Raw genomic sequence first — 57671 nt, forward strand, 5'->3', positions numbered from 1 at the left:
TGTAACAATCATTTTGTGGAGTCAAATTACTATCTTCAAAATAAATTGACATGATTTTAGACACGTTATCTGTAATTTTATTATTAATGGATTGAGTAAAGTCTCATCAAACCAAAGGAATTGCTGATTGCCCTATTTTGAGGTGATTTCAAATGTACAAACATAAAATGTAATGTTATTAATTCAAGCTTTTGCAGTATTGGGTTTATGCGTTATGATTTATCGTGTAAAATCGCATCGGATTCTGTAGCTCTACTAGCATATGGTATGTATATTCTACTATCGTATGTGTATTGGAAATCGAAGTACGCAGCCTTCATTGTATTTTTAGTCTTTTTGTTTTTTATGTTCTTTATGTTATTTCTTGATATCATCATTCCAGGAGGATTGTTAGATACTTCCAATATAATTTTGCAAAATAGTATGATTGTTATTGGTACAGTTGCACTTGTTTCATGTACGATTTGGTTCTTTGTACTTAGAAAGAAAAACAAGTATAGACTTGATAAAACAAGCTTCACAGAAAACTGTGAGGCTTGTTTGTTACTCTTATGTCATGAAAAAATCAACTAAAGAAAGAAGATGAAATAAATGTTAAATAGGTTCTCCGTGTTCATTGATAAGAGAACATCCGTAACTGTTGTGAAAAGAAAATATCGTGATTGACTAAAAAATTACTAGAGTGAATATTTCGATGAAATAGAGCCATCGTTCACGTAATGAGTGAGCCAGTTCTTCGGAAAAATTAAGCCACCCTCGAGTGGCGGCTCCGTGATGATGATTTGGCTAGTTAATTTATAAGTCCTTTACGTTTACTCATCGATTCCATGCCTTCAAGTGTGATCGTGTATGATGAGTATACGGTTCGATCAAGAATAGCGTCTGCCAGTGTACTTTCTCCAATTTTACCGTGCCAACCAGCATGAGTAAATTGTGAACAGAAAATTGTTGATCCAATTTGATGGCGTGCTTCTACGATCTCAAGCAGGTCTCAGGCCTCAATTTCTTTTAACGAAACTAGGAGCCATTCATCTAGAATTAACAGGGGAACTTTTTTGTAGGATTTCATGACTCGTTTATAAATACCCTCGCCTCGAGCTACTGCCAATTCATTTATTAGTTCAGGCAAACGAATTTATTTAAACGGATAGAAATTACGTTATGCAGCAGTACCGAATGCACAGGCCAAATAGGTTTTTCCTGCACCGGATGTGCCCATGATAATGTTATTAAGTTTATCTTGAATATAAGAGCCTGTGGCTAAACGAAGGATCTGCGTCCGGTCAAGTTTTCGGTCAGCACGATACTCAACATCCTCAATACAGGCGTTGCTTTGTTGAAAATCCTTCTTTCGAATTGGTGAGGTAAGACGGTTGTTCTTGCGTCTGGACCATTCAATATCTACTAGCAATTCAAAGTGTTTTTAAAAATTTAGGGTTTAAAAACTTAGAACTAATAATTGATTTTGATAGTTCTCAGCCATTGCTGCGAGTCGCATTTCGTAAAGTTTGCGTAACGTAGGTTCATGTGACATGGTTTAACCCCTCCCGTGATAATCTGCACCACGAACGAATTCATGGTTTTCAGAAGAGAGTGGTTGTGGCTTAACTTCATTTATTGTTTCGAGCCGATCTTGACTGGTAGTTAAGATCGTTTTGATATTTTGAGAGCTAGGCCTAGGGGTGTAGGAAAATGCTTTGGCAAATGCTATTTCGAGGCGAACAACGCTGTTCTTATCTTCAAGTTTAAGGAGTGCCATGCAGCTTCTGTAGCCTTGTTGTTCGACCTTATATGAGGATAGAATTGCTTGAACACAAGAGGCTGTATAAGCACCAACGCTTTCTGCCCACGAGATAAAGCGACTAACATTCCATTGAATAAATTTCTTATGATTTTCTGGCGTGTGATCTCTTACAGTGCTGTCCTGTCCTGGCTTTCCTTTTGATGAGGGATGGGTAACTTGACTATTCTTCCTTAACATTAGGGGATTTTTCTAGGGAGTGCCAGTGAATGAAGAACATTATATTCATAGTAATGAAATTAATTCAACCTATGAATTTCATGTCAGTTTCGGCGCAAGGCTAGTGTGTTTAGTTAGGGTTATAAACAGATGAGTGAAATTACGAATTTTTTCATGAATAGTTTAATGAAGATTGGAGAATTATAATTTATAAAAAAAGGAGTGAGTGTACAGTGAGAAAAAAATTAGTAATATTGGTTGTTTTTTGTTTGGTTTACAATATTCTGAGCCTTAGTGTTTCAGCACATTCAAATTTACCTAAAACAATTACCTCAGGAAAATGGGCTGTTAAAGTTAATACAAGTATGTTGCCATCACCCGAACCCAGTAAATACAAAAGCTATAAATTAACAGCAACTAACCTGAGTAAAGAGAAGCTTGACGCCACATTTGAATTTTATCGTTCTGTGGAAAAAGAAAGTAAAGAAAAGATAATATTAATTGACCCAACTAGTTTTCCGGTTAAATCTAATGAGACAATTGAGTTTACTCGATTTTTCATCGATAAAAATGCAAAAGAATTCGAAGTATTAATTTCTTGGTTAGACCAAAATAAACGTAAGCATCTAGAGTGCATGAATATAGATCTGAAATAAATAACATGGTGCTGCAAATTTAAATTGGCAGCACCACTGTTTTTGCCGGGTAAAGTATTCATCCAAAGCTAAATTTGACTTTTAGCAGATAGTTTTTTACCTACTTGGTAGGTGATTTCTTTCATTAATTCCACTATTTTCTATAAATTCAATGATCACACCAGGGTACAGGCTACATGGCAAAGTAAATAAAACATTCCTTCGAGCGTACGTTTATGGGTGCTTTGCCAATGCAGTCAGGCCAAAAACATGTAACGAGAAAAGGCAATTGTGTTTTGGCTAATAAGCAGATCGTAGGGCGACCTTGGAACTCTTTTTGAAGGCGCAGCAAGGGTTGGCTCATTTGAAAAAGACTATCAAAGAGTACGTAAGTCGTTGAAACACCTGTGGTGATATCTCACGATTCAGAAGCTAGATCTGGGCAGCACGCAGAGCTTCTTTCCGCCGTTTGATACAGAAGATCGCTTGTCAATTTCCTGGGAGCTCCCGTGGAGTTCAGTCTTAATGAAACCTAGCAAGACGAAGTTCAAGGGGAGGAGTGTATGACCGTCCAACCAGCCTAAAGTAAGCATGCGAAATTTCTTAGAAAACGCACTGGTGAAATGATCCTTGATCCAAATCCGAGTGAGAAGTTCTAAGGAGTTACTAGTTTTTTATTAAAACATGTAATCGTCTACAATAAACACTGAAAATCGTGTTACAGAGTGTTTCAATTCGTTGAACGGTGTCACTGTTGAGCGAGATCAAAAAACGGTACCTAGCAAACCTGCTATAATTTAAGAAATCGGTAGGTAACATTTTTGTAAGCGTCAAATAGCCTACACCTTGACATCAAGATACGGGCTATTTTGACGCTTTTGGAACGATGCCTCAAATTTAATGGAGCTGTCCATATCCATATGAGATCCTCAATCTTATTTACACAATTTATATAGTTTCAAAAAGTTTACACAAAATTATTGACAAACCCTAGCAAACCTAAAATATAAACCTCGGATAAAACTTTGACACATAATATCTTGTTTTGCAATTTGAAAAATTCACCACTTTATCAAACTAAAGAAAAATAGTTTTGTGTAATCTGACTTGCTTGTAAAGAATACAACTTTTTAAATTCACCGTTTTTTTCCAACAGTTCACTTAGAGAACCGCTCTCAATAATGTTTCCAGACTTCATAACAATTATTCTATCAGCAAAATCTAAGGATATTAACTTGTGGGATATGAAAATCGTTGTTTTATCATTACATATTTCCCGGAAATTTTTATAAAAATCACTTTCAGACCTAGGATCCATCGCTGATGTTGGTTCATCCAAAATTAATATCTGAGAATTTCGCATAATTGAACGAGATAAAGCTAATTTCTGCCATTCCCCTCCGGATAGATCTTCACCTTCATATAATATTTGAGTTAAATATGTATCATATTTCATCTTGAGATTATCGATAAATAAATCTGCACCGGTTCTTTTAGCGACTTCTTTGATTAACTCGGAATTTTTAATCTGGGAAATTTGACCAAAACCTATGTTTTCAGAAACGGTGTAGGGATATTTAATGAAATCTTGAAATAATATAGAAATATTATTATTGAGTTCGTCTTGTGAAAAGTTGTTGATTGGAACATCATCTATTAAAATTTCTCCTTGTGAGATGGGGTAAATCCCCAATAAACATTTTACGAGTGTGGATTTGCCAGAGCCATTCTCACCAACAATAGCTATTTTTTCACCAACATTAACATTCAAAGTTATATCATTCAGAACTGGTTGTGAGTTTTGATTGTAATTAAAAGTAAGATGATTAACAGTAATTCCTTTTTTGATTGAATTAGGGAATTTCATTAATGAGGTGTCATCAGCTAAAATATGCTTTTCCTCAATAAATGAGAAATATTCTTTTAAATATAGTCCATTTTCAAAAATATTTGAAATATTAGTAGTTATAGAGTTTACTGAATTCTGCATTTGAACAATTGCTTGTGTAATAACGACAAAATCACTTATTTTGTAATTTTTTTTCAGTGTAATATTTATTGCTAAGATTAAATTAATGGCATAACATATTCCTTTTAAAATATCCGCCATAAAAGTAGCGATTTGAAAATTAGAAAATAACTTGAGTGAATCTTTACTATTTTCTTCGTATTTTCGACTCCAACGATCAATTAAGTATTTATGTAAATTCAACATTTTAATTTCTTTTGCGAACTGAGGTTCTAGTATCAGTCTTGATGTATATCCAATATCTCTTTGTGTTATAGAGTGAAATCTGAATAATTCGAATCTTTTATAACCAAATTTAATATTAACGATAAGCGCAGCAGTAGTATTTATTAATATGATTAATAAGAAGATCCAATGGAGAGAGAGCAAATATGCTCCAATTGATATTGTTGTAATTAGGTTTTTAATTAAACTAAATATTTCTGTTAAAGGAGCCAAAAACCTTTCGCCAGATGAACTTTGAATTCTAGAAAGATTATTTTGATAAGTGTGATTCTCTATAAGTGAGAGAGGGGAGTTTGAAACTTTAGAAAAGATATTGCTCTTTATGTTTAGTCCGAGACTATTTTCGGTTTTTTTTGTTAAAAAGTTCTGTGTTTTTGTCAGAAATGATAGAAAAATAATTATGAGAAATTGAAGGGTTATTATTATTAATACTGTTTGATAATGAAATTCCTTGGTATCTATTAAATTAATGATAGTATCTAAAAGTTTTTTTGAGAGTATCAAAGAAATAATGGGTTCAACACCAGAAATAAGAGCAAAAAATACACTGAAAAATAGCCAAGTTTTACTTCCATTCATTAAGATTGTCAGAACTTTATATATATTTGAAGATCGCACTTTTTGTCACCTTCTTTAAATGTTTTTCTGTGTTGCATGCTATTAATGGGTAAAATATGAGTAGAAAAACGAGCCTCTAGAATTACTTCTAAGGCTCGTTTTTCTTCAAGTATACTAATTAGAAAACTAAGAGGACTTTGTAGTGTTGAACATCTGATGTTAAAAAATTACAATTGGTCTTAGTAATAACAACATGTTTGAGTCATTGTTGAATTACAGTAGGATCCGTCGTAAGCATCTACCCATACATAAAAAATGTTTCCTGTTGAAGATGCTGGAGGGCAGTTGTATGGCTGGCAAGATTGTTGAACCTTTTTGTTAGTACAAACAACGCCCATAGGTGAAGCCGAACCGTCAAATCCAAGAAGTTTACCAAATAAATTTTCCATTAAAAAACCACCTTGTCATCAAATTTTTGTTTCTTTTTGTTATTACAAAAGGTGTGCCTCTACTATATACTTTTTTTCAATTAAAGTAAATGATTGACATATCGAACATAAAATTCTATCATATAAAATAATTAAATAGATTTATCGGGGAGGGAGCGAGATCAATAATACTGTGCTTTATGGACCTGTTTCAATTTTTATAATCTTTTTAGTGGTAATAATTATTTCTTTTAAATCGCTAAAAAAAGAATTATTGTACCTTACAACAAATAGTTTAATAAAATCAAATCCCCCTATAGTTGGAAAAAAGATTAATACACTTTACAGTAACTATGATATTTTTTTAGAAGGTTATTTTATGGTTTTTTTTGCTGATGCAAATTGTTCTAGTTGTTTTCCTGAACTTGAAGATTTAATAGATTTGAATAAGAAATTTGGAGCAGTTCCAGTCAAGGTTCTAGTCTTTGGAGAGCAGAAATCTGTGCATAACTTTATTAGAACCTATAGTAAATTTTTTGAAATTGTTGAAGCCTCTCCTAAAGATAATCTACCAGCAGATATAACTTTGTCATTTCCATCGATAGCTCTAGTGAACTCACAATTGTATATAGAGCGTCTATTCATGACTTCAAGGGAAGCTTATAACGTTTATAAAGCATTATCATCTTAAGGATAATTGGAGGGGTCCTAGTGTACTATGAAGGTCTAATGTTTTCACTTAGAATTTTTCTTGGGTTAATTTTCTTAACTTCTGGTTACGGGAAAAATAAAAACTTAAACTTACATAAGTACAAAATTGAAGGATACGGTTTTTTTCCTAAAAACCTGGTTAATTTCATCGCTATATTTGATGTTATTTTAGAGATTTTTATTGGAGTGTCCTTTATTTTTGGGATTCTTATTAATCAATTTCTTCTAGTGGCAATCTCTCTCTTTTTTATTTATGCCATAGCAGCCGTAATAAGCTTATCAAAAGAACAGGAGAAGGTATCTTGCGGCTGTGGTGGAATACTAGGTGATAAAGAAGCATCCTGGTTAGTTATAATTAGAAATTGTTTTTTTATTGGTATCTGTTTTGTTTTGTTAATCCGTGAAAACTTACTTGGGAATATAGACCTATTTTTAACAAATCAACATCCAATAGATCAAATATATAATTTTAACTATATATATTTTTTTTGTTTCTCTTTAATTTCTACATTTATTTATCAGACAACATCTAATTTATTAAATATGTATAAAACTATTCGTCTTTTTAGGGGAGGAATATAAGTGGAAACAGCAATTGTTCTTCTATGGATTACTGTGATTATTGAGGCTGTTCTTATTTTCTATTTATCAAAATTCGTATCTACTTTCCTGAAAAAGCTAAGAATCAACAATCAGAGTGAACTAATACCTGATAAGTTAAAAATAGGTGAAAAGGTGCCTCTTTTTAGAGAAGAGGATCAAGTAGGGCGGCTTATTTCTTTAGCTGAAAACTCAATGAATAATAATACTCTTATTATTTTTTCCTCTAGCCAATGTGTTTATTGTCATGAGGTTTTATCGAATATCTCTCTTATATCTTCCAATTTTAAAACATTGCGAATAATTGTTGTAGGAAAGGATGAGTTAGAAATTAAAATAACAGATGATGTCCATTATATTAAATCTAAAGTTATATTTGATAATTATTTAGTCCATGTAACTCCTACAATATTATTATTAGATAACCGAAATCATCTAATTAATTATTTGGATGTTCAACATTCACATGGATTGAATATTGTACTGAAAAATTACTTAATACCTACATTGTCTGTCTCATGATTTTCATTTTCTATATTGCCATTTACCACAAGCACCATTTGTACTGTTCTATATCAGGATAAGTAATTAATTCGGGATAATACCTTCTTTATATAGTAAATTAGTTCAAAAAATTGAGGTGGTAATTTTATAATGTCACTTACCATAGCTGAATTTTACAAAAAGACTAAAGATAAATTAAATCGTAAGAAAAATGGACAAGACTTTAGAGTGGGAAGTATCTTCCCGATAAAAAATAATAAACAAGAATTAAATAATAATGGGATTCTTGTTTTGTTCTTATCAACTTCATGCTTGTTATGTCTGGATATTCTTTCTATGATAAAGGAAATTAAAGATGATCTAGGAGATAAAGATCTTATTTTATTTATAAAGGGAGGAAAGAATGAACTTAGAAGTCTAGATGAGAATATATTTGCATCGATTAGTAATTATTATCTTATAAAAGATACGAGAAAATATAATGTCAAACTGCTACCATATTTTTTTTATTTATCAAACGCAGGAATAATTCTTTCTAAAGGAACTATAAATCGCCATGAAGAAATTAAAAATATCAATTTCAGTCGGTTATAGTGGAGGTTGCCAAATGAATAAAAATATAGCACAAATCAAACCGAGGAAGGTCTATAAAGATCAAAATAGTAATGTTATAGATTTAAATAATCCAACTTTCAGAAAGACTTCATTATTAATATTTATATCTATTTACTGTGTTAGATGCATTGAATTATTGACTAACTTAAATAAGTTGAAAAGCATATCAGATTTACCATTAATTATTTTTTCCGATGGAGACAAAAAGGAGAATAGAGAAATTGGAGAGGCCTTCTTAGATCAAATTTCGATTATTTCTATTACTGAAGAACAAATGTATAAAGATTTTCAAATTAAAACACATCCTTCATACATTATACTTGGTGAAAATAAAAATTTCATTGAATCAGGAAATATAATCAACATTGATGCTCTAATAGAAAAGTTTATTCTACATAACACAGGTAAAACTTTCTAAGGATATAAAGGTATCTACCGATTGTGACAACCTTTACTTATTAATAAATATGGAGGCGTTTAAAAATTAATAATATATATTTGGACTATTGTTCCTCTAGCCCATTATACCCACAGGTATATGATCTTTTGCTTAAAACATCGCAAGAATATTATTCTAATCCGTCGTCTTCACATTCTATGGGATATGAAGTAAGTAATTTAGTAGAAGAATCTAGAGAGACAATTTCCTCTATATTAAATGTTAAACCCTCTGAAGTTATATTTACTTCAGGAGCTACTGAGAGCAATAACATAGCAATTTTAGGAGCTATAAAATGGCTAATGGATAATAAAAAAAAACCTATTCATATAATCACAACAAGCATTGAACATTCCTCAGTTTTTAATTGTTGCAAAGAATTACAGGATGCAGGAATTGAAGTCACCTTTATTCCTGTTGACAGGAATGGGATTGTAGATACTTCTTTAGTTATAAAGCATATTAATGTAAATACAGCTCTAATCAGTATTATGCATGTTAACAATGAAACAGGTTCAATACAACCTGTAATGGAAATAGGTGCTCTTATTAAATCCTATGATTCAAATATTATCTTTCATGTAGATGGAGTACAAGGCTTCGGAAAAATACCGTTGAGTTTAGATGATATTGATATGTATACACTCTCAGGACATAAAATTGGTGCTCCTAAAGGAATTGGAATTTTAATAAAGAAAGATTTGGTGTGTATTAAACCATTAATCTTTGGAGGGAATCAAGAGTATGGACTAAGGTCGGGTACTACTAATGTTACAGGGGTATTATGTATATCTGAGGCTATAAAAATTTCCTATGAAAATCTAGAATTGAACATAAAACATATTTACATGTTATACAAGTATATGCTGGAGAAGCTTCAAGATTTTCCGGATATAATCATTAATAGTCCCAAAACACCACTTTCATCTCCACATATATTAAATATTTCTTTTTCGGGTGTAACATCAGCGGTATTGATACATTTATTTTCTGTTCGGGGTTTAATTGTTTCTTCCCAGTCAGCATGTTCTTCAAAATCAAAAAAGGTAAGTAGAGTATTAATGGAGATGACAAATAACGAAAAGATTTCTTCTAGCAGTATACGAATCAGTCTTAGTGAAAGAACTAGTTTTGAGGAAGTAGAATACTTTATAACTATACTAAACGATGTAGTAAGCCAAATTAAATCAGGAAAGAAGTACATTATTTAATTCATATTCATGGCAGCTGATGTTATACAAATTTGGACGGTAGAAAAATGAATAGAGACAAAGTGCTTTCCTTGTGTTGAAAAGTAGTCATCATAACCGACTTCTGAACGAAGGATTTTTCAATAATGTTTCATACTGTCATCGTACCTTGGCATCATTAACCTCCAGGAATTGATTCATGTTCTTTTCGAGGGTCGCCTATTAGATTAAGCCGCCACAAAGACGATGGCTTAATCTTGTAGGCGACCCTTCTTTGCCTGAGGGCGAGCAGGCGCATCTGGCAGCGATATAACGTTGACTGATTCCTTGACTATAGAGCCCGTAGGATTTCACGATATTGGGTCATTGTATGGCATCATCAGAATGATTTACACTGATCTTTAGATTGTCTATGAAAATCTTTCTTACAAGAGATTCATACCATGGATCTTACTAACCAGTATGATGACTCTTTTAGCTACGTAATATTCAATAGACTCGAATAATGTAGATACAGCCTGAAGCCTGAGAAATTATAGTACTAAACTGATCACAACATATTACGCTAACGGACGGGTTAAGATTAAAATCACTTGGAAATTGGAGGAGATTTAACGCGTTGATCCAATACGAATTAAAGTAACTTAAATTAAGGAGGTATGAAGAATGTATGATTTAACAATTTCGTTAGACTACGGAGAACCTTTAAAGCTAAAACCTGATTATCGGTATGACTTTGTTACTTTTGACATTAATAATGACCACGGAAGAGGGTTACTGAACAATAGCGTGTTCGTCTTACGAACAATAACAGGAGGGAACGTAAAAGGCAATGTTCTTATTGATTTAATACACACATCAAATGTGAATGCTTTCGATGTAGCTTCTCATGCGAATTGTCATTTTCATCTATTAGAAAGCGACAAGCTACGAGAAGAAGGAATACTTATTAACGATAAAATCAATTTACAAATAACAGAGACCTCGGTCTCGTCTCAATATTTTGCAGAAATAAAGGATCAGGCCGTTACGAATAATAGTCCCTTTGGAGATAATACTAAATTGACTTTTACTACTTGCAGATACATTCTATTTACTCTTCACCATGAGAATACAGTAAATTCCAAAAATATTGAGCTGGCTACAATTTTTGATCTGCAAAAAGAACATATTTGGCATAACAATCGCTATCGTAATTTTAATAACTTACATACATTGGACATTGACCGTTATGTGAATCGTAAACTCGCCCCTTCGACTCCTTGGTCCGAAGTTAAAAAAATAATTGAAAGTGAAAATAAGAAGTGGCGAGATCTCTCGAATCAAAAGTTTAATCAATTGCTAGATAAAAGGGGAGAGCTTCCTTTTCTGGTGATTGAACGGTAGCCGTATTCTCTATCTTTAAATCGTATTTTGGACATTAATAGTGAGTTCTATTTTTCTTTACATATTTATTCATGGACTGATGAATGGGGAATAATCTTGCTATTATTCAGTATGGGGACTATTTAGTGAAGTAGATTTCTGGCACGTAGAGAATTTTGACGATTGAGCTAACGCGAAACGTTAGTTCTATAAAACAAGAAGACAGCCGATCACTCAACGTGATCGGCTGATTATGTTTATTAAATAGGCAGTTTAATAGAATGTATCCCGACTATATTGCCTCTTAATTAGAGGGGGTTCACTTTGTAATGAATGTTGTATCATTTACAGGCGTGTTGATTTACCACATTATGGGGTGGCAAAAATACCGAAAACCCCTTTACTCCTGAGCAGGCTAAACTGAACCTGCCACTCCGTCGGAAGATTAAACATCCGCAAATACTGCATAAATTCCCAAAAGGTCAGTTGAGCAAAGGTAGGCACTTTGGGATGAATTTGATCAAAAACGTATTTCAGGAGCACATAGACGGCAAGGGCCACAAATAACTGACAATATACCGCATTTTCTGTCGTTCCAAATAGACAAGGCACGTTCAAATGCTGTTTAATCCACCGGAAAAAGACTTCAATTTGCCAGCGTACCTTGTAAATCTCAGCGATAACGTGGGGGGACTCTTTTCTCAAATCGGTCACAACCCGCACGACTTCACCCTTATTATTTTTAAATTCAACAACCCGGTGCCGATTGGCCGATTGGCATTTCCCCTGACCGATATAACAAGTGATATCGCGTACAATTTTCGTATCTCCTTCTGCCGGTCGATTGAGTTTTCTCGGCTTCACCAAATGGAGATTGTCTTTGAGCCGAATCACAAACGACTGGCCAACGAGTAAATATTGATCCAATCCGCCTATTTTTCCATATGCCCGATCCTGCACCAAAATGTAGTTAGGATCTGCCAAAAGTTCTCCAAACGGAGCGTCATTGCGCTTTGCGATCGATTCCTCCACGTTTAAAGGTGTACACTGGTCATGAGACAGGGCGACATGCAGCTTAATGCCCCCTCTGAATTTTTTATACGGAGCCCAAGGTATTCGAGAGTTTGCCGCCGTGACCGTAGTGGAGTCAATTAATAGAAGATCTTTGGGAAAGTTCAGATGGCGCCGCGTTTGACGATTACATTTCTTGACGAGCATTTTAAACATACGTTTGAAGATATCATAAGGGGCCTCACCGGCTTTGTCGGAAAGTGTGGATTAATTAACCTTAGGCAAGTCGAAGCTTGGGCCCATGTTGGCACTTTGACGGAAGCTTTTCCATCCGTGACAGCTGGCTTGAACAAAGTAATCGAACAACAAACCGACAGTCATTTTGGTTCCTGTCTCTACGTAGTCTTTGGTTTGACCGATCACAGTTTGAATTTCTTCTTTTGTTAACACTTGTTTGAAAACAGCAAAAAATTGGGTATATTTATTCATGAGGTCGCCTCATTTCGGTTTGGTTTGGTGGTACTTACCATTACCCGAAATGGCGGCCCTTCTTGTCCCTTTTTTTGGTAAATCAACACACTTGTATCATTTATATCTTTTTTTCACCGTAAACTTCACGTAGTCTACCATGTTGATTTGTTGGCACACACAAACGATGAATTCGTCGAACCGTTTTTATTTTGACGTCAAACATATGAAATTTCCAGGGTATTTCGAAAATTTCACTGTTCCTCACGGTGGTTCTTTGACGATTACTCAAGCGCATGGATGACCTCCACAGGAGTATTTTGAAAAGCTATTTTCGTACAATGTCAGTAGGAAATAGTTATATGTGTGGGCGCTTTGTCGCAGCTGAAGAACCGCAACTACTGAGGAGAAAATTCAAAGATTTTTTAGACAGATTATGAGTTCAAGAGACATTAAAGAAGTCTGAATTGTAAGATTTAACGAACCGTATTCTAAGAAGAATAAAACATCAAATGGTGTTGTGTTTTTATATGTAAAAGAAGATGCAAAATTTAATTAGTATTAATCGTGTATTAATTATAGAGTAGGAGATAATATATTATAAATAGTCATACCTTTTTGCCTAAAATATAAATTTTCAACTAAATAATATTTATGAAAACACCATGGGGGTACTGAAACTTATCAGCAGCAGATCATATTATACAAAGCAGAATGTTAATATGCTGAGTTAGGATGTAATAACTGGGATTCATAATTGTTTACTTTGAAATGAAATTATAGAGAAAACTTTGTTTTAGATCCTACAGAATTTGCTGTAATCTATAACAACTAGCTTTAAGGAGGGGAATAATTGCTTAACACTCATATGCTAGATCGACCATATATTCGAGATGTATTAGAACATTTGCAATGTTTAGGCTATGAACTCGATAAAACAAAAGAATTATTAATACGATTTTATCGATCTATTAAACGAACTTGCGGCTTTAATCCTAATGCGAGGGATTTTGCGATGATCGTACATGAGCTAAACGAAGCAGTCCACCGAAAATATGATCCAGCAGATCCTAATCAAATATTCATTGGTCATCTAAGAGGAGTAATTCAGAAGGTTAGAAAACCAGCAGAGTAGGCTTGAATATATAAGGTTGTTGTGAGATAATTATTAAGGGAACATAAGTTCTTCAATTTACTTTTAGGACTGTGATATATGGGAAAAGCAATTGATGCAATTAATGCTGGTTTGACATATCAGAATCTGTATTTTTGGTTGTTTGCTTCTGAGTTGCTCCATAATGATACCAATATTAAGGAAGTATCATACGAGGATGATCGTATTAAATCTCTCGACGATGTTGTAGTTGAATATATTGAACCTATAAGAGGGGATTACAGCATCGATGATGAAATTACTTTGGACTTTTATCAGGTGAAATATCATGTTAAGAATTCGCAACAGATAGAACTATTGGACCTCATTGATCCTTCATTTATTAATGCCTCTACACACTCCTTCTTAAATCGTGTACACGATGCTCTGAAACAAGGTTATACTACAGCACGATTTCATTTAATTACACCATGGAATATAAAAAAAGGCGACCTACTAGAAGTTTTATTGGACAATCATGATAATAAACTACACTTGAATGCGATATTTGACGGAAAACAAAAGAGTAAAATGGCCTTAGCTCGAAAATCTATGATGCAACATTTGAAGTTAGATAATGAGGCGGAACTAAGTACCGTTTTAAGTACTATTCGTATTCAACATAGCAAACCAGGCATTTCCTCGTTAATCAAGGAACAACTCAATACTAAATTAATGCTAGCAGGACTCAAACCTCTTGATTTTAAGGTTCTTGTAAATCCTTATAATGATTTGATAGTAAACTGTGCAAGTAAGGGAAGTAAACGCTTTAATAAAGATTCCCTTCTTAAGCTCTGTCGCACAGAGCGATTGTATACAGGCCAACCGCTATTATACAAAGATGATGTCCCTGTAGGAATTCGCAGTTTTCTTCCGTATACGGAAACTCTGGAGGAAGAAACAAACCATCTATTATGTCTTAGTGAAAATTTTGATGGACGATTACTTAAATCAGATAAAAGTTGGAATGGAGATATTTACGCTAGATTAGTAGAGTTCTCAAAACAAATCTTTTCTCCGGGTAATGCATACCTCATTCAATTCAATACACATCTTTCTATAACATTTGCTGCTGGTTTAATTCTTAATCCAAAATCAGGTGTCAAGGCATTTCCTGTTCAGCGTGGAGATGGTTTGATTGCATGGATCCCGGATATACCTCATGAAATAACATCAGTTTATCCAATGTTCAATGAGGAGTATACAGATAACTCTCCTATTGAAGGTGATACAGTTGTTGCTATCAGTATAACTCGGAATGTTAAATCTCATGTTGAGTGGTACAATGAGGAGAATAAATTAACTCTAAAATCGTCGTATCATTTTTATTTACCTTTAGAGGGGATTAAGGCAATTCAAGATGGTACACATGCCTGGTTATTAGCAGAACAGGTCATTCGGACTTTAGATAGACGTAATCCGAAACAGAGAAAAGGTAAGGTTCATTTTTTCATTGCTGCTCCTGGTGGTTTTGTTTTCTTTCTTGCTCAACAAGCTGCAAATATCCCGGAGATCATTTTATACGAACATAATTTTACTGGGGATGGATCATATTCCCCTTCACTTATACTACCTGTTTAAACACTCGGAGGTGTTATTGTGAATATTCCTACTTACTTTGCTAGATTTCTTAAAGAAATTCGTTTAACTGAAAATCAAGTCAATGATTTAATCAAAGGACATACTACGTTAAGAAAAAGATTAAAAGAAGATGAAGATATGTCTAAAATTATTGTAAGTACATTCCTGCAAGGAAGTTATCGGAGATCTACTGCTGTTCGTCCAAAGGGAGATAGCCGTTCAGATGTAGATGTAATTTTGGTGACTAAATTGAGTATGGAGGAATACAGTAATCCAGAAGATGCTATCAATGTATTAAAACCATTTATGGAAAAACATTACGCAGGAAAATATCAAATTCAAGGTCGTTCTATAGGAATTTCCTTAAGTTATGTAGATTTAGATGTTGTCATAACAGCCGCACCCTCAGAGAGCGAAGAAGGTATTTTGGAGTCAGCTAGCGTTACTGATATGCGTGCACTGGAAGATATTGAAACGTGGTCATTGAAGGGGTCATGGGAAGTTCTGAATGAAACAATAGAAACAAGCTCTATTTTTAAGACTTATTCGAATGCTAATGAACCAGAGTGGAAAACAGTTCCTCTTTGGATTCCAGATAGGGACGCTGAGGAATGGAAACAAACAGATCCCCTGGCACAAATTAAATGGACACAAGAAAAAAATAAATCATGTAACCGGCATTACGTCAACGTAGTTAAGGCTCTAAAGTGGTGGAGAAGAATAAACAATGTGCCAAAACATCCAAAAGGATATCCGCTGGAGCATCTCATTGGTTTATGTTGCCCAGATGGAATACAAAGTGTTGGTCAAGGTGTAACCGAGGTTTTGGAGGCTATAGTGAATAACTATTCAACAAAGCCGGTTATGTCAGATCACGGCGTACCAGAGCATGATGTAATGGGCAGAATTACTGAAGAAGAATACGGAGAGTTTTATGAGCTGGTTAAAAAAGCTGCAGAAATTGCTAGAAAAGCATCAGATGCCACCACTGTTAAAGAAAGTGCCGAAGAATGGAATAAACTCTTTGGTTCGAAATTTCCGACATCTGAAGCTACAACAGCTAATAACCAGAGTAGTTCTCTAGTTTTTTCAAAAAGAGAAAGCCCAATTAGCTCTGATATTGTGGGTGGACGGTTTGGATAATCCTTCAATACCGGAAAGTATATTAATCGGGTGTACCCAATTAGAAACTGTTGAAGGATATCAGCAACTCCAAGACCTTTATTGGTATGGGGATTTTAAGAATTGGATTCTCCAGTTTAGTATAAATGTATCAGGGGTAGATGGACAATCTATTCCCCACACTACGAATTGGTATATGTTAATAGATCCTCTTTATCCGAGAGGATCTATTGGTATATATCCGGACAAAGTCAATAGTATTACTCAAACCTATCAGCATATGAATGAGAATAAAGAAGTAAATGAAATTCCTTGGCGATTAGGTAAGATTTGTACTGATTGGGATAATGGTTTACTTGAATTATTATCAGATACTGAAGAACAGATGGATGCAGATCAGCGTATTTCGTGGCATGTAGAGCGATTAAAAAATTGGTTACTCAATGCCTCAAATCATTCGTTAGCAAGACCAGGAGATTTTTTCGAATTACCACACGTACACTTTAGTACTGAGTTGCAAATCGTTTTTGCTGAAGAGCAAAAGAATATTAGTTATTGGAATGGAATGAGAAACAGATCTGGGTGGGTATCCCTTAAAGAAATATCAGAATATCAAAATATCTTATTCGTGTCTGCGTTTTTGGATAATAAGTCGAATGTAATACATGAATATGAGTGGGGGAAACTTGTTCATGCTGGTGTAGAATCTAAACATCATAATGGGGTATGGCTGCTACTTCCATTTCAGCCTATATTGGAACCTTGGTATTATCCTAAAACAATAAAGGAATTAGAAGCTATTTGCAAGAAACATCATTTTGACTTATGGCGAGAAATATACAGGCACATGTATATCTTTAGAGAACAGGAACAACACAATTACCTATTGCTTGGATTTCAAATTCCTCAATTAGTCGGAGAGCAGAATGTAATTGTTCATTGGATAAGTATAGAAATTGGGAAGTTAGCCAAAAAGGTAAACAAGATTACCGGATTCAGAAGAGCAAATGACTTCTATTTTCAACGAGATCGCATAAATCTGTTACATCCAGATAAGAGCTTAAGGTATGTTCGCACAGAGAACTGGAGTAAAGAATCCGTGCTTAGCCGAGGGAGTATAAATGAGAAAACACATCATGATGGTGTATTTTTAATCGGTGCGGGTGCTCTTGGCTCAGCCATCGGGGAACTACTTTCTCGTATAGGTATTTCTAAAATAATTGTTTGTGACAAAGATATTTTAAAAGTTGGTAATTTATCTCGACATACGCTAGGTATTAATCACTTATCCATGAAAAAGGCTGAGGCATTATCATATAGAATCAATTACAATAATGTACACACTTGGTCTGTAGCCATCAATAGTGCTTTTCCCAATTTAAGCGACGATGAAGTGGAGGTACTGGAGAGTCAAGATATCATTATAGATACTACAGGAAGTGATGCAGTTATTGATCATTTATATTCCTTTGACTGGACGATTCCGAAAAGATTCGTTTCAGTATCACTAGGATTTGGAGCAAAAAGAATGTTTATCTTTTTGTCCAATAAGCATCCCTTTCCTCGCCAGTCTTTCTACAACTTCCTCAAGCCGTGGATTGAATTGGAGCGAGAAGAGAATAAAGACATCATCTTGCCTAGGGATGGTATAGGATGTTATCATCCTCTATTTCCTGCTCGCGCAGATGACATTTGGATGATGGCAGGTCTAGCAATAAAAGAAATCGAGGCATGGTGGCTTAAACCATTTGGTCCCAACATCTTTGCTGTTTATGAACAACAACATATAGATGGATTATCCGCAGGTGTTTTACTAAAGCAACGAGAGGTGTTTTAATGCTTGTTCATAGATACAGAGATATTGAAGGCAATCTTGAGATTGAATTTAGTGACGATGTATTAACATTTATGTTAGCTCAATGTACCTTAAGCGGAGAATTAGAAACAGGTGGTATTCTGGCCGGATACTATGATGATGCGTTGAATAGGGCAGTTATTATAAAGAGCAGCCCTGCCCCTATCGATTCAAAACAAACAAGAACTAGATTTTATAGAGGAGTACAAGGTCTCAAAGATTGGCTTAATACCTTATGGAAGTTAGACAAGGCCTATTATGTGGGGGAATGGCATTTTCATCCTTTTGCATCAAGTAAAATGAGCTTAATTGATTCCAAGCAAATGAACTCAATTTCTAATAATAAGTCAATGAACTGTCCAGAACCCATATTACTTATCATTGGAGGAAACCCTCGAAAAAGGTATTCTGTTTCTATCAGTATTTTTATGAAAAATAAGAAACCGATAGAGCTTAATGAGTACTTACCGGAAATAATCTAGAATAGAAGTTTAAGTTAAGTATCTGAGACGTGACTCGAATAAAGGGCACCCGATGGGTGTCCTTTATTCGAGTTCATTCAAGTATTTATTTAGATAGTTTTCTCTTAGAGCGTTTTAATTAATGTGAGGTGGAGATAATAGAGATAGAGCCCCAGTGAGGTGCTTAGCGATGAATTAAAGATGACGTTTATAAGTTGCATCAATTTACTGAGTTTATATGTAATAACTCGGAAACAACAAAATCAAATAGATTAATACAAAAGGAAATTGTTCACGTTTGCTGAAGATTATATCCAACGAATTTTTGTTTTAAATCAACTGCTAAAAATTCATGAGAAGACTCGTGAAGATCTCGTTAATTATTGTGCAGATAATTATTTTTCATGTACGAAGAGAAACTCTATAAAAATATGATAAATATTGAAATTATTTTCTTGAATTTCTGACAATATATATCCTCATTATTACTTGTTTAAGAATAGGATACTGAGGTTAATGGGGTACATATACTGCAGCCAGAGACGCATAACAAATTAGTTATGCGTCTTTATGTTTTAAGAGGAGGTTAGCTTGATGACAAACACCGTATATAGAACTCATGTAAATCGACTTAAGGATGGAAGAGGGCAAGGCAGAGGGGCAGACTACATTCCTTTTATTCAAGCGAACGATAATAAAGTGGCATCAGAGGGATGGTTAACCCGTACTCCAGGGTGGCATTCAAATCGAATACATCATACACTGTCCAAATATGAGTATCAATACCTGCTTGTACAGGATTGGACAGATCAAGTTATAGATATCAGAGAGCAATATCCCCTTCCAATTGAAGAAACACAACGAATAGCGAAGAAGTTAAATATAATTCATGCGAATCTAAAGGGACAAGATGTAGTTCAGACTTCTGATTTTATGTTAACAGTTCCAAATGGTGAGAATGGAGTAAAGGATGTAGCCAGAACGTTTAAGCCAACTAATAAATTGACCAAAAGGACGCTTGAGTTATTTGAAATTGAAAGGCGTTATTATAAAGAAATCGGCCTTCAGTGGAAAGTTGTATTTGATGTAGGAAGACCTATTAATTTCATAAAAAATATTGACTGGTTGCACGATGCAAAGCGGCCAGATGTACGTCCAGGATTGGATAACGAAATGGTAAATATGATTGCTGAACCTTTATTTGAATTATTGATTAAAAATGATCAACGCTTATCAATAAGCAAGAGTTGTTTAAAGTGCGATCAGAATATTGGTCTAGAACCAGGAACGTCAATGTTTATGGTTAAACATATGCTCGCTAATAAGCGTTGGATAACAGATATGAACGTATTAATACGTGAAAGCGCTCCTTTGGTGATAGAGAAACCTATAAAATAGAGGTGGTGAAAAAATGATTTATCAAAATTCTATTATCTGTTTCCTTGATGTTGGTCTTAATAAAAAACGAACTTTTGAACGTGTATTGTGGATCGCTCCTGATCGATCTCAAGTTGTCCTCATTAACATTGATGATAAAAAGAAAATACCATTTCCTTATTTCCGAGATTATAAAGATTTATTATTTGACCTGGAATGCGGTAATGCCCAAATAGAACCTATCGACCCCGACATGCGTTTGATCGCTCCTGATGAAAAATATCTAAATAAATACTCCAAAAGAAGAGATGAAAAATTCGCGATTATTGAGAATATTGTATGTAAAGAACCCAATATTTACATACCTGAAAAAAGAGGAAAGCTAGTTAGTGAGGTAGCAGATCAATTCAAGAAACAAGTGAATTGGGTCTATAGTTTATTGAAGAAGTACTGGTTCTATGGAAAGAAAGTGAATGGTCTTTTAAATGATTATTTTGACGTTGGGGTTTCAACTAGCCCATTAAAAAGAAATATAAATACAGGCCCGAAACCTGAGAATGGTAAAAGTTTCATTATAACCAAGGAGGACAAAGACAAGTTTAAAAAAGCAATTAAGAAATTCCATACGGACCAAGGAATGAATCTTAGAGCGACGCACAAACATATGTGTGAGGAAGAATACTCTGATGGACATTATAGAAAATATAACGAGTTAATTCCAATAGTTGCTGGCCCTTCATTGAGGCAGTTTATGTATTGGTATAATAAGGAGTTTAATAAAAAGAGAAAAACTGCTGCTAAATTTGGCCCGCGAAAAGCTGAAATGATTGCAAGATCTCATCTTAAATCTGCAAATGGTGACCTCCAAGGACCTGGAGCACTATACGAAACGGATTCAACACCTGCTGATGTTATATTAGTCTCGATCGATCATAGAACTGTTATCGGAAGGCCACATGTTTATTTTGTAAAAGATGCCCTAAACAGATTGATTGCAGGGGTACACGTGTGTAAAACCCCTTCTTGGGAAGAAGAAATGGTAGCACTTGAAAATGCCGCAACTGATAAGGTCGCATATTGCGCACAGTTTGGGATAGCAATAAATGAAGAAGATTGGCCAGCTAAACATTTACCTAGATATATTGTTGGTGACCGAGGAGAAATGAAAAGCAAAAATTCTAACAACCTGGCACTTCTCAATGTACGTATAGGTAATCCTCCTTCCTATCGTGCGGATTTAAAACCCTATATAGAACAGCAATTCAGAAGTTTTTGCATGCGGATGAGAGAGGTCATGCCTGGAGGAGTGGATAAGGAACATAGAGTTAGGGGGGATAAAAATCCCGAAGAGAAGGCTGCGTATACATTTGAAGCATTCACAAAACTAGTTATTTTATTCGTCCTGGAATATAACCGAAAGGCATTAAGTGATGAATTTTTAGTTTCAAAGGAAATGTTCGTTGATAATGTGGAGTTGACTCCTCTATCAATGTGGAATTGGGGGATGGAACATAATCTTCTACAGGAGCAACCACGCAGTTTAATTCGACACGCACTTCTTCCTAAAGAAAAGTGCAAGATTACCCGAAGTGGTGTGATTTTAAAAAAACTGGGATACTTCTGCCAACGTGGTGAAGAAGACGGTTGGTTTGAGGACGAGATGATTGAAGGTAAAAGTGAGATAACCGTTAGTTATGATCCTCGAAATTGCAGCAGTGTATTTATCATGCTCAAAAACGGAAAAGAGGAGCAACTCTTTCTAACTGAAAGGTTTAAGGAGTATGAGGGTCTTCATTTTGAAGATGTAAATTCAATTATGAAATTCAAGAAAAAACAGTTAATGAAGGTGAAGGCAGATAGAAATCAAATTGAAGCAGAGCTAGATACAGTGGCCAAAAACCTGACTCAAGTAGAAGTAGCGAAAATAAAAGAAGCCCAAAAAGGCAAGCCCAGATCAGCTAAATTTAAAAATAAACGGAGTGTTAGGAAGCTTGAGAAGAGAATTGAATCCAGTGCAAATGCTTGGACAGCTACTACCGAATCTCAGAAGTCGCAGGTTATATCTGAAAATGCTAAACATGAGAACCGGGCTCCAATGATTTCTTCTATGGAAGAACCCCAGAAGTTGAATAAGATGCAGATATTTCTTTTAGGAAAAAATCAGGAAAGGAGGTCATCCAATAATGGTGGGTGAACAAGAACGTTATATTTATCTAAAGGGCAGACAAATTAAAGCATCATATCATAAACAGATTGTTGAGGCCTATCAGGGAAATCCATTCATAGAAGCAATACCGCCTAGGCTAAATCAAGATCAATTGTATCAGATGCTGGATTCAGCCCCTCGCTTTTCTGGAGATCTAAATCAGCTGGATCTGGAAGAGCGCTTAGAACTTATTCAACAAATCAAGCCGGGATATTGGAAGCCATTAATAACTCATTTCGAGAGATATCGAAATATATACAACATGATAAAAATTGGATATCAATCTCGAAACCCATTAAGCGCCATTTACCAAAGAGAAATGGCAATAGGTTTAGATGAAATTTTATCCCATGGCACAGATGAAGAGGGTAGAAATTTAGCTGGAAATATTCAAACGGCTCAAATGATGGCGGATATTGGACTTAGTGGCATGGGGAAAACGAAATCTTATGAAAGACTGCTAAGGCTTTTTCCACAAGTTATCCACCATGTGGCGTACGATGGAGAGCCCTTCCCGGTAAAACAAGTTGTTTGGCTTCACATTGAGTGTCCTAGTAATAAATCGGTAGGTGCACTTTGCCGAAATTTTTATTGGGCTGTTGATCAGTTATTAGGAAGCAACTATTATGAAGAATTAGCCGAAAAAGATGGTCGTGCTGAAGTTCTGGCCAAAAGAATGGCAAAGGTTGCCGGAAATATCAGTTTAGGTGGCTTATTCATTGATGAAATACAAAGGATTCACAAAGGGCACTCAGGTGGCGAAGAGAAAATGATCGATTTCATAACTGAACTTACAAATTCACTTGGTATACCAATTGTGCTAATTGGTACGTTTAAAGCTCTTTACTTATTTAAAACCTCTCTTGCTAATACTCGGCGCGGAATTCCAGACGGATACGCGGAGAATATTACGGATCGGATGAAGGATGATCTAGAATGGGATATTTTTTTAGAAGGAATTTGGGAACTACAATACACGAATAAGTTTACACCACTTACTCCGGAGCTAAAGGCGATAATGTATTATCATACACTGGGCATACCCGACTTTGCCGTGAAATTATTCATGCATGTTCAATGCCGGGCAATTTTATATGAAGATAATGAAATTATTACTACTGAATTGATTGAAAAAGTAGCAAACAGAACCTTTCGACTTGTTCAGCCGATCTTCGAACTTATAAGGAGAGGTGTAGACATTGATCCTAGTGAATATGAGGATTTAAAGCCGGATTGGATCACCTTTAAAGAATATCTGAAGGATTCGCAGCATCGCATTACTATAGATGGGCACCTCTCAGAGGAACATAAGCTTATTATGCTGCAGCATAATAGAAAAGTATTAATTGAGCAGCTTGTTACATTTGCGATGAAAATGGGTTGTGCTGAAGAAATTGCATTGTGCTATGCCGAAAAGGTCGAACTCCATAACCGGGAAGCTGGCCATGATATGGAATTATTATATTTAGAGATAGCTAAACTTGTTTTTGAAGGTAAATCTGATAGCCCAAATTATAATACTTCAGAAGTTGTTGGAATTACACGGAAAAGGGGAAGGAATAAGTCCACAAAGCTTGATTTAGACGAATGTGATATTCGTTTTATTGTTTCACAAGGGAGAACAGATAAATTAAGTGTTGATGAGGCACTTCGGAAAGCAGGGTTAGTTGGGGAATATGACGAGTTCTTATAGAGAGTAGATAGGAGGTACTTATGGGAAATATAGTGGCTTTTCCTTCAACGTATCCTGACGAAGATTTTCGGAGCATTGTGCATCGATATTACCTTCGATCTCCATTGACTTTCACGATGAGTAATATTGAATTGTTTGGAGAAAAAGGTGCTAGGAAAAAAGCAAATATAATTCCACTTAACCTTTCTCGAATTACTGATGAATTTGGACTAACTATTGAGTTTGCGCAAAGAATAATCGAAAATCACACCTACCTTCCTTTCTTTAGATCATTTCTAACTGTTGATAAACAAATAAAACTATGGGAGGTTATGTATTCGAAAAATTATGAATTAAGTGATCGATTTATGCTTCAGAGATTGACCCAATCTCTACTCCATAATACCTCTCATTATTGTCCTATTTGCATATACGATGATTTCTCTAAATACGGGATTGTTTACTTGCATCGTACACACCAATTTTCCTTTCTTAAAATGTGCCATATACATGGTAGTGGTTTAATTGACGTGTGTCCTATTTGTAATACATCATTAACTGATGAAAAAGGAAGTCAAATGCTTATTGAGCCAAAATGTCCAAATGGACATGAAATACTAATAGACAATAATAATGGGGTACAAGATAGCTTAGAAAATAAACAGTTACTTTCAGATTTTAATACTTTATTTCAGCTAAAGAGTATCAATCTGGAAATTATATATATAAAATTAATTTCTTATCTTGGAGTCAAAGGCTACATTCACTTTCGGGGAGAACATATATATAAGAAAAAATTACTTACTGATGTGATAAAGTTTTATGATAATTCTTACCTATCTACAATCGGACTTGATTCGATTCATCTTTTAGGTTCAAGAAGTATAATGTGTTTTCTTCAGAAGGATAACCTTAAGGAGAGAATAATTTTATATTTGTTAGTTATAAGGTTCCTTGCAGGTAACTTAGAAGATTTTATATATATAGATCAAAATTATTCTTTACCTGTACCTTTTGGTAATGGACCATGGCTTTGTATCAATGCAATCTGTCCGAAATATAATCAAAGAGCTATCCCTAATGTTAAACGCACAGCTCATGCTTGGATCACTGGTCGATTTATCTGTCCTTATTGTGGAATGATCTATACTAGAGGGGGACTTCCGCACCCGGAAGATGAAAAGCAATATACGATAGAAACAATGGGAGCATTATTTATGAATCGTGCAATCCAACTTTTTGAAGAAGGCTTGATAATGGATAAAATTGCAGCGCAACTTTTAACGAATCGAAGGACTTTAAGGAAATATCTAAAACCGTATAGAAATTTAAAACGTGATAGGTCATATCAAGACAAGCTTGAACAAGCAGCGATTTTGAAAATGGGTTATCACGAAACTGCTGCAAGTACATCGCTTAAAATAGAGGAGTATCGGAATACGGTGAAGGATGCCATAGAGGTTTCAGGTCCTGCTGCTTCGCGTTTGCAAATTCGTAAGTACAGTACTCGCCGTTATGACTGGCTTATGAAGAATGATCGGGAATGGATAGATGGGATTTTGCCCCCAAAACAAGGTAACCAGAAGTTTAATTTAGACACGGTAGATGAGGAAATGTTCCAAATTATCAATAAAGCTATTAAGCAGGTAAAAGCATACCCATCAACAAATCAATTTACTAAAGAGTGTTTTTTACGTGCTATACCTAAAACACTGAAAATTCGATATTACCACTTTCGTAAATATTTGCATCGCACAACAGAGCTAATGGAATCCAATGTAGAAACAATAGATGAATGCGCAATTAGAATATTTCCATATATATTAGAGAAGTTTATGGGTTCGAGTTATAGGAGATTAACAAAAAAACGACTACAGCATCTTAGTCATGTTTATAAAAAATGTTCTCCGAAAGCATTAGAGTGGGCAGAAAATGAGGCACTTAAATACTACAAATAATTATTAGAGAGAATGGGGTTATCGATGATTTATTTTCCACCTCCACTACCTGACGAACTATTGTACAGTGTTTTAGCCCGTTATCATGCTAGGTCTGGTAATGAAAGCACAAAAAAAACGATGATGGATATATTTAATAAGCAAACTGTGTGTGCAGTAACAGATCTTCCGAGCCACCTCATGCAGTTATATTCGCTGATCCCTGGTAAAGCAATTTCAGTAGACAAATTGTTAGATAAGCTTACCTTGCTGCCTTATTTTAAACCATTTATCTCTATAGAGCGCTACAACTGGGTTTATGAAGAAATGCTTTATGGAGATGGGCAGTCAATAAATATGAAAATGGGATTCCCAGCAAGTGGTGTCTGCAAACCAGCATATCTGCGATACTGTCCAGCATGTATAGGATCTGATCGCGAAAAATATGGCATAGCGTATTGGCATCGAGTTCATCAATTGACTGGTGTCTCAGTTTGTCCATTACATAATGCCACCCTTAGCGACTCTTCTATTTTGTTCTCTCAGCGAAAGAATAAGCATGAGTTTGTTATGCTCGAGTCTGTCTTAAGAGATGAACAAAATTTGGTTTCCTTCCGTGGTGAAGATAAAGAATTTTTGATTGCTACACGCTCAGCGCAAATATTGAAGATGAATAGCCAGCCTTTAATTCAAGAAGGAATAAGAAATATATATTTGCGGAGATTAGCTCAACGGGGGATGCTCACAGCAAAGGGAAATATCAGATTTAAGGAATTACTTCCTGACTTCATTACTTTTTATGGTATGGCATATCTAGACAAACTTGGTTGCTCTATAGATGAAGATAGTCAATTTACTTGGTTACATAAAATGCTTCGAAAACCGCGTCATCTTACACATCCTCTAAGACATATTCTGCTGCAAATATTTTTAGAGATAGAAATGAAGGACATTATAGAAGGAGGGAGCACTACTATTCTATCTCCATTTGGAGATGGGCCATGGCCTTGTTTAAATAAGGCAGCTACTCATTTTCGAGAAAAGATAATCGCTGACGTTGTTGTATCGAGATGTTCTGATACCGGAAAGCCGGTGGGGACGTTTAGTTGCGGTTGCGGATTTGTTTATTCAAGGCGTGGACCAGATAGCGATAAAAATGATGAATTCCGCATTGGGCGTATTAAACAGTTTGGCTCTGTCTGGGTCAATAAGCTAGAGGAGCTGAATAATGGGACTCTTGGATTATGTGAGAAGGCTAGAAGACTTGGTGTTGATCCTAGAACAATAAAAAACCAAAATGAGAAACTAAAGCTGGGGCGTACAGTAGTCTACGACGAACTGAAGATACTTATTAAACCTGTAGAGCGGAAAGCGAAAGAACACACGAAAAGGAGAACAAACAAAAAATACATAAGGGTGGATTGGACATTACGTGATACAGAATTTGTACAAGAGATTGATCGGGTAGCTAATAAGATCAGAGAATCCAGTGATAGATCTTTATCAAGAAATGAGGTGGGAAGACTCCTTCATCGCTCAACAATGTTACGTACAAAGTTGGAGAAGTTGCCATGTACCTCAGAACGGTTACATAGTTTAACGAAGAAAAGAAATGAATAAGTATGGTGAATAATTAAATCAATACTTTGAGTAAAGGAAATCATTGAGGAGTTAGTAACATTATTTTGCAAATAATGCATATCTATCTGGTTAACAAATTCTACTTGATTTGGGGCAAAAGAGGACCAAAGCTTGCTTTAAATATTTTATTAAAGCTGGTTTATAACGATTTAGTGAAAAGGTAGTTGGGATATATAATGAGTTTCTTGAACTCGTTAACCATTTTGGCTATCGTTTCAAGATATAATTATAAAGAAACGTATTACTTCACAACTATAATGTCATTAATAATTTTAACCCATTGTCACTTCATAACTTTAATGTAGTTTATAAATTTAAAGAAACAAGAAAAAACCTTGATATACAAGGTTTTTTCACTTCACAACATTAATGTATCTGAACATTGTCAAAAGAAAATAAAGTATTAGACTGACGATGCTTCATTAAGCTAACTGGCAGGAAAGTTTAAATATTCAATATACGGTATTATTTTAATTATATCGATAGTAGTACTTTTTATATGCATCGGATACATTCAGTTCCAAAGGATGGTTCAAAACAGTCAAACAAAATCATGAAGGTATAAGCCGCTGTAATGCGGCTTATACCTTATTTTGATGGAATTCACGATCAAGCTTAATTTTGGCCCTCGGGTACATCATAAGATAATCGATTTACGGGTCGGATTAACAACTTTATCAAGGTGATTTTCCATTACAAGAGGGAGGGATATTGTATCGGTCATAGGCCGGTGGAATAGTCGAAGAGGTAGGCCAGAAGTTTCAAAAGTGAAACAGGGGTTATCCCTTTCAATATTGTATCTGACTTCATACGAGCTAATATTTAACTACTGGCTACTCAGAAAATTGCAAGTTAATATTTCCGTTATTTGTATAAGCAGATAATTTTTTTGAACCATTCTCTTTATTGGCAGGCAAATTGCTATCTCCTTTCTTTACCTTGCTTAAGATCGCGAAATCATCATATGACCCTAGAATTGAACCGCTAATATTTCCGTTTTTTGTTTCAAGGGTTATAGCCGCCCCTGCATTCAATTTGTCCAATTGGATATTTCCGTTATTTATGTTTACTTCCACTGTCCCCAAAAACGCGATTGTTGGTAATACAATACTTTCATTTGATGTTTTTAAAGTCAAATTTTTTAAAGTTGCGTCAGGTATCCATACCTGAATAGTTCTGGTTACTTGCGAGCCTTTTCCTCCGATATAGTCGTTCCATTCCTTATTACTGTCACTTACCATTGATAGTTCTTTATCATCAGATAGATCAATCTTGTAAAAATCTTTCTCACTTTCATAGTAAACAATATGAATTTGTTCATCTTTAGATTGGAGGATAGTTATTTTTTTGTCCTTTACATCAATTGTTAAGGTATCAATCTTTTGGGCAGGGATGATGTAATTTTTTTCCTCCATGGAAGTGGAGTGGGAGGAGCATCCTGCCAATGATATCAATAGTGTCACCAATATGCCTATAGTAGTTAGTAATTTTTTTGCAGTACTTTTCATTATAAAATGCTCCTTTGTTAAATCATTTTTCTTTTTAATATAGCCAGTCCTACGAATACCAATCCTAAGCTGCTCTGCAAAAAAAATTGCGATATGCAACTAAGCATTAGAGTTGAACATAATGATCTTGAAAAAGTCTACCCAAATATGTTGCAAGAGTTGGATCGGATCATTTTTGTATTTCGTTGCGTTTATCAGTCGCATATGTTTTAATCATCATAAACTTTTGTGTTACAAAAAGGTCAAGAGGGTAGATATGAACAACTATTTTACAATTAAGCAAGCAGCAGAAATCGTAGAGATGACCAGTGAGACCTTGCGGCACTATGATCGTATTGGATTAGTCAAGCCATGCCATAAAGATGAATTGTCGGGATATCGATACTATTCCGAGCAGGAGCTCGTAAAGCTGCAAACCATTGAACTGCTCAAAGCAATGGATCTTACTTTAATGGATATTAAAGATATATTGCAGCAGAATGATCTCACTAAAGTAATTGATTTTCTAAAACAGGCAGAAAAAAGAGCAGACGATAAAATTGCTCGTCTGCAGTATGCAAAATCGAAAATTAAACGTGCCTATCTACATTATGAAAATAAGTTCCACAACGATTATAGTCAAAGTGAAAATTACTTTGTCAGACACATAGAGGAAAGGGTAATTATGTTTTCGAATAAAATGGAAAGCCCCACACTTAAGAATTTATGGGACTATCACAGACATTTCTATCAACAAATTGAGACTTCTCTGCATTCACAATTTCTGTTTGAAGATATGGCGGGAATGTTTACGACTGAAGGAATAACACGGTTATTTGCTGTTTGCTTGAAATATCCGTCTTTAGAGGGGTTAACTGTGCTACCAGAAGGGGACTATCTGTGTGCAAACTGTACCGAAGAGAATAAGAATGCTGTATTACAAAATTTACTTGAAAGGGCAAAGACGGAATACGATGTGTGTCCAGATTTTGTTCTTCATAACATTATTGTGACTGGAATATTGCAGTGGGATTATCAGATACAACTGTTCATTAAGAAAAGCACATGTTAGATTAAAAGTCGCTAATTTAGCGGCTTTTTTTTGATTAAGCAATCACGTTTCTTGCCCCAGGCTGAGGACAAGAACGTTATACTTCGCCGATTAGCTAAATATTTAACTATTGTTCAATGTTATCTATTTAGCTAACTGGCAGATTAACACTATATGCCTCTTAGGATTTGTATGCTTAAGTGAAAAAAGTATTATCATGAATTCTCTAATGTGAATAAATACAAATTCCACTTCAGTTAATCCATTTTCTATACATATTTTTAATAGTATATTGAGGTAAATAAAGTGATTATTCACTTTGATAAATCCGAAATTTCTTTGTTGGTATTATTTTATGGCTTCGTAAGGATTGCAAAACCATCGAAATATGGGAGTTTAAAACAGATGCTGTGCCGTAGTTAGTTTTATGAAAGGAAGGTATAGGGGTGAGTATTTATTACGCTTCAAGCAAAGAGGATATCACTAAGGATGCACTCCAAGAGTTATTTCTTTCGGTAGAATGGGAGTCTGGCAAGTATCCAAACGAGCTTTTACAAGCAATCGGAGGGTCTCATTCAATTGTTACCGCTTGGGAAGGAGGAAAGCTTGTCGGTTTAATAAATGCTTTGTCAGATGGTGTTTTAACGGTATATTTTCATTATATGCTTATTAATCCGAGTTATCAGAGTATAGGTATAGGAAAGGAAATGATGAATATAATGCTTGATAGATATAAAGGGTGTAAAACCAAAGTATTAATTTCTTATCCGCATGCAGTGGATTTCTATAATAAATTTGGCTTTAATACAGAGGATGGAGCTACACCAATGTTTATCTCAGAGTTGATATGATTAAACTAACGGGTCACGATAATTGAACAATAACAGCGGCAGTCTAATACTTATTTTTTATGAATCTGACGATTTCAGCCACGTGGGTAAAAGAGTCCTCCATGCGTCCGATTATCACTCGCTTGATACCGTTCGTATTCCCTCTGATATCTATGGTACAAAATTTGAGTTATCACTCAAGCCTTGTTCAAGCTGCTGTGTGTCAGTTTCAATGTCCGGCTGCGGTGGTCGTAATGCATCTCTATCCCCAGTGATCTGCTTAGCGGGCCTAACGGAACCATCAATTTTCCATTCCTCAACTGCGGCTGAGTCCCGATAAGAGGGACCTTTCTGGAATTCACAGTCAACTCCATCAGCGGCTCAGTATGCTTCAGCTGTTCTATGGATAAAGCCGCGGTGAGGGTTTCGTCCCCTTCGTTAATCCGCGGTGCGTTCAGATTCGTTCTGGAGCTTAAGCCCTCCCGGGTATTGAATTTCAATTTGATTCCGAGTGAATCGCTTGCATCCAGCAGCTTTTCATTATAGGAACCGTAGGGAAAAGCAATAGCTGAATCCGTATTGCCTAGCTCTTCCTTTAGCCTGCGTTCCGCCAGAGCCAGGTCCCCGGTTACCCTTCTGTAGTATTCTTCATTCAGCTCATTGCGGTTCTCATCATCAATGTACAGCAAGGCACTCGCCGACGGACGGGTACCTCCTTCTGCATCGACAACGCCATAATAATGCAGATTGTACGTATGATTATAGAAGCCCATTCCGGCACGTTTCATCTCCCTCATCTGCTCCCAGGTCAGTTTTGGTACCTTCCGCCCATCCGGGTTATCAACATCAGAAACAATGATGAAGTTAATTGCGGTGTAACCATGCTTTTGCAGAATAGGAAACGCCAGCTTATAAAAGCTCTCATAACCATCATCAAAAGTCAGCAGAACTGCATTATCGGGAACCGGAGCATTCTCCAGCATAAACTGCCGGTATTGCTCCATCGTAATGACCTGAAAGCCCTCCTGCTTCAGCAGCCGCATTTGTTCATCAAACTGTTCTGCGGATAATACACCGGGATAAAGCGATAACGATTCTTCTGTGAGATGATGGTACATGAGTACCGCCACCTGATCTTTGTAGTAAATGCCCTCGGGAAGTGGAGTCTGCTTCTCCCAGCCGATACGGGCATTAAGAACCTGCTCAGCTACGTCTTTAGCAAGCATAAATTCATGATCCGGATTCAGAACATAGGCATCTGTTGTGATCTTGTATCCGTCAACACTGGTGATTTCCAGCTTAGACATAGTTTTATACGTAAGAAGAGCAGACAAGCAGACCATTAGCGATAAAATTACGAGGATATAATATTTTTTTAGTTTTAGTTTGTTTAGTTTCAATGTTTAAGTCTCCCTACATCCTGATTGCATTAATATATATATAACGCTTCAGACACCCAAAAATGTGACAGGGATTCTTGGACAGTTTTTCAGCCGATCAGAGTTGCCCTTTTTATAGAAGTAAAGGGCAGGATAACTCAGTAATTTCGCGAATATTCAAAAGATGGAATTATCACAAAGTTCCCGAATAAGACGTTATAAGAAATCGGCGAGAAACTATAAGGAGCAGAAAACATGAAATGCCCTCACTGTAACAACGAATTAAGTGAACTTCCTTTATGTTACGGAAGTGAAGCACCATATTATTTTTACACTGTACCAGAAGAGAAGAGAACAGAATTAATTAGAGATTTTTGTGTAATTGATGAACAGCATTTCTTTATTAGAGGCCATATTGAAATACCAATAATTGATAGCAAAGAGAAATTTATATGGAGTGTTTGGGTTTCTCTTAGTGAAGAAAACTTTCTGAAGTCTAATGAATTATTGCACGTAGAAGGAAGGAAAACGGAAGAACCTTATTTTGGTTGGTTATCGACTGAACTTTCAATATATCCAATAACTACATTATCGTTAAAGACAATGGTACATACACAAGAGGTTGGTGCTGTTCCGTTAATAGAATTAGAACAAACGAATCATCCACTTGCAGTTGAACAAAGAGAAGGAATTACAATGGGGAGAGTTAAAGAAATTGCTCATTTAATAAATCATAGTCAGTAAGAGAAGAATTTGAATGTATAGTCGAAGAAGCTGCCGGCAGATTACTAAATCATATCTACGCCGCTCTCCTTGGTCTGCTAAGTCTAAGACTTTATTTTCTGCTGACAATGATACGGTTAGTCCCGATGATGTGAATAATCATCGGGACTTTTTTATCCAAAAGGCAAACTTTCGGATGGGATATTCTTGAAACAGGCTAAGCTAACTGAACTTTTCTTTCATAAGTTGTCGCCCGTGAAACACTCAGCGTCACCCCGTACTCCTATAAGGGAGTTAACGGGTGGCGTTTTTTCATGCCCAATTCTACAGATGTAGTATCAACAAGGCGTGCCCTAAATTATTACACCTATAAAGATCACGGGTTAAATTGCAATCAATTTCAGTTAATGGAAAGTTAGCTTTACATACACATTCCAATGTGTTATTCTTACGGAAAGTTAACTTTCCATAATTGCTTCAGGGGGTAAGATATTGAAAAACAGGCTTGAAGAGATTAGAAAAGAAAAAGGTATTAAACAAGAAGAACTAGCGGATAAATTGGAAGTATCTAGGCAAACGATTGGTTCACTTGAAAATGGCCGGTATAATCCATCCATCATTCTTGCATTTAAAATTGCGCGATTTTTTGAAATGAGTATTGAAGATATTTTCATTTACGAGGAGGAGCTGGGTAATGAAAACGGCAAGTAAATGGGTGCTCTTAACAATTGCAGGTGCTATTATGGTTTATATGGGTGGATTTATTTTAATCGACGAGAAGCTAAAAGGAATTTCCGGTTTGCTCATTGGTGTGGGTTCAGTCCTTGCAGTGCTTGGAGTAGGAAATATGGTGTATTCGTTATGGCTTAATAAGCCTCAGAACAAAGTAAAAAATGATGAGAAAGTTAGAATGAGTAAAATTGAGGCTAATGATGAACGGAAAATAAGAATAAGAGAAAAAGCCGGTTGGAAAACTAATATTGTTAACTTTTACATCCTAATGGCTCTAACTGTTGTATTTAGTTTAATGGGAGTAGATCAAACTGTAGTCACTGTGTTATGTGGTGTTTTTATTTTTCAAATCTCCTTAGGAATCTTCCTGTTTAATTATTATGCTAAGAGAATGTAGTTGATATGACGTAACATCAAATAGACTATTCGAAAATATTTTTTTAGGAGAGAATGACATGGAAGTATTTGCAGAATATTTAGCGCAGATTGATAACCCGCAACATCGGGAAAGAATGGAAGAAGTTTTGGCTTGGGTAGCTGGAAAATTTACTGATTTAAAGCCAAAAGTTGCGTGGAATCAGCCTATGTTTACCGATCACGAGACTTTTATTATTGGCTTCAGTGTATCCAAACATCATTTGGCGGTTGCCCCTGAAATTGCAGGAATTAATCGTTTTTCTGATGAAATTGTGCAGGCAGGTTATGATCATACCAAGCAGTTATTACGCATCCGATGGGAAAGTCCAGTTGATTTCTCATTACTTGAAAAAATGATCGAGTTTAATATTTTGGATAAGGCAGACTGTTCAACTTTTTGGCGGAAATAAAACGTATTATTTAGCGTTCAATTCATTTTAAGCAAATTTATATGTGGAAGCACCGGAGGACAAGTCACTTTAATACGTGATTTGTCTTTTTTATTTAAATTCTCAGCGTGAAATATTCAATATTTTGGAAGGTGGATGGAATGTTGAAAGCGAATTTATACACGTTAGTTCAACCTGATGAATGCTGAAAAATGGAAGTGAGACAAATGGCTACTGTAGGCGAGAGCCAATTCAGATTGGAGGATGAAAATGCTACTAAACGATGATCAACTATTAGAGCTATTAAGAGGTCAGGGTGTTCCTGAGATTCTTGAGATTAAAAGAACAAAACAAGAAATACGCAATCGAGCAGCACTCAATAAAATAGAAGTGTATACGAAAGACAATAAGGTTTTGTCGTTATTAGAGAAAATCACAAAGTCAGATCATATTCCATATGAAAATATGATTTATAATCATTACTATACCAAGGATGTATCTATTCCGAGAGTCTTTTTTAATAAATATGATACAGTCGGACAAGAGGGGATATTGTTGATGGAAGATCTGACCCCGACACATACCAATTTAGCTGACTGGGAAGTACCTATTGATTCTGATAAATTAGCAAACATTATTGATGTGATCGTACAGTTTCATTCTGCTTCTTGGGGGACAAGCGAGTTAGCTCATCCCGAGCATTTGAAAAGTATAGAGCATTATTTAAAGCATATTTCGTATTTGGAGAGAGACTATCTGGCTTTTAGAAAGCAACAGACTTATAACCTTGGGGAAGAACAGTTTAGTATTTACGAGAAGAGTTTACTTAGCTTGCGTGAAAATGCCCAGAAACATATTAGTCGTATATCCAGATATCAAAATACAACATGCATCCATGGTGATCTAAATGTTGGCAATTTATTATATCCGAAGTTCAGCAGTTCAAGGCCGTGCATCATTGATCTTGAAGCAGTGAAGGTTGGGCTTTGTACGGAGGATCTCGTTATGTTATTTATCCACGATTTGTTTCATGGCAGTGCCGAGACTACACGTATTTTTGATCTGTATTTTCATTCAATTAACAATAAAATCAGGAACGCATACACGTACACACAATTTGTGGAGGACGTTAGATTATCGATTATGGAAGGAATCTTTTTTCCAATAAAGTTATTTGTCCATGAAGGAATTAAGGATGAGGAGCTTATATGGAAGTCGATAAACGCCTATAAGAATCTCGTCTGAAAGGAAGTGGCCCTCGTTGTTTTTTCTTCAGATGTCTGGATACCCCGGATCAGGGAAGTCTTCATTAGCCAGAGTAATAGCGCAGCATACTTCTGCTGTTATTCTTGATCACGACATTGTAAAGTCTTCTCTTATGGAATCACTTGGAGCAAACTTTGGGTTCAAGGAAGTTGGGGAAATTTCGTATGATATTGAATGGGCCTTGATAGATTTTCACTTATCTCAAGGTCATAATGTTATACTCGATAGCCCTTGTTTATACTCTGAGATGATAGAGAGAGGATTGAATCTGACCCAGAAATATAATGCGGAATATAAATATGTAGAATGTTTATTAAATGACTATGACGAGCTCAATAATAGACTGCGAAATAGAAAAAGAATGATTAGCCAGATTGAAAGAGTGCCTTCTGAAGAGACATTACTTAAAACTATTGAAAATGCTAAAAAGCCCTCTAATGTCAGAATACATATTGTTAATACAAAGGAACCGATTGAATCCTATATTAAAAGTGTCATTGAATACTTAAATGCTTAGCGTAAATTTTGAGGAGGGGAACAGATGGATTTTGAAAAAGCAGCCCATTTCATTTGGACACATGGCAGATTATTAGAAAGAAGGGTTTTTGAATATATTTTCCACGGTGGATCAATAAGCAATGTTGTGACTTCTCTAATAGCCTACCAGAACGAAGATGGTGGGTTTGGAAATGCAATAGAGCCAGATTTACAGGCACCCAGTAGTCAGCCACTTTTCATGGAATTTGCACTACGTTTCTTATATGACTGTAACATAAAAGACGAAGAACTCTCTCAAAAAGCATGTGATTATATTTCAAAGCATGCTGACTTAAAAAAAGGGATTCCAACAATATTTCCTTCATCATCGAACTATCCAAGAGCAGAACATTGGAATAACCCTCTTTCTCCAGAGCCATCATTTAGCAGACTTACTGGTCTTGTCGGGCTTCTTAAATGGCAAGGGATAGAACATTCCTGGCTTGATAAAGCGACAGAAATTTGTTTGGAAGATATTCACTCACAAGCCTATGATGATGCGCATACAATTTTAACTGCATTTTATTTATTGGAAAGCTTACCTCAATCGGATTTTATCAAAGGATTATTTCAAAAATTACTAAGGAGCTTATTACTGCCAACTTTTTTTGCTTGGATGCCGCATCCCACAGTTATGGACTCTCTCCTCTAGAATTTTCGCCATCACCAACTTCTTACTGTAGCAGCATATTTTCTGATGAAACCATTCTTGATCATTTAAAAGTATTAGAATACCAACAGGAGGATGATGGAGGATGGCAGATAAAATGGGAGCCTCCCGGTGAAACAGCGAGGTTGGAATGGAGAGCCTATAAGACGCTAAAGAGTTTGATGATACTAAATTCATACAATAAGATTAATCTATAAATTGAGCGCGGAGATAATAAACAATGCAAGGAGAGAACCTATGAAAAAATTAAGGAGAATCATAATTCCGTTATTCTTAATCTTTTTATTGGGATGTAGTGATGAGGAAATTAGCGATAATTCAAAAAAAGAATATAGCAAAGCTGAACAATTTATTACCGATATGGGCTATCTGATCATTAGTAATGAAGGAATTGTTTCTGAATATTTATTAGATAAAAAACTGCTGACGGAAATGCCATACATACAATATTGGAGTGTTCAAAGTGTTGATCCAATCGATTATATAGGTAAGGAAATAACTACAAGTAAGTTAATCGTTAAAAACCACCCCTTAGATAATGAGAAGGATAATACAAAAAAACAAACCCTGATTTTTCTGCTAGAAGCAGACGATGAAGTGATAGGAGGCTATAGTTTTCCTGATTTCGATGAATTACATATGGGCTGGGTTTACACCATTGATGGAAAAACACTCGAAGAATTGACCGGAGAAGCATTTCCGAATTGGTCAAAAGAATGGAATTTAAGATATAAATAATGGCTGGGGAGTATTTATAAAGGAGCAGATATGAAAAAACTAATCCTAGTGCTTGTAGCTGTGGTTATTATTTCGAATGCGATATGGAGTTATTTATATTTCAATAAAGAGTTCGAAACAAATTTAAACACTGGTGTTCAAGTATATACGCTTAAGGGTACAGGGGATACATGGGATGTTTTAGATTACAAAATAATAATTTCATCTAGCAAAATTTTACGGGGACATGGGAAGTTAGTGTTCAAGGGAGACCCAAGCGCTTTAGTGAATAGTAGCTATTATAAGTATGAAGTCAATGAAAAAAACACTAATAATAAGGATGAAACAGTTCTTGTAAATGAAGCTAGGTCAACGGATGGACCCGTTTCAATATTAAGTAACACTGATATCGGGTCTATAACAGGTCCGTATTCGTATGACGAATTAAATAAAAATAGACAAAATTATGAAAACACCACTTTATCTATTACATGGAATGATAATGAAGGGGAGATTCATTCCGAAACAATAAGTTTAGATATTGAGAGTGAAATTTCTCTTAAGGATGATCTTTAAGGGTGATAAGTCCAAGAGACTAAGATTGAATCTCTACGGACTGAAGGAAGATCGTCTACGCCCCAAAAGCCTGCCGGTACTTCACAGGAGACATGCCTTCAAACCTTCTGAACACTTTAATGAAATAGCTGGACTGGGCAAAACCGGACTGAGTCGCAACCTGAGCAATGGAGAGTCCTGTGGAAACCAGTAAAAGCTTGGCTTTAGCCAGCCGACAATCGGTTAAATAACGGTTTGGAGTTTTGCCCATAACCACCCGGAACAGCCTTAGAAAATGATAGCTGCTGTACCCGGTCAATCTTGCCATCGATTCAAGAGACCAAGGGCTGGCACAATCGACATGAATGATATCTGCAGCACTGCGGATGGACTGTCTAACCTCGTGCGGTACTGAGCCGTGAAGCGGCTCGGAGTTCTGCAGCAATTTAACTAGAAGCTCATACAGCAGAGCAGATAGTCTTGGCTCGCTACGGGTCACGTAGGAAGCGCTCAGTAGGTACATTTCCTCGAATAGCTCGTCCAGCTTAGCATCCAAATCAAAAGTGAACAGGTATGCACGGGACTGGTCCACTTCCTCTAATAAGGGGAGGACAATTTCAGTATTAAAATGAACCCATCGGACATCCCAAGGCTCGCCTGGGTCAGAGCCGTATTGCTGATAAGCCCCTTTTGGGTACAGAAAACCTCGTCCTCTACTCATCGGAATACGTTCGCCCTCATGGAATACATAACCCTCCCCACCAAAGATCAAATGCAGGTTATAACTCCCCAGAAACCCTTCGCTTCTTCTCTCTGTATGTTGTGGAAAGTGAGTGTAATGTCCCAAAAATTCAGGATAACAGACATATTTTGAAAAAGCCGGTGTCGGCAAATACCATTGTTTCTTCATGTTTGGCAGCACCCATTTCTGTAGCGCAACAGAGCGCAAGTTGGATTAAGGAAATAAACGCAAGATTGTTATATGATAGCAATATTTTGTTATATAAGACCTCTTATCATTGATACTACAATAGAATTATAAAATATTGAAAGCATATTTTTAATACTTTGGAGGTAATGATGAAGAAACCTGTCGCAACTGAAAAATTCGAGCTTGGCGTTTGTTATTATCCGGAGCACTGGCCAGAAAACATGTGGGAGGACGATTATCGCCGGATGCGTGAACTCGGCTTTACGATCATTCGGATGGGGGAGTTTGCTTGGTCTATTTTTGAACCCACAGAAGGGGAGTTTCAGTTCGGGCTCTTTGATCGGGCGATTGATCTAGCACATAAATATGGCCTTCAGGTTGTACTTGGTACTCCGACGGCAACGCCTCCAGCTTGGTTGACTGATAAGTATCCAGAAGTATTAAATGTAACCTACGAAGGTGTTACACTTCAGCATGGCATGCGCCGCCATTATAATTACAGCAGTCCTAAATACCGGGATCTGTGTGCACGTATTGCAGAACAAATGGCTGAACATTACGGCAATCATCCGGGTGTAGTTGGCTGGCAAATTGATAATGAGCTCAACTGTGAGATCAGTGAATTTTATTCGGAGAGTGACCATAAGGCCTTCCGGGAATGGCTACAGCAGAAATATGTTACGCTTGAGCATTTGAACGAGGCATGGGGAGCTGTTTTTTGGAATCAAAGCTATAGTGACTGGTCTCAGGTCTATCTTCCACGTCCGACTCCAGTAGCGAAGCAACCCAATCCTCATCAGGCATTGGATGAAAAGCGGTTTATTTCGGACAATACAATTTCTTTTGCCAAAAACCAAGCGGATATCATTCGTAAACTTGCCCCTAAGCAATGGGTAACCACGAACGGTCTGTTCGGTCATCTCGATAGCCATGAAATGACGGATGAACTGCTGGATTTCTTCAGCTATGATTCCTATCCTCAGTTCTCTACTATTTTTTATGACCCGAATGAGCGGAATCCGCTGAATGATAGAGGCTGGGGACTGTCGTTATCTGTTGTTCGTTCGATATCCCCGAATTTCTGCATTATGGAGCAGCAGTCGGGCCCGGGTGGCTGGGTGAACCGGATGGATATGCCTTCTCCAAAGCCCGGGCAGATGCGGTTATGGACTTATCAGTCGATCGCTCATGGGGCAGATATGGTGTTATATTTCCGCTGGCGGACAGCTACGATGGGCAATGAAATTTATTGGCATGGAATCAATGACTATCATAATCAGCCTAACCGGAGAGTGCGGGAAGCGGGGCAGATCGGTCAGGAGCTGGCAGCAGCAGGTCAAGCGTTTATCGGTACTCATAATCAGGCTAACGTTGCTATTGTTCGTGATTATGACAATGAGTGGGATGGAGAATACGATGTTTGGCATGGCCCGTTTATGTGGAAGAGCAATAAGGAGTGGTACAAGGCTCTTCAGCGGAAGCATATCCCTAATGACGTGCTCTATTTGCGCAAAAAAACAACGCTGGAGGAGCTTGCAAGGTACGACGTGCTTATCTATCCTCACCCAGCGATTATGACAGATGAGACAGCGTCTCTGCTGGATGAATATGTTCAACAAGGCGGCAAACTGATCTTCGGCTGTAGAACTGGCTATAAGGATGAGCGCGGTCAATGTTATATGCGTCCTTTCCCAGGTGCTGCTAAGGATCTATGCGGGATCACAGTTGAAGAATTCACAATGGTTAAGGGCAGTCGTCAGCCAACAACAATTAGCTGGTCGGGCGCGACCGAAGTCGTTACAGGAGCAGATGACTTTAATGATATTCTCAAAATAGAGGAAGCTTCGGTTGAAGTGATGGCGGTTTACGCCTCTGATTATTATGCAGGAAAACCGGCGGTAACTAGAAATCGTCGCGGCAAGGGTGAGGTTTGGTATTACGGAGCCGTATTTAACGAACAGGCAGCGGCTGAGATCATAAAATTAATTGATCTACAATCGCCAGCAAATTGGCTGGAGCTCCCAGAAGAGGTAGAGCTGCAAGTCCGTACCGGAGCTTCTTCCAGTTATGCTTTTTTGCTTAATTATAGTGAGACTCCTGTCACGATCCATCTTCATGAGACCAAAACAGATTTACTGAGCGGCACAACATTGTCGGGCGAGGTGCTTCTGGAAGGATTTGGGGTACTGGTGTTATACTAACGTACACGTTGATCTCACATTTGAGTAGATTTGGATAATTCTCTCTTTTCGGTTATACTTTGAAGTAGCAATTATATAGTTACGGGAGCTTGGTGGGACCAGGCTGAGAGGATAGTTATAACTATCGACCGTCAAACCTGATCTGGATAATGCCAGCGGAGGAAATGGAGCTCTATTTCTATTTGTCTACTCTAAGGCCTCATCTTATACAGATGTGGCCTTTTCTATGTGTGGGGAGTAGACCGTCTCCGCTTGATCAAATCACCTTATAGGAGGAATTGAGATGACAAGCGAATTGAACAACGATCCAATCAATTTATCAGCTTTTCCAGCAAGTCAAAAAGTGTATGTAAAGGGTTCACGGCCTGATATTCAGGTGCCTATGCGGGAGATCTCACTTAGTCCAACTGCGGGCATAGACGGCGAAGAGGAGAATTCCCCAATTCATGTCTATGACACAAGTGGGGCTTACACGGATGCTAATATTCATACTGATATTCGTCAGGGGTTAGAGCCCAATCGTCTAAGCTGGATTGAGGAACGAGGGGATGTGGAAGCGTACGAAGGAAGAACCGTGAAGCCTGAAGATAACGGGAATGCAACGGGAAAAGCTGTGGCGGAAGTGTTTCCAGCGCTCCATAGAAAACCTTTGCGAGCGAAAAAGGGGCGTAATGTCTCTCAAATGCATTATGCACGCAAAGGGATTATTACTTCGGAAATGGAATACGTTGCGATTCGTGAGAATGTGACACCGGAATTTGTAAGAGATGAAGTAGCCCGCGGCCGCGCCATCATTCCAGCGAATATCAATCATCCAGAGAGTGAACCAATGATTATTGGGCGTAATTTTTTGGTAAAGATCAATGCCAATATTGGAAACTCCGCAGTATCCTCATCCATAGAGGAAGAGGTGGAGAAAATGAGATGGGCTACCCGCTGGGGTGCAGACAATATAATGGATCTCTCCACAGGTAAAAACATCCATACGACACGCGAGTGGATCATCCGTAATTCTCCTGTTCCTATTGGAACGGTGCCTATTTATCAAGCTTTGGAAAAAGTGAATGGGAAAGCGGAAGATTTAACGTGGGAAGTATACCGTGATACGCTCATTGAGCAAGCGGAGCAAGGGGTGGACTATTTTACCATTCATGCGGGAGTTCTGCTTCGTTATATCCCGTTGACGGCACAACGTATGACAGGTATTGTTTCAAGAGGTGGCTCCATTATGGCGGCATGGTGTCTTGCGCATCATCAAGAGAACTTTTTATATACACATTTTGAAGAGATATGTGAAATCATGAAGCTGTACGATGTTTCTTTTTCCCTAGGCGATGGATTACGTCCGGGTTCGATTGCTGATGCGAATGATGAAGCACAATTTGCCGAGTTAGAGACGTTAGGTGAATTAACAGCTATGGCTTGGAGTCATGATGTACAGGTGATGGTAGAGGGTCCAGGACATGTGCCGATGCACTTGATTAAAGAGAATATGGATAAGCAACTTGAAACTTGCAACGAAGCCCCTTTTTATACGTTAGGTCCACTGACTACAGATATTGCGCCGGGGTATGATCATATTACCTCTGCTATAGGTGCAGCGATGATTGGTTGGTTCGGTACAGCAATGTTATGTTACGTAACTCCGAAGGAGCATCTTGGCCTGCCTAATAAGGAAGATGTACGTGTAGGGGTCATTACTTATAAAATAGCGGCACATGCCGCAGATTTGGCGAAAGGGCATAAAGGAGCACAAGACCGGGATAACGCTCTTTCGAAAGCCCGTTTTGAATTTCGTTGGCGTGATCAATTTCATTTATCGTTAGATCCTGAGCGAGCGCTAGAATATCATGATGAGACATTGCCTGCGGAAGGCGCTAAAACAGCTCATTTTTGTTCCATGTGCGGGCCGAAATTTTGCAGTATGAAGATCTCTCATAATATCCGTAATACGACGAGAATTGAATCAGGAATGCAAGAGAAGGCGCAAGAGTTTCTCCAAGGCGGGAGCCTCATTTATAGATAACTTTTTCTGCTAAAAAGAAATATCTAAAAGAAGTCGTCATTGGCGGCTTCTTCTTTTATACTTTGAATAGATAGGAGTTGATGAAATGGAAGCGATTCGCTCAGAGGAAGCCATTTTAGAGGATTTAAGTAATAGTTTCTATCATTTTTTTGGATTGAAAGTCCTTCATGCTACCCCAATAAAACGTGGCTGGTTAAATCTTAAATGGAAAATCATAACGGATTCAGGACCATTTCTACTTAAACAATACAACAAAAAAAGATATAAATTGTATAACCCAGAAGAGCTGAACTTTGCTTTTTCTCAACAGAAAAGACTGTATCTACAGGGGCTCCCATGTCCCGAATTGTTGGCTTATAACCATAAAGTTTTATTGGAATCAGATATGGGAGAGACGTTTATGGTTATGGAATATTGTGAAGGGCGTGTCATAGAGCCGGGCAAAATTAACATCCTTCAAATGTTTGATTTGGGTCGTGCCACAGGTAAAATGCATCGTTTATTAAATGATGGGACCCTTAGTTTGAAAAGAACCCCACAATTTATTCCCCAAAGCCCTGAGGAACGTTTAGAACATTGGAATGTACTCCTACAACAATCAAAGGAAATGGGCAAAACTTCACTCATCACTGACCTAGAGATACAACTGAGAGCGACTGAAGAAATAGATCCGGAAATATTCGAAGGACTTGTAGCTGGATGGGCACATCGTGATTTATGGGTTGATAATCTTTTATTTCAAGATAGCCAATTGTCTGCAATTCTAGATTTTGATCGGTTCAAATATGATTATCCGCAGCTTGATGTAGCGCGAGCAGTGATGTCATCTGCTTTAGATGAAGATTTAGATGGAGCACTAGCTTCAGCATTTATTGACGGATATCGTGAGGAACGAACGGTGGAGCAGGGGTATTTAACAAAATCATTGCAGTTGTTGTGGTATATGGAAAGCCCGTGGTGGATTAATGCCGCGATGGACAAACATAGTGTACCTCCAAAACGTTTTGCAAAAGAAATGAATTGGCTGGCTAAGAACCTGAACATTTTACCTGCTATCTTAGGGAACTTATAGTGAAAACGATTGAATTATAGCCTAAAAGATGCATTGACCAGCAAAAGTTTGGCGCCTATAATCTTAACAAGGGAAATTCATCAGATATTGAACCGTTTGTAAACGCATACAATGAGTTTTTTCCTTATTAATCATTGAAGGAGGAGATTAAAACTATTAAGTATTTCTTTTTTCTCATTTTTGCAAACGTTTGCACACCGCGATAGCGCTTAAAATCGTAAGCTGCACTTAAAATTATGAGGAGGTTATTTACTTGGTATCCAAACAATCCAGGCGTTATATTTCGTGGTTAATTATTTTTTCACTCATTTTTAGTTTATTTGGTTTATCGGGTGGAGCATCGGCCAGCAATACGGATCATACAGTCACCTATACCAATCCTACAGCGGCAGCTGTGACCTTACATTGGACTACGAATAACTGGGCTAATACTACGGACACGGTGATGACCAAAAATGGAACCACGTTCATCGCCAACCTCAATGTTCAGGAAGGCGCCACCCTAATTTATTGTTATCACATCACGGCTCCAACGGATAGTTGGGACAATAACGGCGGGAAGAACTGGACGGTGGTTATTCCGGTTGCCGGGAAATACGAAGCAGAGAGTGCATCCCTGTCTGGTGGTGCAAAAGTAAATACGAATCACATCGGATATTCGGGCACCGGTTTTGTTGATGGATACACAACTACAGGAGCAACTGCCACTTTTAACGTCCAGGCTTCCGCAGAAGGGTCCTATAATGCCACGCTTCACTATGCTAATGCATCCGGCAGTGCTAAAAAGGTGTCCATTTATGTCAATGGAATAAAGGTTACACAGACAACATTAGCCAACCTGACCAACTGGGATACATGGGCAGACCAAACAGAAACACTCTCCTTACAGGCAGGAAATAACACGCTTGCTTATAAATATGACTCAGATGATAGCGGGAATATTAATATCGACTATGTGACCCTTTCGGCCGGAGCTACACCAACACCAACGATAACTCCTACCCCAACAGTGACACCAACACCTACGGTAACTCCTACACCAACAGTGACACCAACACCTACGGTAACTCCTACACCAACAGTGACACCAACACCTACGGTAACTCCTACACCAACAGTGACGCCAACACCTACCATAACACCCACACCAACGCCAACACCTACCGTAACTCCTACACCAACGCCAACAGTGACGCCAACACCTACACCTACTTCAGCGGGGCTAACCGTTCACTTTAAGAAACCAGCAAGCTGGAATGCAGCGATCCGCATCCATTACTGGAATCTGAATCCGGCAACCGTTCCGACTAGTGGAGCATGGCCGGGAATACTGATGAAATCGGACGGAAACGATTGGTATAGCTATACTGTTCCGAATGCTACAGGTGCAAGCCTGATCTTTAATGACGGCAATGGCAAACAAACGGGCGACTTATCTCGCAGCGTAAAAGAGGGCTGGTATAACTCAGATAACGTATGGTATGACGCCAATCCAGACGTTCCTAAGGTTCCGGTGATATCCGTCTCTCCTGTGCCCAAAACCTATGATTCTGCCCAAACGGTGACCCTATCCAGTACAAATAGCGGCGATAAAATTTATTATACGACCGACGGATCAACACCTACGACAACCTCAACGTTGTATACGACTCCAATCCAAGTACCTTCTTCTTTGACTATCAAAGCATTCGGCGTTAACTCTATAGGGCAAGCGGGTAATGTAGGCTCTTTTGCTTATGTGATTGATCTGAATGCCGATTTGCAAGCTCCGATTATCACTGCGAATCTGCCTGTTGGGAATTCGAGCTCAGCGGTTTCCGTATCTTTTAATATAAAAGACAACAAGGCGGCAACAACCACAGCATATTACACAGATAATGGTACGGAACCAACAACGAGTTCAAAAGTCTATATTTCAGGCAATGCACTAACATCTCTTGCGGGACCGTCTATCTTGATTAACAAGACGACAACCTTAAAATTCCTTGTGATCGATGGTGCCGGAAATGAAACCAAACAGAGTTTTGTTTATAACATTGGTAATAAGGGCGATTTTCGTGAAGATACGATTTATTTTGTAATCACTTCCCGGTTCTATGACGGTGATTCCAGTAACAACGAGCATGCATGGGAGGATGCCAAGGCAGGAAATCCGGACTCTGATCCAGCTTGGAGAGGGGATTTCAAAGGACTGATTCAAAAGCTCGATTACATTAAAGCCTTAGGATTCAGTGCCATCTGGATTACACCTGTGGTGCAGAATGCCAGCGGTTATGATTATCATGGGTACCATGCAATAAATTTTGCGAAAATAGATCCAAGATATGAATCCGCAGGGGCATCTTATCAGGATTTGATCAATGCAGCACACGCGAGAGGGATAAAGGTTATTCAAGATATTGTCGTCAATCATACCGGTAATTTTGGAGAAGAAAATCTGTTCCCGATGTTCAAAAAAGATCCGGCGGCGGCGGACACCGTGAGTAACATGCTCAAAATTACGGATAAGCTGCCAGCTAACTATGATTCCATGACCCCTGATCAGCAATATCAGGCAAGACTTGCCTTAATGAAGACTGCGGAGACTAACAATAACATTTACCATACGGAAAAAAGTCTTTCTTGGGAGTCTTACACCGTCCAGACAGGACAGATTGCGGGAGACTGTGTAGACTTAAACACAGAAAATCCTCTAGTGAATCAGTATCTAATCGACAGCTATAATCAATATATTGATATGGGTGTGGATGCTTTTCGGGTCGATACTGTAAAGCATGTAAGCCGGTATATTTTTAACAAATATTTTGTGCCGGCATGGAAAACAAGAGGAGGCTCAGACTTCTTTGTCTTTGGGGAAGTGGCTACTCGGTACAGAGATGTCTGGAACAGTGGAATTCCGGCGATATCAACACCATTTTATACTTGGAAAAGCTCAAAATCCTATCCAGGTGATGGTCAAAATGATTACGCTTCCAACAAGCTATCGGTGGAACAAGAGTGGGCAGATAACTCTACTACAGCAGGACAGCCTACCTCGAACAATGCATTTTTAACAGGAAATACTTATCATACGCCTGACTATTCGATGAAATCGGGTATGGATGTCATTGATTTTCCAATGCACTGGGCCTTCAAGACTGCTCAGGAAGCATTCAGTATGAGAAGCGGTGATCAATTCTATAATGATGCTACCTGGAATGTAACTTATATTGACTCTCATGACTATGCACCTGACCAGGCACCAGAAAATCAAAGATTTGCCGGCACACAGGACACTTGGGCTGAGAATCTCGCTCTGATGTTCACCTTCCGAGGAATACCTGCGATCTATTATGGTTCTGAAATTGAGTTTAAAAAAGGATCAGTCATAGATGTAGGTCCAAATGCACCGTTAAGTACAACAGGCCGTGCTTACTTTGGCGATCATATTGAGGGTAGTGTTACTGTTCAAGATTACGGTAAATATACCAATGCTACTGGCACACTTGCAGACTCGTTAAATTATCCTCTGGCGAAACATATCAGACAACTTAATTTAATCAGAAGAGCTGTTCCTGCTTTGCAAAAAGGCCAATATTCTACAGAAAATGTATCAGGTGATTTGGCATTTAAAAGAAGATACACTGATAGTAGCAAAGGAATCGATAGCTTTGCTTTGGTTACGATCTCAGGAAATGCAACATTCACCGGAATTCCTAACGGAACTTATGTGGATGCGGTCACTGGTGATACGAAAACCGTTACCAACGGTGTGATCACAATCAACTGCTCCGGGAAAGGAAATGCGCGTGTATATGTATTGAACGGTAGTGGTGGAATCGGAGAGTCAGGAACCTATCTGAAGTAGACCCTTGTATCCATTTCATAGTTAAAAAGAAGCAACATCAGCTCGGATTCCGCAACTGGTGTTGCTTCAATTTCATATATGTGGAGAGATATTATGCATACTATAGACGTCGATTTAGTAGCAAGATTAATAAATGAACAATTTCCTAAATGGTCCGATTTAGAGATCAGGTCTGTGAAATTCAGTGGGCATGATAATCGGACTTTTCATTTAGGTGAACAGATGAGTGTGCGATTACCAAGTGCAGCCGCTTATGTTCCCCAAGTGGAGAAAGAACAACTATGGTTACCTTTTTTAAGGAAAGGACTTACGTTACCTATTTCAACACCATTAGCGAAAGGGACACCTAACAAAGAATATCCCTGGCCTTGGTCTATTAATAAGTGGCTAGAGGGAGAGACTTTATCCCATGAGAACATTAATGATCTCAATCAATTTGCGAGAGACTTGGGGAGCTTTTTAATTGAATTACAGTCTATTGATGCTAGTGGGGGACCTTTAGCAGGAGAGCATAATTTTTATAGAGGTGGGTCCTTAGCTGTATATGATGAGGAATCTAGAAATGCGATTGAGCATAATAAAGATATTTTTAATGAAGGTCTATTGAAAAAGATCTGGGAACTGGCATTAGACTCTGAATGGGAGTCAGAACCAGTTTGGGTTCATGGTGATGTCGCACCTGGAAATATATTAGTCAAAGACGGACAGCTTTGTGCAGTCATTGATTTTGGCATATTAGGGGTGGGTGATCCTGCTTGTGATGCTGCAATGGCGTGGACTTTTTTTGATGAGGCTAGTAGAAGGATCTTTAAAAAGGTATTAAACATGGATGCACAAACGTGGAATAGAGCAAGAGGGTGGGCTTTATGGAAAGCACTGATCACCTATAATGGAAATCGATATTCTAATCCAACAGTAGCGGAAGAATCCTTGAATATTATCAATCTAATAGTAGAAGACATCGAATTGTAGAAATTGAACTACATAAAACATGTAAACTAAACCATAATAGTCAATAAGCACGAATGAGCATCAGTCAGATGATAAAGTGTTGTATTTAAATCCGAAAGAAAGGAATTTGTATGAACATTTAGCGACTGACAACGATTATCATATTAGAATTATTATAAATAACTTGACAGGCCTTAATTTGGTTAATTATAATAATTATAAATAGTATCCACTCTATTCATAAATTAAACCCAAAGGAGATTAAACAATATGTCATTAATCGGAACAGAAGTACTACCATTCAAAGCAAGCGCATTTCAAGATGGGAAATTTATCGATGTTACAGAAGAAAACTTCAAAGGTAAATGGAGTGTAGTTTGCTTTTACCCAGCTGACTTCACATTCGTATGCCCAACTGAACTAGAAGATTTGCAGAACCAATATGAAACCCTCAAACAACTAGGTGTTGAAGTATATTCCGTTTCTACTGACACACACTTTACACATAAAGCATGGCATGAAAGCTCCGCAGCAATTGGCAAGGTGAAATACATTATGATCGGCGATCCCTCCCATGTGGTTTCCCGCAACTTTGATGTATTGATCGAAGCTGACGGTCTTGCTGATCGTGGTACATTCATCATTGACCCAGACGGTGTTATTCAAACTGTTGAGATTAATGCTGGTGGTATCGGCCGTGATGCTAGCGCTCTTGTTAACAAAATTAAAGCAGCGCAATATGTACGCAATCATCCAGGTGAAGTTTGCCCAGCGAAATGGTCGGAAGGTGCAGAAACTCTTAAACCAAGTCTCGATCTTGTAGGTAAGATTTAAGGAGCGAAAGCTAAATGAAACTAGATCAAGAAATAAAAGCTCAACTAGCGCAATACCTAGAACTCTTGGAAGGCGATGTAGTACTGAAACTCAGTGCAGGCGCTGACGAGGCATCACAAGAGATGACTGAACTAGTTGATGAAATTGCCAAAATGTCAGCTAGGATTACGGTGGAAAGAACCGAACTATCTAGAACCCCAAGCTTTAGTGTAAATCGTGTGGGTGAAGATACGGGCGTAACCTTTGCCGGAACTCCGCTTGGACACGAATTTACCTCATTAGTATTGGCTCTGTTGCAGGTTAGCGGAAGAGCTCCTAAGGTTGAGCAAAGTGTAATTGATCAGATCAAAGGCATTAGTGGCGAATATAAGTTTGAAACTTATGTTAGCCTGAGCTGTCATAATTGCCCTGATGTTGTACAAGCACTGAATCTTATGAGTATCTTTAATCCGGGCATTACCCATACGATGATTGACGGTGGAGTATTCAAAGAAGAGGTAGAAAGCAAAGAAATTATGTCTGTTCCAAGCGTCTACCTTAATGGTGAATTTTTCGAAAGTGGTCGTATGACGGTTGAAGAAATTTTAGCTAAAATGGGCAGCAGTGTGGACGCATCAGAGTTTGACAATAAAGCTCCATATGATGTGCTTGTTGTCGGCAGCGGCCCAGCTGGTGCAAGTGCAGCCATTTACGCGGCACGTAAAGGTATTCGTACAGGTATTGTTGCTGAACGCTTTGGCGGACAGGTTAACGACACGCTTGGTATCGAGAACTTTATTAGTGTGAAGTACACTGAAGGTCCTCAACTCGTAGCTAAACTTGAAGAGCAGGTAAAAGAGTATGGCATTGATGTGATGAAATTGCAGCGTGTCAGACGTCTAGACAAAAATGACTTAATTGAAGTTGAACTCGAGAACGGCGCTGTTCTAAAGAGTAAGACGGTCATTCTGTCTACAGGTGCTCGCTGGCGGAATATGGGCGTGCCTGGTGAAGCTGAATTCAAGAACAAAGGTGTAGCCTACTGCCCACACTGTGATGGTCCTTTGTTTGCAGGCAAAGATGTTGCAGTTGTTGGCGGCGGTAACTCAGGTATTGAGGCAGCTATTGACCTTGCAGGTATAGTGAAGCATGTAACGGTTCTGGAATTTGCTCCAGAGCTCAAAGCTGATGCTGTGCTGCAAGATCGTCTTTATAGCCTTCCTAACGTTACTGTTCTTAAAAACGTGCAAACTAAAGAAATTACCGGAACTGATAAGGTAAATGGTATTTCTTATGTTGATCGTGCGACAGAAGAGACTCACCATGTTGAATTGCAGGGTGTATTTGTACAGATCGGTCTGGTTCCAAATACAGAATGGCTAGGTGACACAGTTGAACGTACTCGCGTAGGTGAGATTGTTGTAGATAGCCATGGTGCTACTAGCTTACCAGGAGTATTTGCTGCTGGTGACTGCACTAATAGTGCTTATAAACAAATCATTATCTCGATGGGATCCGGTGCAACTGCAGCGCTAGGAGCATTTGATTATCTGATCCGTAACTAATCGATATTATTAGTAACAGCAAGAGAACGAAAGCCCTCACTTTTCACAAAGTGGGGGTTTTTTTTATCTTTTGTGAGAGAGAAATGGGTGTTTATAAACTTTTTTGGAGGATTTTATGAAGATTTTCGCGAATACATATCTAAAATATGAATTAAGCAAAATTAAGGATTTAGATTAAATGCATGTCTGCAAGGCATAATCTGGTTAGACTTGGTGCGCTATAAATAACGTTTTGCTGGAATGGAGACTATATTTCTGTGATTAACAACATTGAATCTTTAGACAAATTTATCTCACTTATACCAATTATAAAATTATCTATCCCCGCTGATTTATCAATAGCGATATGTGATTTGGAACGGTTCGTTGCTTATTTTCCTGGCGACACCATAAATTTAAACATTAACGAAGGACAACCTTTACACAAAGAAGAACCGCTTTACTTAGCGATACAAGAGAATCGTACCTTGAAGTCCGATGTTCCAGCCCACTTTTATGGATTTGAGTTTACAGGTACAGCAACACCTCTTCACGATCAAACGGGACAAGTCATTGGCGGGATTGCAGTTCAGATTCGAAGACAAAGTGAATTAAAAGCTATTGTAGAACAAATCTCGGAATCATTATCCCAAGCCAATGAGCAAATTAATAATATTTCCTATGGTGTAAGTTCACTTTCCGATCACTCTCAGGAACTACTCATTCAATCTCAGCAGGCTGGAAAAGATGTGGAGAATACAACAGAAGTCCTATCCATTATAAACAGGGTTGCTGATCAAACGAATTTACTTGGGCTGAATGCTGCAATAGAAGCAGCGCATGCAGGTGAGAAAGGTAGAAGTTTTGAAGTCGTAGCCAAGGAAATCCGGAAATTTTCAAGGGAAACCGTCGCCTCGACGCAAAACATAAATAAAACCATGTTACAGATTAAGGGAATTACGAATCAAATGGCTAATTCGATAGAGAAGATAGCAGCTATCGGCCAAGAACAGGCGGCATCTGTTCAGCATACTTCTACATTTATTGAGGAAATAAAGATAATGTCCCAAAAACTTAATGAGTTTGCTAATAAATTATAAAAAGAGATTCAGTAGCAGTATTTTTGTCGCAATAAAAGAAAATTTTAAACGTATATTTAAAATCATGAATGGTATAGTAAGATAGTAATGAGTAATCAACATAGGAGGAATAAATTATGTCAACGCCGCACAATGCAGCACAAAATGGTGAAATCGCCAAAACAGTATTAATGCCAGGAGATCCTTTGAGAGCGAAGTATATTGCAGAAACCTATTTGGAGAACCCAACCCAATTTAATACGGTACGTAATATGTTTGGATATACAGGAACTTATAAAGGCAAAGAGGTTTCGGTAATGGGTTCGGGAATGGGAATGCCAAGTATCGGTATTTATTCTTATGAACTATACAAAAACTATGGTGTGGAAAACATCATTCGTATCGGTAGTGCTGGAGCATATACTGATAAATTGAATTTATTTGACGTGGTGTTGGCGGATAGCGCGTGGAGTGAATCTACATATGCCTATGTGCAAAGCGGTGTAGAAGGAGATATCCAGCTGCCAAGTAAAGAATTGAACGAAGTCATTGAAGCAGCGGCTACACGTATTAACAAGCCAGTTCTGACGGCGAGAATTCATTCCAGCGATGTATTCTATCATGAAGACAATGTGCCTGGAGTTAATGAATTTTACAATGAACATGGCTGTGTTTGTGTAGAAATGGAGAGTTATGCGTTGTTCCATAATGCGAAAGTGTTAGGTAAACAAGCTGCATGTATTCTTACCATTTCTGATTCGTTAGTTACTCATGCTGTAACCACGGCAGAAGAAAGACAAAATTCTTTCAACGGCATGATGGAAGTAGCTTTAGAAGCAGCGATTTCTATTTAATAAAAAAGATTAAGTAGCTTAAAAAGTTCTACGAGCAAAAGCTTGAGAGCCTATTAAATTCAGGATTAAGTCCTGATATTTAATAGGTTTTTTTCTCATTTGTAAGGTTGTGGAAATGGATAGGTGAAGCGTGTAAATTATTGTTGTTTTTAATCAAAATTTAATGTTAAATTCGTAATAATTCTCTCGGATTATACCGATATAAAAATCAAACCAAATGGCTACAAATCTTAGAAAAGACATCTAATCTCCATATGGTGGAAGTATTTATATTTTGGTGTAATGCCAAAGGGGGAAAATTGTGATTAAGCGGAGTGGCAATCTTTTATTAGCAATAAGTTTAGTATTCTCTATCGTCAGTTCTCTGTTTATGCCTGCAGTAATTTATGCAGCACCCAGCAATAGCAATATCATAGATCAAAGCTCCACATCAGCTGGGAATTTGAGCAGTGTTGCATTTGGTAACAATGTTTTTGTAGCGGTGGGCCAAGGAGGGATATCTACATCATCAAATGGCGTAGATTGGTCTATCTCAAAAAAGGCGGGGAACCCCAAACTAACTTCTATTGTGTTCGCTAATGGGCTGTTCTTAGCTATTGATGGTAGCGAAAAGGCAGTATACAATTCACTTGATGGTGAAAATTGGACAAAAAAAACGTTAGCTATCACACCGGAAAGGTTGAAAGCGGTCAATGGAAAGTTTTTTGTATGGCAGTCAGTATATAAACCTGGCACCAATCCACCTTCTTATGATGTAACTCTACTACAATCCTCGGATGGCATTAACTGGACAGACACAGGAATCACTTCTACCAATGCAATATTCGGAATGCAAAGCTTAACGGATATTGCTTATGGCAACAACAAATATGTGGTCTCTGCTAACAATGCTGTCTATTATACCTCAACGAATCTGATCAATTGGACAACGGTTACCTTAACCGATCTTGTGATCAACCACTATAATTCTAGTTGGCCTTATGTTACGAATGTAATCTATTTAAATAATCGTTTCTTTAGTTATATCGTGACTCCTTATGCTAAAAAAGTATTCACCTCTACAGACGGTGCTAATTGGACCGTTGATGCCTCATGGGATAACAAGCAATTTTATGGGGGAGGTTCTTTAAATGGGAGCTATTTGTTGTTTGGGCAGGGTGTAATTTATAAATCTTCTGCGGCTCCGCTGGACAGCACCCAGTGGACATCTTCGGATACCCATACAACAATGATGGTGAACAATATGGTTTACGGAAATGGCAAATATGTTGCTTCAGGGGGCAACGGCTTACTGGTTTCTTCTGACCTATCGGCGTGGAGTAATGTCAGCGGTAATCTGAAGAGTATTGCTAAGGATGGTAATGGCAATTATGTTGCCGTCTCATCCGGGGAATATGGCTCTATTTACAAATCTAATAGCTCCGCAGTATGGAACGATGTCACACCCTCCAAGCTGCCGGGAATGAATGCGGTCACTTATGGAGCAGGGAAGTTTATTGCGGTTACAGATAAAGAAAACTACAATCTTAACGCCAAAGTGGTGACCTCGACCAACGGTGACACTTGGACTACGACAGATACCGGAGTGCAGGACAATCTGACAGGTATTGCTTTTGGCACAAATCAGTACGTTGCTGTTTCCGATTATGGCGGAATTTATTCTTCAGTTAACGGAACCTCATGGACAGAGAGATTTAAAAATGGGGATTTTGCATTTAATACAGTAGCTTACTTGAATAATCAATTTGTAGCTCTTGGGATGAAATACAATAGTATTACTTATGAGCAAGAGAGCGTTGTTATCGCAAAATCATCAGATGGAATACAGTGGAATGTGCCCTTAGAGATTGGGTTCCCCAATACTTCTTTAAAGGGAATTGCCTATGATGGTAGAGCTTATATTCTGGTTGGAGAAGATACACTTAGCCAGCAGGCAGTAATTCTAACCACAGAAGATTTGGTAACTTTTACGAAGGTTACAATATCAGCTAGCGCACTAAATAATATCAGCTTTGGTAATGGGAGTTTTCTGGCTGTTGGATTGAAGGGGGAGTTATTCTCTTCGGCAGACGGATCCACGTGGACTCAGGAAACATCAGAGCTTACTTCTAATCTTAATGGCATTATTTACGATGGTACTAATTTTAAGGTCGTGGGGGATTATTTCACTAAAATGACCCTGAACCTAGGACCTACTCTTGCATATATCATCACCGCCTCAGCGGCGACGTTGACACCTGTCGTAGGTGTAGATAATGGGATTACGCTGACCGTGAAAAATTCGCTGGGCGATACGGATACAACGTTCACCGGATCAAAAGAAGTGACGGTAACGGGTTATGGTGTTGCGCCGGACGGAACGTACGGAAGCTTAGGAAGCACCGCTTTAGCGGCTTCACCGAGCAAGATCAACGTTAATTTCGTTGAGGGTGTAGCACAGGTGAACCTGAAGCTGAACAAAGCTGGCGCGCAAGCGGTTGTGTTCAGCCAAACAGGCGTAGCATCGCCAGCAGCAACAGCGCTGAACATTACACCTGTCGCAGGTAGCACAGCGACAATGAAGCTGACCACGGGCGTAAGTGCTCCGCAGGCCAACGGCGGCAGCTTCGCGCAGCAGCCAGTGATAACGCTGCTGGACCAGTTTGGGAATGTAAATATTGGCGACAACAGTACAGTTGTTACTGTGTCGAAGAAGGATACAGGAAGCTGGACGTTGACGGGGAATACGACATTGACGGCAGTAGCAGGTGTCATTTCCTTTACGGATCTGGGAGCCACGAATGCAGCTGGAATCACAGGAGCCCAACTGGCATTTGATGCGACAGGACTTACACAGATCACTAGCGCTACCGTGAATCTTCCACAACCACAGGGAGCGCAAAGCATCACTGCCTCAGCGGCGACGTTGACACCAGTTGTAGGTGTAGATAATGGCATTACGCTGACCGTGAAGAACTCGCTGGGCGACACGGACACTCTGTTTACCGGAACAAAAGAAGTGACGGTAACGGGTTATGATGTTGCGCCGGACGGAACGTACGGCAGCTTAGGAAGTACCGCTTTGGCAGCTTCACCAAACAAGATCAACGTTGATTTCGTTGAGGGCGTAGCTCAGGTGGATCTGAAGCTGAACAAAGCTGGCGCGCAAGCGGTTATGTTCAGCCAAGCAGGTGTAGCCTCGCCAGCGGCAACGGCGCTGAACATTGCACCTGTCGCAGGTAGCACAGCGACAATGAAGCTGACCACAGGCGTAAGTGCTCCGCAAGCCAATGGCGGTAGCTTCGCGCAGCAGCCAGTAATTACTTTGCTGGATCAGTTTGGAAATGTAAACATTGGCGACAACAGTACGATTGTTACTGTTTCGAAGAAGGACGCAGGGAGCTGGACATTGACGGGAAATACGACATTGACGGCAGTAGCAGGTGTCATTTCCTTTACGGATCTGGGAGCTACGAATGCAGCTGGAATCACCGGAGCCCAACTGGCATTTGATGCGACAGGACTTACACAGATCACCAGTGTAGCGTTGAATCTTCCAGAGCCACAAGGAGCCCAAAGCATTACCGCCTCAGCGGCGACTTTGACACCTGTCGTAGGTGTGAATAATGGCATTACGCTGACCGTGAAGAATTCGCTGGGCAATACAGATACAACGTTCACCGGAACAAAAGAAGTGACGGTATCAGGTTATGATGTTGCGCCTGACGGAACGTACGGCAGCTTAGGAAGTACCGCTTTGGCAGCTTCACCGAGCAAGATCAACGTTGATTTCGTTGAGGGTGTAGCTCAGGTGGATCTGAAGCTGAACAAAGCTGGCGCGCAAGCGGTTATGTTCAGCCAAGCAGGTGTAGCCTCGC

Annotated in this window: 47 protein-coding genes, 1 pseudogene and 1 riboswitch (1 of these 49 running past the window's edge); of the genes and pseudogenes, 39 read left to right on the forward strand and 9 right to left on the reverse strand. The window is 38.0% G+C overall.

Going from position 1 to position 57671, the window contains the following annotated elements; all coding sequences use genetic code 11:
- Window positions 1–790 precede the first annotated feature (790 nt).
- The 3 genes from NST45_RS00005 to NST45_RS00015 all read right to left on the reverse strand — a co-directional run bounded on the left by NST45_RS00005 (window position 791) and on the right by NST45_RS00015 (window position 1981).
- Window positions 791–988 carry an ATP-binding protein gene (locus NST45_RS00005; protein WP_305953624.1) on the reverse strand — a complete coding sequence of 66 codons (198 nt, stop codon included), beginning with the start codon at window positions 986–988 and terminating at the stop codon, window positions 791–793.
- 171 nt (window positions 989–1159) lie between these two features.
- Window positions 1160–1411, reverse strand: coding sequence for an ATP-binding protein (locus NST45_RS00010; protein WP_305953623.1), 252 nt, complete (start codon window positions 1409–1411; stop codon window positions 1160–1162).
- A gap of 126 nt (window positions 1412–1537) precedes the next feature.
- Window positions 1538–1981: a hypothetical protein gene (locus NST45_RS00015; RefSeq protein ID WP_051491182.1), complete on the reverse strand. Its 444-nt coding sequence runs from the start codon at window positions 1979–1981 to the stop codon at window positions 1538–1540.
- Window positions 1982–2193: 212 nt separating this feature from the next.
- Between NST45_RS00015 and NST45_RS00020 the strand changes: the two genes are divergently transcribed.
- Window positions 2194–2616, forward strand: coding sequence for a hypothetical protein (locus NST45_RS00020; protein WP_036681299.1), 423 nt, complete (start codon window positions 2194–2196; stop codon window positions 2614–2616).
- Between the two features lie 1051 nt (window positions 2617–3667).
- Here NST45_RS00020 and NST45_RS00025 read toward each other — a convergent pair.
- On the reverse strand, window positions 3668–5467 hold the full coding sequence (locus NST45_RS00025) for an ABC transporter ATP-binding protein (protein WP_036681301.1): 1800 nt from the start codon (window positions 5465–5467) through the stop codon (window positions 3668–3670).
- A gap of 561 nt (window positions 5468–6028) precedes the next feature.
- Between NST45_RS00025 and NST45_RS00030 the strand changes: the two genes are divergently transcribed.
- The 7 genes from NST45_RS00030 to NST45_RS00060 all read left to right on the forward strand — a co-directional run bounded on the left by NST45_RS00030 (window position 6029) and on the right by NST45_RS00060 (window position 11280).
- Complete coding sequence (locus tag NST45_RS00030) at window positions 6029–6526, forward strand: hypothetical protein (RefSeq protein WP_036681303.1); 498 nt, start codon at window positions 6029–6031, stop codon at window positions 6524–6526.
- 20 nt (window positions 6527–6546) lie between these two features.
- The gene (locus NST45_RS00035; RefSeq protein ID WP_036681306.1) at window positions 6547–7128 is read left to right on the forward strand and encodes a MauE/DoxX family redox-associated membrane protein; all 582 of its coding nucleotides are present in this window, start codon (window positions 6547–6549) and stop codon (window positions 7126–7128) included.
- Window positions 7129–7668 carry a hypothetical protein gene (locus NST45_RS00040; RefSeq protein ID WP_036681307.1) on the forward strand — a complete coding sequence of 180 codons (540 nt, stop codon included), beginning with the start codon at window positions 7129–7131 and terminating at the stop codon, window positions 7666–7668. It abuts the gene before it with no gap.
- 132 nt (window positions 7669–7800) lie between these two features.
- Window positions 7801–8244 (forward strand): hypothetical protein, encoded by a 444-nt coding sequence (locus tag NST45_RS00045; RefSeq protein WP_036681309.1) that lies wholly within the window; start codon window positions 7801–7803, stop codon window positions 8242–8244.
- Between the two features lie 13 nt (window positions 8245–8257).
- Window positions 8258–8683: a hypothetical protein gene (locus NST45_RS00050; protein ID WP_036681312.1), complete on the forward strand. Its 426-nt coding sequence runs from the start codon at window positions 8258–8260 to the stop codon at window positions 8681–8683.
- An 80-nt stretch (window positions 8684–8763) separates the two neighbouring features.
- Window positions 8764–9915 carry a cysteine desulfurase family protein gene (locus NST45_RS00055; protein ID WP_162164268.1) on the forward strand — a complete coding sequence of 384 codons (1152 nt, stop codon included), beginning with the start codon at window positions 8764–8766 and terminating at the stop codon, window positions 9913–9915.
- Between the two features lie 645 nt (window positions 9916–10560).
- Complete coding sequence (locus NST45_RS00060) at window positions 10561–11280, forward strand: hypothetical protein (RefSeq protein WP_036681316.1); 720 nt, start codon at window positions 10561–10563, stop codon at window positions 11278–11280.
- A gap of 348 nt (window positions 11281–11628) precedes the next feature.
- Here the strand turns inward: NST45_RS00060 and NST45_RS00065 are convergent.
- Together NST45_RS00065 and NST45_RS00070 are read right to left on the reverse strand one after the other, a co-directional pair.
- Window positions 11629–12525 (reverse strand): annotated as a pseudogene (locus NST45_RS00065) (IS4 family transposase); the annotation flags it as partial.
- A gap of 12 nt (window positions 12526–12537) precedes the next feature.
- Entirely contained in the window at window positions 12538–12759 is a 222-nt protein-coding gene (locus NST45_RS00070; RefSeq protein WP_051491185.1) for a hypothetical protein, read from the reverse strand.
- Window positions 12760–13591: 832 nt separating this feature from the next.
- Here NST45_RS00070 and NST45_RS00075 point away from each other — a divergent pair.
- The 10 genes from NST45_RS00075 to NST45_RS00120 all read left to right on the forward strand — a co-directional run bounded on the left by NST45_RS00075 (window position 13592) and on the right by NST45_RS00120 (window position 27722).
- Window positions 13592–13873 (forward strand): hypothetical protein, encoded by a 282-nt coding sequence (locus tag NST45_RS00075; RefSeq protein WP_036681325.1) that lies wholly within the window; start codon window positions 13592–13594, stop codon window positions 13871–13873.
- Between the two features lie 78 nt (window positions 13874–13951).
- Complete coding sequence (locus NST45_RS00080) at window positions 13952–15472, forward strand: SAVED domain-containing protein (protein ID WP_036681329.1); 1521 nt, start codon at window positions 13952–13954, stop codon at window positions 15470–15472.
- Window positions 15473–15490: 18 nt separating this feature from the next.
- On the forward strand, window positions 15491–16615 hold the full coding sequence (locus NST45_RS00085; protein ID WP_036681332.1) for a hypothetical protein: 1125 nt from the start codon (window positions 15491–15493) through the stop codon (window positions 16613–16615).
- Window positions 16608–18431: a ThiF family adenylyltransferase gene (locus NST45_RS00090; protein WP_036681335.1), complete on the forward strand. Its 1824-nt coding sequence runs from the start codon at window positions 16608–16610 to the stop codon at window positions 18429–18431. Before NST45_RS00085 ends, NST45_RS00090 begins: the two co-directional genes overlap by 8 nt.
- Complete coding sequence (locus NST45_RS00095; protein WP_051491186.1) at window positions 18431–18931, forward strand: Mov34/MPN/PAD-1 family protein; 501 nt, start codon at window positions 18431–18433, stop codon at window positions 18929–18931. The genes NST45_RS00090 and NST45_RS00095 overlap by 1 nt, the downstream gene beginning before the upstream one ends.
- Before the next feature lie 573 nt (window positions 18932–19504).
- On the forward strand, window positions 19505–20308 hold the full coding sequence (locus NST45_RS00100; RefSeq protein ID WP_036681337.1) for a heteromeric transposase endonuclease subunit TnsA: 804 nt from the start codon (window positions 19505–19507) through the stop codon (window positions 20306–20308).
- Window positions 20309–20321: 13 nt separating this feature from the next.
- On the forward strand, window positions 20322–22481 hold the full coding sequence (locus NST45_RS00105; RefSeq protein ID WP_036681340.1) for a Mu transposase C-terminal domain-containing protein: 2160 nt from the start codon (window positions 20322–20324) through the stop codon (window positions 22479–22481).
- Window positions 22471–24186, forward strand: coding sequence for an AAA family ATPase (locus NST45_RS00110; RefSeq protein ID WP_036681342.1), 1716 nt, complete (start codon window positions 22471–22473; stop codon window positions 24184–24186). The genes NST45_RS00105 and NST45_RS00110 overlap by 11 nt, the downstream gene beginning before the upstream one ends.
- A 20-nt stretch (window positions 24187–24206) precedes the next feature.
- Window positions 24207–26123 (forward strand): TnsD family Tn7-like transposition protein, encoded by a 1917-nt coding sequence (locus NST45_RS00115; protein WP_036681344.1) that lies wholly within the window; start codon window positions 24207–24209, stop codon window positions 26121–26123.
- 24 nt (window positions 26124–26147) lie between these two features.
- The gene (locus tag NST45_RS00120; protein WP_051491187.1) at window positions 26148–27722 is read left to right on the forward strand and encodes a TnsD family Tn7-like transposition protein; all 1575 of its coding nucleotides are present in this window, start codon (window positions 26148–26150) and stop codon (window positions 27720–27722) included.
- Window positions 27723–28576: 854 nt separating this feature from the next.
- Here NST45_RS00120 and NST45_RS00125 read toward each other — a convergent pair.
- Entirely contained in the window at window positions 28577–29251 is a 675-nt protein-coding gene (locus NST45_RS00125; protein WP_036681346.1) for a DUF4097 family beta strand repeat-containing protein, read from the reverse strand.
- Between the two features lie 256 nt (window positions 29252–29507).
- Here NST45_RS00125 and NST45_RS00130 point away from each other — a divergent pair, with 256 nt between their 5' ends.
- Window positions 29508–30302 (forward strand): MerR family transcriptional regulator, encoded by a 795-nt coding sequence (locus NST45_RS00130; RefSeq protein ID WP_051491188.1) that lies wholly within the window; start codon window positions 29508–29510, stop codon window positions 30300–30302.
- Between the two features lie 425 nt (window positions 30303–30727).
- The gene (locus NST45_RS00135) at window positions 30728–31132 is read left to right on the forward strand and encodes a GNAT family N-acetyltransferase (protein ID WP_038573410.1); all 405 of its coding nucleotides are present in this window, start codon (window positions 30728–30730) and stop codon (window positions 31130–31132) included.
- Window positions 31133–31308: 176 nt separating this feature from the next.
- Here NST45_RS00135 and NST45_RS00140 read toward each other — a convergent pair whose 3' ends face one another.
- The gene (locus tag NST45_RS00140) at window positions 31309–32511 is read right to left on the reverse strand and encodes a polysaccharide deacetylase family protein (protein WP_076225267.1); all 1203 of its coding nucleotides are present in this window, start codon (window positions 32509–32511) and stop codon (window positions 31309–31311) included.
- Between the two features lie 234 nt (window positions 32512–32745).
- Between NST45_RS00140 and NST45_RS00145 the strand changes: the two genes are divergently transcribed.
- The 9 genes from NST45_RS00145 to NST45_RS00185 all read left to right on the forward strand — a co-directional run bounded on the left by NST45_RS00145 (window position 32746) and on the right by NST45_RS00185 (window position 38517).
- Window positions 32746–33234, forward strand: coding sequence for a DUF2199 domain-containing protein (locus NST45_RS00145; protein ID WP_076225266.1), 489 nt, complete (start codon window positions 32746–32748; stop codon window positions 33232–33234).
- A gap of 471 nt (window positions 33235–33705) precedes the next feature.
- Complete coding sequence (locus NST45_RS00150) at window positions 33706–33924, forward strand: helix-turn-helix transcriptional regulator (protein ID WP_036681352.1); 219 nt, start codon at window positions 33706–33708, stop codon at window positions 33922–33924.
- On the forward strand, window positions 33908–34342 hold the full coding sequence (locus NST45_RS00155; RefSeq protein WP_036681354.1) for a hypothetical protein: 435 nt from the start codon (window positions 33908–33910) through the stop codon (window positions 34340–34342). The genes NST45_RS00150 and NST45_RS00155 overlap by 17 nt, the downstream gene beginning before the upstream one ends.
- 58 nt (window positions 34343–34400) lie before the next feature.
- Window positions 34401–34772, forward strand: coding sequence for an iron chaperone (locus NST45_RS00160; RefSeq protein WP_036681355.1), 372 nt, complete (start codon window positions 34401–34403; stop codon window positions 34770–34772).
- Between the two features lie 249 nt (window positions 34773–35021).
- On the forward strand, window positions 35022–35996 hold the full coding sequence (locus tag NST45_RS00165) for a phosphotransferase (protein ID WP_076225265.1): 975 nt from the start codon (window positions 35022–35024) through the stop codon (window positions 35994–35996).
- 16 nt (window positions 35997–36012) lie between these two features.
- Window positions 36013–36534: an AAA family ATPase gene (locus NST45_RS00170; RefSeq protein ID WP_038573402.1), complete on the forward strand. Its 522-nt coding sequence runs from the start codon at window positions 36013–36015 to the stop codon at window positions 36532–36534.
- Between the two features lie 24 nt (window positions 36535–36558).
- Complete coding sequence (locus NST45_RS00175; protein ID WP_339824485.1) at window positions 36559–37206, forward strand: hypothetical protein; 648 nt, start codon at window positions 36559–36561, stop codon at window positions 37204–37206.
- A 255-nt stretch (window positions 37207–37461) separates the two neighbouring features.
- Window positions 37462–37962, forward strand: a complete 501-nt coding sequence (locus tag NST45_RS00180; protein WP_076141928.1) for a hypothetical protein — start codon at window positions 37462–37464, stop codon at window positions 37960–37962.
- 30 nt (window positions 37963–37992) lie between these two features.
- Complete coding sequence (locus NST45_RS00185; RefSeq protein ID WP_076141929.1) at window positions 37993–38517, forward strand: hypothetical protein; 525 nt, start codon at window positions 37993–37995, stop codon at window positions 38515–38517.
- 55 nt (window positions 38518–38572) lie between these two features.
- On the opposite strand, the gene NST45_RS00190 is transcribed toward NST45_RS00185, so the two are convergent.
- Complete coding sequence (locus NST45_RS00190) at window positions 38573–39406, reverse strand: AraC family transcriptional regulator (protein WP_076148095.1); 834 nt, start codon at window positions 39404–39406, stop codon at window positions 38573–38575.
- 170 nt (window positions 39407–39576) lie between these two features.
- Between NST45_RS00190 and NST45_RS00195 the strand changes: the two genes are divergently transcribed.
- From NST45_RS00195 to NST45_RS00240, 10 genes are all read left to right on the forward strand, one after another.
- Window positions 39577–41628, forward strand: a complete 2052-nt coding sequence (locus NST45_RS00195; protein WP_076148093.1) for a beta-galactosidase — start codon at window positions 39577–39579, stop codon at window positions 41626–41628.
- 71 nt (window positions 41629–41699) lie between these two features.
- Window positions 41700–41809: riboswitch (TPP riboswitch) on the forward strand.
- A gap of 102 nt (window positions 41810–41911) precedes the next feature.
- Entirely contained in the window at window positions 41912–43654 is a 1743-nt protein-coding gene (thiC, locus tag NST45_RS00200; protein ID WP_076105566.1) for a phosphomethylpyrimidine synthase ThiC, read from the forward strand.
- An 85-nt stretch (window positions 43655–43739) separates the two neighbouring features.
- Window positions 43740–44726 (forward strand): phosphotransferase, encoded by a 987-nt coding sequence (locus tag NST45_RS00205; RefSeq protein WP_339824492.1) that lies wholly within the window; start codon window positions 43740–43742, stop codon window positions 44724–44726.
- 253 nt (window positions 44727–44979) lie between these two features.
- Window positions 44980–48573, forward strand: coding sequence for an alpha-amylase family glycosyl hydrolase (locus tag NST45_RS00210; RefSeq protein WP_339824495.1), 3594 nt, complete (start codon window positions 44980–44982; stop codon window positions 48571–48573).
- Between the two features lie 93 nt (window positions 48574–48666).
- Entirely contained in the window at window positions 48667–49545 is an 879-nt protein-coding gene (locus NST45_RS00215; protein WP_036681371.1) for an aminoglycoside phosphotransferase family protein, read from the forward strand.
- 249 nt (window positions 49546–49794) lie between these two features.
- Complete coding sequence (ahpC, locus tag NST45_RS00220) at window positions 49795–50358, forward strand: alkyl hydroperoxide reductase subunit C (protein WP_036681373.1); 564 nt, start codon at window positions 49795–49797, stop codon at window positions 50356–50358.
- A gap of 14 nt (window positions 50359–50372) precedes the next feature.
- Window positions 50373–51902 (forward strand): alkyl hydroperoxide reductase subunit F, encoded by a 1530-nt coding sequence (gene ahpF / locus NST45_RS00225; protein ID WP_036681374.1) that lies wholly within the window; start codon window positions 50373–50375, stop codon window positions 51900–51902.
- 257 nt (window positions 51903–52159) lie between these two features.
- Window positions 52160–52981 (forward strand): methyl-accepting chemotaxis protein, encoded by an 822-nt coding sequence (locus NST45_RS00230; protein ID WP_076129804.1) that lies wholly within the window; start codon window positions 52160–52162, stop codon window positions 52979–52981.
- 116 nt (window positions 52982–53097) lie between these two features.
- Window positions 53098–53814 carry a purine-nucleoside phosphorylase gene (gene deoD / locus NST45_RS00235; protein ID WP_036681380.1) on the forward strand — a complete coding sequence of 239 codons (717 nt, stop codon included), beginning with the start codon at window positions 53098–53100 and terminating at the stop codon, window positions 53812–53814.
- 301 nt (window positions 53815–54115) lie between these two features.
- On the forward strand, window positions 54116–57671 hold the 5' portion of the coding sequence (locus tag NST45_RS00240) for an S-layer homology domain-containing protein (protein ID WP_339824500.1). 3263 nt of this gene lie beyond the right edge of the window; 3556 of the gene's 6819 nt are visible here — the first part of the coding sequence; the start codon lies at window positions 54116–54118; its stop codon lies off the right edge, out of view.

Origin of the sequence: Paenibacillus sp. FSL R7-0163, assembly GCF_037969975.1 — a bacterium.
Taxonomy (GTDB): domain Bacteria; phylum Bacillota; class Bacilli; order Paenibacillales; family Paenibacillaceae; genus Paenibacillus_AQ; species Paenibacillus_AQ odorifer.

Bases quoted from the DNA above. Each gene is read 5' to 3' on its own strand.
- NST45_RS00195 (WP_076148093.1), top strand. From the start codon at position 39,577: ATGAAGAAACCTGTCGCAACTGAAAAATTCGAGCTTGGCGTTTGTTAT.
- NST45_RS00050 (WP_036681312.1), top strand. From the start codon at position 8,258: ATGAATAAAAATATAGCACAAATCAAACCGAGGAAGGTCTATAAAGAT.
- NST45_RS00165 (WP_076225265.1), top strand. From the start codon at position 35,022: ATGCTACTAAACGATGATCAACTATTAGAGCTATTAAGAGGTCAGGGT.
- deoD (WP_036681380.1), top strand. From the start codon at position 53,098: ATGTCAACGCCGCACAATGCAGCACAAAATGGTGAAATCGCCAAAACA.
- ahpF (WP_036681374.1), top strand. From the start codon at position 50,373: ATGAAACTAGATCAAGAAATAAAAGCTCAACTAGCGCAATACCTAGAA.
- NST45_RS00145 (WP_076225266.1), top strand. From the start codon at position 32,746: ATGAAATGCCCTCACTGTAACAACGAATTAAGTGAACTTCCTTTATGT.
- NST45_RS00120 (WP_051491187.1), top strand. From the start codon at position 26,148: ATGATTTATTTTCCACCTCCACTACCTGACGAACTATTGTACAGTGTT.
- NST45_RS00160 (WP_036681355.1), top strand. From the start codon at position 34,401: ATGGAAGTATTTGCAGAATATTTAGCGCAGATTGATAACCCGCAACAT.
- NST45_RS00125 (WP_036681346.1), bottom strand. From the start codon at position 29,251: ATGAAAAGTACTGCAAAAAAATTACTAACTACTATAGGCATATTGGTG.
- NST45_RS00100 (WP_036681337.1), top strand. From the start codon at position 19,505: ATGACAAACACCGTATATAGAACTCATGTAAATCGACTTAAGGATGGA.
- NST45_RS00105 (WP_036681340.1), top strand. From the start codon at position 20,322: ATGATTTATCAAAATTCTATTATCTGTTTCCTTGATGTTGGTCTTAAT.
- NST45_RS00110 (WP_036681342.1), top strand. From the start codon at position 22,471: ATGGTGGGTGAACAAGAACGTTATATTTATCTAAAGGGCAGACAAATT.
- NST45_RS00060 (WP_036681316.1), top strand. From the start codon at position 10,561: ATGTATGATTTAACAATTTCGTTAGACTACGGAGAACCTTTAAAGCTA.
- NST45_RS00130 (WP_051491188.1), top strand. From the start codon at position 29,508: ATGAACAACTATTTTACAATTAAGCAAGCAGCAGAAATCGTAGAGATG.
- NST45_RS00080 (WP_036681329.1), top strand. From the start codon at position 13,952: ATGGGAAAAGCAATTGATGCAATTAATGCTGGTTTGACATATCAGAAT.
- NST45_RS00180 (WP_076141928.1), top strand. From the start codon at position 37,462: ATGAAAAAATTAAGGAGAATCATAATTCCGTTATTCTTAATCTTTTTA.
- thiC (WP_076105566.1), top strand. From the start codon at position 41,912: ATGACAAGCGAATTGAACAACGATCCAATCAATTTATCAGCTTTTCCA.
- NST45_RS00185 (WP_076141929.1), top strand. From the start codon at position 37,993: ATGAAAAAACTAATCCTAGTGCTTGTAGCTGTGGTTATTATTTCGAAT.
- NST45_RS00045 (WP_036681309.1), top strand. From the start codon at position 7,801: ATGTCACTTACCATAGCTGAATTTTACAAAAAGACTAAAGATAAATTA.
- NST45_RS00155 (WP_036681354.1), top strand. From the start codon at position 33,908: ATGAAAACGGCAAGTAAATGGGTGCTCTTAACAATTGCAGGTGCTATT.
- NST45_RS00070 (WP_051491185.1), bottom strand. From the start codon at position 12,759: ATGAATAAATATACCCAATTTTTTGCTGTTTTCAAACAAGTGTTAACA.
- ahpC (WP_036681373.1), top strand. From the start codon at position 49,795: ATGTCATTAATCGGAACAGAAGTACTACCATTCAAAGCAAGCGCATTT.
- NST45_RS00015 (WP_051491182.1), bottom strand. From the start codon at position 1,981: ATGTTAAGGAAGAATAGTCAAGTTACCCATCCCTCATCAAAAGGAAAG.
- NST45_RS00205 (WP_339824492.1), top strand. From the start codon at position 43,740: ATGGAAGCGATTCGCTCAGAGGAAGCCATTTTAGAGGATTTAAGTAAT.
- NST45_RS00095 (WP_051491186.1), top strand. From the start codon at position 18,431: ATGCTTGTTCATAGATACAGAGATATTGAAGGCAATCTTGAGATTGAA.
- NST45_RS00115 (WP_036681344.1), top strand. From the start codon at position 24,207: ATGGGAAATATAGTGGCTTTTCCTTCAACGTATCCTGACGAAGATTTT.
- NST45_RS00175 (WP_339824485.1), top strand. From the start codon at position 36,559: ATGGATTTTGAAAAAGCAGCCCATTTCATTTGGACACATGGCAGATTA.
- NST45_RS00215 (WP_036681371.1), top strand. From the start codon at position 48,667: ATGCATACTATAGACGTCGATTTAGTAGCAAGATTAATAAATGAACAA.
- NST45_RS00190 (WP_076148095.1), bottom strand. From the start codon at position 39,406: ATGAAGAAACAATGGTATTTGCCGACACCGGCTTTTTCAAAATATGTC.